The organism is Algoriphagus sp. (genome assembly GCF_046296635.1).
Classification (GTDB): Bacteria; Bacteroidota; Bacteroidia; order Cytophagales; family Cyclobacteriaceae; genus Algoriphagus.
The window spans coordinates 113,969-171,639 of record NZ_JBKBKZ010000003.1; the positions used below are offsets into that span (position 1 = coordinate 113,969).

Genomic DNA, 57,671 nt, shown 5'->3' on the forward strand with positions numbered 1-57,671 from the left:
TCCATAGAAGGGGGCTTCCAAAGCCATCGTATCAGGCAAAAATTCATCAATTATTCCTGTGACTCGCTCAAAGATTTTTTTAAGCTTCAGTTCATGAGTCTCATACTTTTTCAGATGGATGACGCCATATTGAAGGATTTTGTATTTTTTCCCTTCAGTCATGATCAGGCCATAACCCATCACATTAGTACCCGGATCAATGCCTAAAATGATTTTTTCCTTTGGCTCTTTTTTCTCTTCTTTACTCACCGCCGCAAGTTAGCCGAAAAGATGATCAGTTTTTACCTCCTGTGGACCGGGTGCTATTTTGTTTTGCTCTTTTGGCTGAAGAAAAAGTGGCCTAAATCAAATCTTAAGGCCCAAGCTACCGCTCAATTCCCAAGGGTGTCTGTTTTGATTCCTTTCAGAAATGAAATGAAAAATCTTGAGATCCTATCCCAAGAACTCCTAAAATTGGACTATCCTGAACTTGAAATTTTGCTCATAGATGACAAAAGCGAGGATGGTTCATTTCCCTTTTTGCAATCAAAATTCAATTCAAAAAATCACATTAAAATTCTCCAAAGTCCCATGATTGGAAAAAAGAAAGCCATAGAATTTGGGATTGCTGCATCAGGGGGAGAACTGATCTTGTGTTCGGATGCAGATTGTAGATTTCCTTCCGATTGGGTAAGGAAAATGGTTGCCCCTTTTCTTGATCCAAAAATTCAGCTCGTTGCAGGGCCTGTACTCAGCGTAGGTCAGCGTAACTTTTTTCAAAGATATCAACAGATTGAATGGTCAAGCATTTTGCTTCTGACACACTTTTCATTTTACCAAAAGCGACCCTTGATGTGTAGTGGTGCAAATCTTGCCTATCGAAAATCAGCTTTTCTTTCAGTGAAAGGTTACGATCAAAACAGTCAGCACTTGTCTGGAGATGATGAATTTTTGCTGAAGAAGATAATTCTACATTTTGGGGGTGAGAGCTGTGCATATTTACCTTTCGTTGAGAATTTGGTGCTTACCAAACCTTTGGAAACCGTTGCAAAGTTGCTTAATCAAAGAACAAGATGGGCAGGCAAATGGAAACTTCATCGTGATTTTTGGCATGCGCTCGCCTCTGTGTTCAGCTTTTTAGTTCAATTCATTTGGATTGGCAGCTTTATTTTACTCGGAGAGGGTATTTGGGGAGTTTTTTGCTTTATCGCTGTCTGGAGCGGAAAAATATTTTCTGAGCGTTTAGCTCTGGGGAATGTCTTGAAAGAATTAAAGGTGGATGTTTCTGTTGTAGACTTTATAAAAACCGGAATAATTCATCCCTTTTATGTCATTTTTGTAGGGATAGCTTCGGTTCGGGGAAAATTTACCTGGAAGGGCCGTTCCAATTAAAGAATTCTTAATTTAGCTTTCGAATTAAAAATTATGAGTGACGAGGAATTTGACTTGCTTGACGAGCTGTATTTTGTACAAAATTATGACTTTATCAAGGAATCTTTAGGTTGGGAGGACGGTCTGCTTCTAGCGACGCTGAATTCCCTTTATCAATGTGGAATGATCAAATGCTTAACCAGTCCTGACACCGAACGATTTGATGTCGTGGATTTAATCACCGAAGGCAAAAGCCTTTATTATCTAGCTACAAAAAAGGGTCTCATGGCCCATAACACACTCTGATCTTTGATTGACGAGACATATAAATACCAACGAAAAGAACTGGAACTAAAGGCACTTCTCGAGATCACACAAGCGATCAATGAGAATCAGTCGGAAGCGACCTTAGTTACTATTTTTAAATTTACTTGCCTGGTTCACCTTCACATTAAGTCACTTATTTTATATGTGTTAGGCAAAGAGGGATTTGAGCGAAAAATATCCCACGGAGTTAAGGGCAAAGTACCGATGACACTGGAATCCTCATCTATCATTGACAAAAAAGATACTGGGCAACTTCAAATTCAACTTAGCGAAGAATACACTTTTGAGGAACTTGAGACCTATTTGCCAGTGTATCACAAGGATAAACTATTGGCAATTCTTTTTCTAAAAAGGAAATCACAAAAAGAAGAATTGGATCTGGATTTCACCCAAGCTTTGGCAAATATTCTTGTGGTTGCATTGGAAAATAAGCGGTTCGCTCGAAGACAGCTCGAGCAGGAAGTGCTCAATCGCGAAGTTGCTATTGCTTCTCAAGTTCAGCAGATGCTTTTTCCTGCCTCACTTCCTAATACTAAGACACTTAAGGCTAAAGTCACCTACTTTCCTCATAGCTTGGTTGGAGGTGATTATTATGATTTGATTCAAAAATCAAATGATATCAGCTATTTCTGCATAGCGGATGTTTCAGGGAAAGGAATCTCCGCTGCACTGCTGATGTCTAATTTTCAGGCCGCTCTTCGCACCTTGCTTCGTAGTGATGCTGGTTTTGGAACCATAATTCATCAATTGAATTATACGCTTATCGAGAATACCAAAGGCGAGCGGTTTATCACAGTTTTCCTCGGTGAATACAATCGCAAGACAAAAATTTTGAGGTACGTGAATGCAGGTCATAATCCACCGATACTTTGTTGGGAAGATGAGAAAAAAAGTGAAGCTCTTGAAGCAGGAACTACAATTCTTGGAGCTTTTGATGAACTTCCATTTTTGGAAATCGGAGAGCGAGTAGGATTGGAAAACTTCACAATTCACCTTTATACCGATGGATTAACAGAATCGATCAATCCTGAGGAAGAAGAATATGGAGAGGAACGCTTTCAGGAATTTGTGAATACCCATTTGAGCATGAATCCTGAAGATTTTCACGAGCAGTTTTTTGATAAAATGCAGGCATTTACCCAAAAGATTCCTTTACGAGACGACCTGACTTTACTCAGCCTTAGATTTAGCTAAACCATGGTTTGGCATACCGTCCCCCGGCCCGTTCAATTATTTTTTCCAAAAAGAATTTGGAGTGGGGATGCCTCAGATGATCAAGTCTATCTCACCTTTGATGATGGACCCGTACCTGGTGTGACTGATTTTGTGTTGAATGAATTAGCCAAAAGAAATCAAAATGCTACCTTTTTTATGGTTGGGGATAATCTTCGAAAAAACCCAATACTTGGAAAGGAGGTGTTGGAATCCGGACATGCTATTGGAAACCACACCCTCAATCATTTGAATGGCTGGAAAACAGATGATTCAGTTTACCTCCAAAATATCCAAGCCTTTGATGAAGTATTGGATGCCACACTGGGTATCCAAACTGGGCTTTTTCGTCCTCCCTATGGTTTGATCAGGAGCTCTCAGGCAAAAAATGTTATGAATACCAAAAAACTGATCATGTGGAATGTGCTGTCCGGTGATTATGATAATTTTATTTCATCGTCCCGAGTTTTAACAAAAAGTATAAAACATACTCGAGCCGGAAGTATCATTCTTTTCCATGATCAACTGAAAACCAAGGATGTTATTCGTAAAATCCTTCCTACTTATCTTGATTTTTTGATTGAAAAAGGATTTAAAACCAGCCTATTGCAATGATGATTTGGTTAGCTTTTATTTCCGGGTTGCTTATTGTTCAATACACGCTGCTTTTGTTTTTATTGAAATTGAATTGGAAAAACCATTTTAAAAATAAAGGCCAAATTCCAAAAGTATCGGTTTTGGTTGCTGCCAGAAATGAAGAAATGGACCTTCCACTTCTTTTAAAGAGCTTTGACAAACTTGACTATCCTGCAGATCAACTTGAATTTTTGATAGCAGATGATCAAAGCGAAGATCAGACTGCTCAAATCATAGAAGATTGGATACAAAAGGGGGTAAACAGAAAGTTTATTTCAATAAGATCGGACCAAAAAAATCTGTTTCAAAAGAATGGAAAAGCAAATGCACTGGCGATACTTGGCCAAGAGGCAGCGGGAGAATTCTTTTTTTTTACTGACGCAGATTGCGAAGTTCCTCAATACTGGATTCGGGAAGGAGTCAACTGCTTCGATGAAAATTCGGGTCTGGTGTTGGGTATCACTCAGGTGAAAAGCAAAAATCTTTTTGGGAAAATGCAGGAGATTGACTGGTGGAATACACTGGGCATTGTCAAAGCTGTTACTGATTTAAAACTCCCTACTACAGGACTTGGAAATAATATGGTGATCAGTCGGAATGCTTATTTAGAATGTGGAGGATTTGAAAAGATTCCATTTTCATTGACAGAAGACCTAGAGATTTCCAAAGCGATTAGTGGGCTAGGTTTCAAAATCAAGCATCAAGTAAGTAAAAACTTTCTAGTCAAAACCAAAGCTGAAAAGGACTGGAAGGCACTTCTAAAGCAGCGTAAGCGCTGGGTAGCTGGAGCGATGACACTTTCTATTCCTTGGAAAATCCTGCTCAGCCTACAGATTTTATATTATCCGTTGATTCTAGGTTTAATTGCATTTAGTGTGGAGCTTGGCTTGGCTATTTTTGGAATAAAAGTATTATTCCAGAGTTTTTTCCTTTACTTTTTCTCAAAAAAAGTGGGTCAGAAACTTAGTGTTTTACCACTATTGCTTTTCGAATTTTACCAATTTTGGAACCTTAGCCTGACTATTCTTTATTACTTTTGGCCCGGTCAAATAGAATGGAAAGCCCGAAAATACCCATGAACTTAATCGATACTCACGCACATATTTATTCTACCAAGTTTGATTCGGACCGGGACGAGGTCATCGATGAAATCAGAGCGGCTGGGATTGAGCGAATATATATGCCCAATGTGGATGTGGAGACCATTGACCGGATGCTGGATTGTGAATCCAGGTATGGAGATTTGTGCATTCCCATGATGGGACTTCATCCTTGCGATGTCAAGGAGGATTTCGAGCAGCAACTTTATGTGATGGAGGCTTGGTTAAATAAGCGATCCTTCGCTGCGGTAGGAGAGATTGGCACGGACCTTTATTGGGATAAGAGTGGATTTGAAAGGCAGAAAGAAGCCCTAAATATTCAAGTTAACTGGGCCAAAGAACGGAAGCTACCTATCGTTTTACATTGTAGGGATTCGATCGATCAAACCATAGAGATTATCGAAAAAGCTCAGGATGGATCACTATCGGGAATTTTTCACTGCTTCACAGGTAATTTGGAGCAGGCAAAGAAAATAATCAAACTTGGATTTCTTCTCGGTATTGGGGGAGTAGCTACTTATAAAAATGGCGGACTTGATCAAGTTATTCCTTTTATTGGGTTGGATCACTTAGTTCTTGAAACAGATGCGCCCTATTTGGCCCCTGTGCCATTTAGAGGTAGAAGAAATACTCCGGCATATCTTCCGGCAATTGCACAGCGGGTAGGGGATTTGCTTCAGTTATCTTCATCCGATGTTGCTTCATTGACCAAATCCAACGCAATGAATTTATTTAAGGAAATTACTCCATGAATTATAAAATTGTTCGTCTTAACACTGGTCTAAAAACGGCAAGAACTTCTTCCGTTTTGATAATTTATACCGGAGGCACATTGGGGATGGCCTATGATGAATCAGGTGCTCTCGTTCCATTCAACTTTGGTCAGATATTGGAAAAAATTCCAATCCTCTCCAATATGGACATTGCTATCACAGTGATTTCTTTCCCCGAGCCCATAGATTCCTCGAATGTCACCATGCGTCATTGGATAGATATGTCCTACATTATCTATGAAAACTATGATAGCTATGATGGATTTGTGGTGTTGCATGGGACAGACACGATGGCTTATTCGGCTTCGATGCTGAGTTATCTCCTCAATGGTTTAAACAAGCCGGTAATTTTCACAGGAGCTCAATTGCCTATTTCAGCCATGCGCTCGGATGCAAGGGAGAATTTAATGACATCTTTGGAGATTGCTACCGCAAAAATAAATGACCGACCAATCGTGCCTGAGGTGTGTATCTTTTTCAATCACATGCTGCTGAGAGGCAATCGTTCCAAAAAGGTCCAAAGTATTCATTTCGATGCGTTCGAGTCAGAAAATTATCCCTCACTAGCAGAAGCGGGAATTGTGATCGATTACAATATGAATGCGATCAGACCATTTGAATCTAAGCGAAAGTTGGTCAAAATGAATCACCTGGATAATCGGGTGATGATTTTGAAGCTTTTTCCTGGCATCACTAATCTAATTATGGATGCTTGTTTCAATATTGAGGGCCTTCGGGGAGTGGTTTTGGAAACCTATGGATCAGGAAATAGTCCTTCGGAAGCATGGTTTATGAAGTCTTTGGACAGAGCAATAAAAAAAGGCTTGATCATTCTTAACGTCTCCCAATGTAATGGGGGACGAGTCATTCATGGGAGGTACGAAACGAGTAAGGAATTATTAGCTGTGGGTGTGGTAAGTGGTGCAGATATGACTACAGAGGCGGCTGTCACCAAGCTGATGTATTTATTAGGCCAAAACTACACAAGGGAAGAAGTTTGTGAAAAGTTGACCCAGTCTTTGGCCGGAGAAATTACGGCTTGATTTAGCCGGTATTTTGGAAATGGGTTTGGAATCGGCAGGAATAATAATTTTCTTTGCACTCCGATTCGCAAGCAAGCGAAAAATTCAACACAGAGAGGTGTCCGAGTGGCTGAAGGAGCACGCCTGGAAAGTGTGTATACCCCTCAAGGGTATCGAGGGTTCGAATCCCTCTCTCTCTGCAAGTTACCAGTCCACAATAATGGACTGGTTTTTTTTTACTCAAATTGCCTTTCAATTTTTATATTAAAACCTATAGACTCAGTTAAAAAGGGTTCCTAAATGGCAAAACTTTTATCCGAATCAACCAAATGATATTGGGAAATAAATTTCTTTTTCATCAAAATAAAAAAAGAGTTGGGTATTTTGATAAAAAATGGATAAGCTTGAAATCTGTTAAGGTCTTGGTAAGGCGAAAGCTTTAAAAGACCATTTGAAGTAATCCAATGAGTGGTTAGAAAGAATTTGAAAATTTGTTTTTTTATTCCATTCATGTAAAAATTGCCTTAAATTCGATTTAAACAGGGGATTCTTTCAAGAAAGTTAAAAGAGCCCATTGTTTTTTGAATTTAAAAAATCATAACTTTAAAATTCAATTTTAATCTGGAAACCATTTAACCTTTATTAAAAGTCTAATTTAAAAACACATTATGAGAAAGTTAATCGCTTTGTTCATGCTTGCAGGTATCATGTTTGTTCCTGTTTTCGCTAACGCACAAGATGCACCTGCTGCATCAGCTTCCACACCTACAGTTGTTGACGATGAAATCGTCGCTGAGGAGCAGAGCTTTCACCAGGTAATCAAAGAAAAATTTATCGAAGGAGATCCGCTTTACATGACTCCGGTTTTGATTTGTTTGATCTTGGGACTTGCTATTGCTCTGGAAAGAATTATTTCATTGAATTTAGCTACAACAAACACCAAGAAGCTGATCTTGAAGGTTGAAGATGCACTTTCTACTGGTGGTATTGAAGCAGCAAAAGACGTAACCAGAAACACTAAAGGACCTGTTGCTTCTATCTTTACTCAAGGCTTGATGAGATATTCAGAAGGTATTGAAATGGTAGAAAAATCCATTATTGCTTACGGTTCGGTTGAAATGGGTCGATTGGAAAAAGGTCTAGTTTGGATCTCTCTTTTCATCTCCCTTGCTCCAATGTTGGGTTTCATGGGTACTGTAATCGGTATGATTGGTGCATTTGATGCGATCGAAGCAGCAGGAGATATTTCTCCTTCATTGGTTGCGGGTGGTATCAAAATCGCACTCTTGACCACAGTTGCTGGTTTGATCGTTGCGATTATCCTTCAATTGTTCTACAACTACCTAGTATCAAAAATCGACTCTTTGGTTAACGATATGGAAGACGCTTCTATCTCTCTGGTAGACGTGTTGGTAAAGCACAAATTGACTGGTAAGTAATCCAGAAATCAATTTAGTCTAAATCAAATCCAATTAACTAAGAATCGATACTATGGATACCTATGATATCATGCTCTATGTGAGCTACGCACTAGTGGGAATAGGAGCGGTAGTTGCAATTCTACTTCCACTAATTAAATCACTTGACGATCCCAAAAGTTTATTAAAAACTGGACTTGGAGTGGTAGGAATCGTGATTTTATTCTTTGTTGCCTACAGTATTTCGGGTAATGAAGTTTTACCAAAATTTGAAAGTGATCCGTTTAATTTGACCCCTGCAATGTCACAAATGGTGGGCGGTTTGATGATCACCACATATATATTAGTAATTGTTGCCCTCGTAGGCATTGTGATTACTGAACTCAACAAAGCTATCAGGTAACAAAATGGCAAGAAAGAAAAGCAGAGTAACCACGGAAGTGAGCACAGGTTCGATGGCTGATATCGCTTTCCTACTTTTGATCTTCTTCCTCGTGACTACCACGATTGCGACAGATAAGGGAATTTTGAATATTCTTCCCCCTAAGCTTGATCCAAATATTCCGCCACCGGATATAAAGAAGAATGAAAGAAACATCTTCAATATCCTGATCAACGCAAATGATGATCTCTTGGTAGAAGGAGAATACAGAAGGACAGCAGAAGGACTGGATAAGGATATCAAAGAATTTATTCTGAATTTCGGTGCCCCTGATGAAGAGGCAACGGCTTTATTCAATTCGCTTCCGGGATCTTTACAGGGACAAGCTCAAAGAAGACCAGAATCATCTGATCACCCGAAAGAGGCGGTAGTTTCAATTAAAACAAACCGTGGCACGAGTTACGAGCTTTATTTGGAGGTCTTTGACTTAGCCAAAAAAGCATACTTCGAGATTTATGCTGAGCGAGTTGGATTAGGTGCCGATGAGTATAGAGCTCTAACCGGTGATAACGAAGCATCGAAACTACTTCAAGATAGAGGAAAAGAAGGAATCCCAATGGCGATTTCTATTGCAGAACCTGATAAAATAGGAGGAAATTGATATGGCAAAGTTTAAGAAAAAGACCAAGACCTCTACCAATATCCCGACTTCAGCACTTCCTGATATCATCTTCATGCTTTTGTTCTTCTTCATGGTTACGACCGTTTTGAGAGAGCAAGATCTATTGGTAGAGCAAAAAATACCTCAGGCAACGCAGCTTCAAAAGCTTCAGAAAAAAACTTTGATTTCTTATCTATACATTGGTAAGCCAAAGAATACCTCTCTATATGGTTCTGAGCCTAGAATTCAAGCTAATGATGTTCTGATTACCCCTCCTGAAATTGTTCAGTGGGTAAACCAAGAGCGAGATATGCTTGCTGAAGCTGATCGAGGCTTTATAACCATTTCAATGAAAATTGACAGGGACGTTAAAATGGGTCCGATCTCCGATGTTCAGACAGAACTAAGAAATGCTGATGCGCGACGGGTGCTTTATGCATCTTCAGGTAAAGTGGCAAATTAAAATTTCAATCTTTATAGTTAAAGCCATTCGCCTAGCGAATGGCTTTTTTATTTGAGAAATAATGAAAATTCTACTCTCCAATAAAAATAAAGTGCAAGGCGCTTGGGCCATGTACGACTGGGCAAATTCAGTCTATAGTTTAGTCATTACCTCTACCATTTTTCCTGTCTATTATAACAGTGTCACCCAAGGGCTTGACGGTTCGGATAAGGTTGATTTTTTCGGTTTGGAGGTTGTAAATACTGTTTTATATTCTTATTCTATTTCCTTTTCTTATCTGATTATTGCTATTTTATCTCCTCTGCTATCAGGAATTGCTGATGCCTCTGGAAAGAAACTTCTCTTTATGAAGTTTTTTGCCTATTTAGGTTCGATTTCCTGTATCGGTTTATTCTTTTTTGATGGGGATAATTTGGAGTTTGGGATCTTATGCAGTGTGTTAGCAAGTATTGGCTATGCTGGAAGTATTGTCTTCTACAATGCCTACTTGCCAGAAATAGCTGAAGAACATGAATACGATTTTCTAAGCGCGCGTGGTTTTGCATTAGGTTACATTGGTAGTGTTATTCTACTGGTGTTTAATCTTTTGATGATCCAATTCCCTGAGTTTTTTGGAGTTCCTGAAGGCAGTTTTGCAGCACGGTTTTCTTTCCTGATTACGGGACTCTGGTGGGCTGGATTCTCTCAAATTCCATTTAGAGTGCTTCCGAAAAACCCTTACAAAAAGAAAATCCAAAGTGAATATCTACTCAAGGGTTATCAAGAAATTCAAAAAGTGTTTGCTCAGGTTCAACAATTCCCTGTAATGAAGCGATTTCTTGCAGCCTTCTTTTTTTATTCCATGGGTGTTCAGACAGTGATGTATTTGGCAGCCTCCTTTGGAGATAAAGAACTTGGATTACCCGGTGATCAATTAATCCTCACAGTACTCATTATTCAATTTGTCGCGATTGGAGGGAGTTATCTCTTTGCTTTTGTTTCCAAAGTCTATGGGAATAAAATCAGCTTGATGATCATGGTCCTGATTTGGATTGGTATATGCGGTGCGGCCTACTATGTGTATTCAGTCTATGAATTTTATGCGTTAGCCTTCGTTGTTGGGATGGTCATGGGTGGAATTCAATCCCTCTCTCGATCGACATTTTCAAAATTGATCCCTGAAGAAACAACAAAACATACCTCCTTCTTTAGCTTTTATGATGTCACAGAAAAGCTTGCCATTGTCATTGGCACATTCACGTATGGAGCTATTGAACAATTGACGGGAAGCATGCGGAATAGTGCAGTTTCCCTGGGCATATTCTTTTTGATAGGTTTAGGATTTCTGATTTTGGTTACTATTCCCAAAACTTCGATTGCTCCACAAAAGATTTAGCGATGCTGAAAATACTCTCAGGCCAACAAGTAAAACAGCTTGACTCCGCTCACATTCAAAAGGCCGGAATTTCCAGCCTTGAATTGATGGAACGAGCGGCTTTGGGATTTGTAAATTGGTGGAAGGGGATTGAATTTGATAAACAGGAGCCTGTATTTATCTTTTGTGGCGCAGGGAATAACGGTGGAGATGGTTTCGCCATTGGCAGATTGCTTCACAAATCCGGATATAAAGTTTCGGTTTTTAAATGTTTTGCAGATTCAACGAAGCTGAGTGAGGATGCGGAATGGAATTTCAAACTTCTCTCAGATGGTATCGAGATTAAAGACTGGAAAGATTTTAATCCAAAAATACGGGGTATTTTAATTGATGCTTTTTTGGGTGTTGGTTTGTTTGGTGATTTGAGGCCCGAAGCAATTGAGATAATTCAAAAAATAAACGCCTTTCAGGGGAAAGTTATTTCGGTTGACATACCCAGTGGCTTGCCGTCTGACGATGTTCTGACAGGGATTTGTGTCGAGGCGGATTGTACAGTGACTTTTGCATTCCCTAAGCTTTCCTTGCTTTTTCCTGAGCACGCCTCTATGACAGGGGATTTAGTATTAGTCGATATTGGAATAAAGGAGGATGAATACCTTTGCTTTGACAGTTCTTTTTTCTTTCTGCAAAAACATGATATTCCTGGGCATCATAAGGAGTTTCATCGCTTTTCCCATAAAGGAGATTTTGGGAAAGTTCTTTTGATTTCTGGAAGTGAAGGAAAAATGGGGGCAGCAATTTTAGCCTGCAAAGCTGCCCTTCGAACGGGTTCCGGCTTAGTCTCAGCTTTGATGCCCAAGTCAGAGCGACAGATCATTCAAATTTCTGTACCGGAAGCAATGTGCTTGTTTGATCTTCCTGAGGATTTAAGCAGTTTCGATGCGCTTGGAATTGGTCCTGGTCTGGGACTTGAAGGAAAAGTAGAGCTTCTCAAGCCTATCCTTCAAAAATTTCAAAAGCCGCTAGTCTTGGATGCCGATGCGATAACAATACTGGGGCAAAATCCGGATTTGATTTCGCTGATTCCCAAAGGAAGTATTTTGACTCCTCATTTGAAGGAGTTTGACCGATTGTTGGGAAATACTTCAAACCATAAAGAACGGCTTGTGAAAGCGGCTGATTTTTGTAAAAAGCGGGAATTGAACATAGTGATCAAAGGTGCCAATTCTGTGATTTGTCTTGCAGATGGACGACAAATCTTTAACTCCTCAGGGACACATTACATGGCTACTGGTGGTTCTGGGGATGTCTTGACCGGTATGATCACTTCATTTCTAGGGCAGGGCTATAGTCCTGAAAACGCCATGGTTTGCGGTGTGTATCATCATGGATTGGCAGGTGAAATTGCGAGTAAGACTAAATGGCGTGGGACCATTGCATCAGATATCATCGATGCAATTCCACAGACTTTTATTGACTTAGATATTTCCTGAAAAAATATGCCTTCAGCCAAACTTAATTTTTCACTTGGCGGTTTTCAAGCCATACATTTTTGATATGCATAAGGAAAAAGCGATTCTTTGGACGCTCGCAGTAATCAATTTTATTCACATTGTAGACTTCATGATTCTCATGCCGCTTGGGCCGCAGCTGATGAGAATCTTCGATATTGGGCCAAGCGAGTTTAGTTTGTTGGTGTCTTCTTACACCTTCAGCGCTGGGATTTCCAGCTTCTTTGGGGCATTTTTCCTGGATCGTTTTGATCGCAAAAAGATTTTGTTGTGGGTATATGTTGGATTTACCATTGGCACATTGGGCTGCGCTTTATCGCCAAGTTATCCTATTCTTTTGGCCGCACGCGTTATTTCAGGCGTTTTTGGGGGGCTGACTTCGGCTTTGATTCTGGCGATAATTGGAGATGTGATTCCTGACGAGCGAAGAGGTAGAGCAATGGGTTTGGTGATGGCAGCTTTTTCTTTTGCATCAGTAATGGGAGTTCCTCTCGGCTTGTTTTTGGCTAGTTTATCCACTTGGCATACTCCATTTTATATTTTAACCGGACTGGCCATCTTGAGTTTTGGGATGATCTATAAATTCATTCCGCCGATTCGTGATCATTTGGGCAAAGAAATCAAGCGCCCACATCCATTGGAGGTGATTTCTAGGGTGACCAGCAATGTCAATCAAATGCGTGCCATTTCGCTTTCTGTAATGATGATGTTTGGGCAATTTATGATCATTCCTTTCCTAAGTCCTTACAATGTTGCCAATGTGGGATTTACCGAAATGGAGTTGACATACGTTTACATCGCCGGTGGTGCATTCACGATTTTCACTTCTCCTTGGGTTGGAAAATTGTCAGACAGACATGGCAAATTGAAGATCTTCACCATTTTCATGCTGCTCAATTTGATTCCGATTGGAGTGATTACGCATTTGGGAGTGACACCAATTCCATATGTGTTGTTGATCACTACGATGTTTTTTGTGACTTCAAATGGACGCTATGTCCCAGCTGCGGCAATTATCACAGGAACTGCAAAACCTGAAAATCGAGGGAGTTTCCTGAGTTTCAATTCTGCCGTGCAGCAATTAGCAGCCGGATTGGCTTCATTGGCAGCAGGGTTAATTATTGGGGAAAATGCGGCGGGGGAACTGACCAACTTCCATATAGTTGGCTATTTGGCTATCTTCTTCAGTATTCTTTGTATTCCTTTGGCAAGGAGGGTGAAGGTGGTGAGTTGATGTGGTTGGGAAGTCCGATGACCGATGTCCGATGAAAGGGGTCATTTGCGTGGGCAAGACGAATTAATTATATAATCGTTTTGGTTTAACACTGGAATATTAGTCGATTTACAAAAAAAAGCACCCCCAAAATTCGATAAATTTTATGGGGGTGTTTTTATAAATAGAAGATCCCAGTAAGGATATTTTTAGAATTCCGCGTTCCCTGGTGTCCTTGGGAAGGCAATCACATCTCGAATGTTACCCATACCTGTCACGAATTGGACCATCCGCTCAAAACCAAGACCAAAGCCAGCATGAGGCGTAGACCCAAATCTACGAGTGTCTAGGAACCACCACATTTCTTCTTTTGGAATGTTCATCTCATCCATTCGGGCGGTGAGTACATCCAGTCGTTCCTCTCGCTGAGATCCTCCGATGATCTCTCCTATGCCAGGGAAAAGAATATCCATGGCTGCGACGGTCTTACCATCCTCGTTTTGACGCATGTAGAAGGACTTGATTTCCTTCGGATAGTCCGTTAGGATAACTGGCTTTTTGAAGTGCTTTTCTACCAAGAACCGCTCATGCTCGGACTGTAGGTCAGCCCCCCAACTCTCGATGAGGTATTGAAATTTCTTTTTCTTGTTCGGATTCGAATTTCTCAGGATATCGATTGCCTCAGTGTAGGTGATTCTCACAAATTCATTGTCAACCACGAATTTGAGTTTATCCAATAGGTTCAATTCACTTCGCTGATCGGTAGGTTTAGAGCTTTCTTCTTCCAGAAGCCTTGATTCCAAAAACTTGAGATCTTCCTGACAATTCTCTAATGCATATTTGATGAGGTATTTCAGGAAATCCTCTGCCAAATCGGCATTGTCTTCTGCATCATAAAAAGCCATTTCCGGTTCGATCATCCAGAACTCCGCCAAATGGCGAGTGGTATTGGAGTTTTCTGCTCGGAAAGTGGGACCGAAGGTATAAATCTCCGAAAGCGCCATTGCAGCTAATTCTCCTTCGAGTTGACCGGAAACTGTCAGATTGGTTTCGCGCTCGAAGAAATCCTTTTTGAAGTCGATTTCACCTTCAGCAGTCTTGGGAGGATTCCCAATGTCAAAGGTGGTGACCTTGAAAGTCTCACCAGCACCTTCTGCATCCGACGCCGTAATGATTGGCGTATGGATGTAGAAAAAACCTTTGTCATTGAAGTATTTATGCACGGCAAATGCCAGTGCATGTCTCACTCTGAATACCGCCCCAAAGGTGTTGGTACGCATTCTCAAATGTGCAATCTCCCTCAAAAACTCGAGTGAGTGCTTTTTGGGTTGCAAAGGATATTTCTCCGGATCAGCTTCGCCCAGTACTTCAATTACTTTAGCATTAAGTTCGGATGTTTGACCCGCTCCTTGAGATTCCACCACGGTTCCTGTAATTTTCAGACAGGCTCCGGTGCTGCATTTTTTCAGGATTTCTTCCGAAATCACATTTGGGTCAGCCACTACCTGATAATTGGTGATAATAGAGCCATCATTGAGGGCAATGAAAGAAACATTTTTATTGCTTCTTTTTGTGCGAACCCAACCCATTAGCGTGATTTCTTGCCCGATTGGATTTTGATCCAGGATGGTCTTGATTTTGACCCGTTTGTTGAATGCCATTGGAGATTTTTTTATCGGAAAAAATAGTTTTCCGGTCCTATTTTAGTGGAATGCAAAAAAACGATTAAATCACCTTTTTATCAAAAATTTGGTGCTTTTTCCTAAATTTGATCACAAAGCATTTTCATAGGAAAAAGCTTTTTTATACGCTAACCCGCAGGTTTTAAAAGATATAAATGCAAAAGCTTAATCTTAGTCAGTCACTTTCTCAAAAGCTTTCTCCTCAGCAAATTCAGTTTATAAAACTGCTTCAAGTCCCTACTGCTGAACTGGATACGAGAATAGAAGAGGAGCTGGAAATCAATCCTGCACTAGAAGAAGGTAAGGATGAAGAGCCTGAACAAACTCAGGAAGATGAATTCGAAAACTCTCATGATGACGATACAGGCAGGGATGATCACGAATTAAATTTGGATGATTATCTCGATGACGAGTATAGTGGATACAAAATGCAGGGAGATGGCAATTATAATGCGGATGAAGATGACCGTGAAATCCCAATTTCATCCCAAGCTTCACTTCATGAGCAGCTGATCACCCAACTTAATTTTCTTAAGCTTGATGAACGTCAAAAAATTATAGGTCAGCAGTTGATTGGAAGTATTGAGAATGACGGATATATCAGACGGGATCTTGAGGCGATTATCAATGACTTGGCTTTTAGCCAAAATATTGAGACTGATATCGATGAGATGGAGGAGATCCTCAGGAAAATCCAAAACTTCGATCCGGCGGGAATTGCTGCAAGAACGCTACAAGAATGTTTAATTATTCAGTTGGAGAGAAAAGAGCATCCGGATGATCCCATTGTCATGCAGGCACTGTTGATCTTGCAGGATTGTTTTGAGGAGTTTACCAAAAAGCACTATTCCAAAATCCAAAAGCGGCTCGATCTCGATGAGGAACAAATAAAGGACTCTATTAATCTCATCACAAGATTAAATCCTAAGCCAGGAGGCACCTCCGATGGATTGGTTCGCACACAATATATAATTCCGGATTTTATCCTGAGCAATACGGGAGGAAAAATGGAAATCAGTCTGAATTCAAGAAATGCACCGGAGCTTCGCATTTCAAGATCTTATTCAGAAATGTTTGAGGCCTATGACAAGAGTGATAAGAAGGATAAGAAACTGAAAGACACTGTGACATTTGTCAAGCAAAAATTAGATTCCGCCAAGTGGTTTATAGATGCGATTAAGCAAAGGCAAAATACACTTTTGCGCACTATGGAGGCCATATTGACTTACCAAAAGGAATTTTTTATTGACGGAGACGAAACAAATCTACGTCCAATGATATTAAAGGATATCGCTGAACGAATCGGGATGGATATTTCCACTGTCTCCCGTGTTGCTAATAGTAAGGCGATCCAAACTGAGTTTGGTGTTTATCCATTGAAATACTTCTTCTCAGAGGGGATTGCAACTGACAGCGGAGAAGATGTAAGTAATCGAGAGGTGAAATCAGTCCTTCAGACCATGGTAGACGGAGAGGATAAGAAACGACCGCTATCGGATGACAAACTTGTGAAAATGCTAAATAAATTGGGTTACAACATTGCAAGAAGAACTGTGGCTAAATATCGTGAACAGCTTCAAATTCCAGTGGCAAGGCTAAGAAAAGAGCTATTGTGAGATCGGTTGCCTTAGTGATTTCCGTGGTTTTCCAACCACTATTAATACCTACTTTAGTTTTTGGAATGATACTCTTCGGGGTGCCCGAAGCGACGAGTATTCCAGAAGAGTTTAAGGAAAGGATATTTTTTTTAATAGTCTTGTGTACCATGGTGATTCCCATGATTACCATCATAGGATTGAGACTAAGTGGTACTGTAAAGAGTCTCCATATGCCGGAAGTAAGTGATCGACGAGTGCCTTTTATCATTACCTCAATTTATTTCCTGCTCACTACTTGGTTTTTGTACCAAAAAACAGATATCGATCCCATACTTTGGCTAGCAATGGGAGTCATTTGTATCTCTGTTCTAGTGCTTACAGTGATTAGTTTTTTTTGGAAAATGTCAGCACACATGACGGGAGTGGGAGGACTACTTGCCGTTGTTTTAGTGCTCGGAAGTAAGTTTCCCAATTTTGAAGTGCTATACCCTCTCTTGGGCGCGCTTCTACTTTGTGGTTTTGTTGCTTCTTCCCGACTATTGCTTCAAGCTCACAGACCAATGGAAATATATGCCGGACTGGGAGCTGGATTTTTAATTTGTTGGGCTGGATTTATGTGGATTTGGGCATAAAAAAACCCGGTATCGACCGGGTTGATGTTTTAAGAAGATAATGATTAGAATAATGAGACGGCAAGTCCAAAATTGATTTGGCTCGCTTCGGTGCCATAAGGCCCTCTTCCTGCTTGCCATACATCGTTGAGATAGAAATTACCCCAAACGTAAAATCCTGGCGATCCGGCTTTCACAGAAACGGCATACCTGATTTTTTCCAATCCATAATTTTGTGCATCCTTCACTTTGCGCTTTTCAAAAGCTTCGGATTCATAGCTGACTTTAGAATGCGCATTATAAAGAAAACCGACTTTTCCCCCGACACTAAATCTGAAGCTTTTGCCGTAGTTGTTTTTATTGATGTGGTATCGAATATCTAAGGGGACCTCAAAATAATTTGCGGCGAAATTATTCTTATTGATGGTAATATTTTTACCATAGACATCAGTCACATCTACAAGTTTGGAGGATTGGGCTCCTAAAACAGGATTGATGAATAGATTCTCTTTTTTGGTGAATTGTAGTTTGTCAGATCCCAAGCCGATTCCCGGATTGAAAGTAAATCCTGACTTATCACCAAATAGATTTATTGGAATCTGATACGAGACATTGAAAGTTCGGGAACCAATAAAATTAGTACCAATGTCTGCGGGACGGTTGGTCAATCGATTAAAGCCAAACTCAATATTCAAATCACTTGGGATATTTGGTCGACCACCAATTGGAGATTTTGGTTTAGTCTCGGATTCCTGAGCTTGAGCAAATTGAAAAAACAAAAGTGCCAGCGACAGAGTAAATAATTTTTTCATCAAAAGAAGATTCTTATCAGTATTAGGAATGTGGGCAAAAATATAAAATCCCCAAGGATTTACCTGCCTAGCTATCTTAATTATTCTTAAGGTTTAGTCAGGTATCGGTAAGAAAAACTGTTTTTTCTTATTGAAAGAGGTTTGAAAAAAAAGAAATAAAGGTACCTTTGCACACCCAATATGGCTTCGTAGCTCAATTGAATAGAGCACCTGATTACGGCTCAGGAGGTTTCAGGTTTGAATCCTGACGAGGTCACAAAGCTCAGCTAACTATTAGCTGGGCTTTTTTTATGGTGAAAACCACCAAATTTTAGGACTATGCCGCCGCAATCCCGCTGATAAAAGTGTCCACGAAGTCAATGATCTTTCCGATCACTCGCTCGGCTGTGGTTCTTCGTTTGGATAGACCCGGTTTGTTTTTCATTATGGAAACGACCTCGTCTCGGAGTGGTTCCTTCTCGGTGTAAATGTATTGGGAGATGACATCTTCCAGCCTCTCGGACTCCAAGCCCTCTTCTTCGCTCAGCTTTCGGATTGCATCGATTCGTTCTTTGGTCCAGAACTCTGCAAACTCATCCTGAATCTGTTCTGAGTCTTCGATGTTTGGCAGGTTTTCACGAATGAATTTCTCCACCAACTCACGTTTGCTTCTTAGCTGCGACTCACCAACCATCAGGTCAATGATGGCTTTCTGCTGCTTCTCTTTTTCTTCCTCCGGTGCGTCCTTCAGTTTTGCCAACAGCTTCAGGATGTAGCTCACATTGATCTCGTCCCGGTGGATCAGCTCCAGCTCAAAGTCCACATCTGCCAGGATCGAAACTTTCTCTTTCTGGTTGTCACCTTTCGCCTTGTCGTAAAGATCTAAGTATTTGCTCTTGTAGTCCTCAAAAGACTGTTCAGGCATGGACACATCCTCAAAGGTGAATTCGGTAAAAGTGCCAAGCACGTTTTTGATACGCATCAGCTCACGGAAAGCCTTGATAAATTCCAGTTCCTCTACCTCGCTTGGCAGGTCGTTCACACTGTTTACGGTTGGAGCGATTTGTAGGAGCTTGATGAATGCCTCGTTGAACTTCAGGACGTAGTCTTCATACGGCTGCATGATGATTTCATCCTTGGCGTTGATGTTGGAGAAAAGTGTGATCGCATCATCGGTCGCTTGCTTCAGATTTCTAAAGCACACGATATTCCCTTGTGATTTCAGCTCATTCAGAATTCGATTGGTACGGGAAAAGGCCTGAATCAAACCGTGATATTTCAGATTCTTGTCCACATAGAGCGTGTTCAAGTGCTTGGAATCAAAGCCTGTCAGAAACATGTTCACGACCAATAGGATGTCAACCTGTCTGTGTTTGACCCGATTGGCTACGTCGTTGTAGTAGTTGTAGAACGATTGGCTGTCCTTGGTAGAATAATTCGTAGCAAACTTGGTGTTGTAGTGACCGATGAATTCGTCCAGGAATTCCCTCGGATGCTTTTTGCTCGGGTTTCTATATTCGTCTCTCGGATTATCTGCTGCGATTCCGAATTCGCCCTCCTCCCAATCCTGCTCAAAGCCGTCGTTGTCTATCAGGTCCACATTCGCGCCATAAGAGAAGATGGTTGCTACTGTCAGGTTGTGTTCTCCCGCCAGTTTTTTCTTGTGGAGGATATTGTAGTAGTCAATCAGGGTGGGAACACTTGAAACGCAGAAGATTGAAGTGAACTCACGGTTGTGAGACTTCCTGCCATGATTGTTGATGATAAAATCTGAGATGTTGTTCAATCGCTGTGGGGCTCTCATGACTTCTTCTTCGTCTATGGCCTCCACGTTGATGTCCATGATGTGATCTTTCTTTTTGAACGTGCTGATATACTCCACCGAAAATTTCAAAACATTCTCATCTCGAATCGCATCGGTGATCACATATTTGTGGAGGCAGTCACCGAAAAGCATGGTGGTGGTTCGCTTCCCATAAGAATTTGAGCCTGCGTTCTCTTCGAAAATCGGTGTTCCTGTAAAACCGAACATCTGACAGCCTTGGAAGAAGCCTTTGATCTCCTCATGGGTCTTTCCGAACTGGCTTCTGTGACACTCGTCGAAGATGAACACGATCCGTTTGTCTTTCAGCGATTCCATCTTGGTCATGTGCCGGGCTTTGCTGATTGCCGTGTTCAGTTTCTGAATGGTGGTGACGATCAGCTTGGTGTCATCAGCCAATTGATTGACTAGCGCCTGGGTGTTGTTGGTTCCGTCAATGCTTCCTTTGCTGAAGCTGTTGAATTCCTTGGTAGTTTGGTAGTCCAAGTCCTTCCGATCTACCACAAAAACGACTTTGTAAACCTGTGGTAAATTTGTCAGGATCTGAGCTGTCTTGAATGAAGTCAGTGTTTTGCCCGATCCTGTTGTGTGCCAGATATACCCGAATTTCGGAGTGGTCTTCACTCGGTCGATGATTGCCTCCACCGCATAAAACTGGTAAGGGCGCAGCACCATGAGTGATTTTTGTGATTCGTTCAGCACGACGTACTTGGTCACCATCTTAGAGATGTGGCAAGGCTCCAGAAAAATATCCGTGAAGTTTGACAGCTGCGTGACCAGCTTGTTTTTGGTGTCGCTCCAATAAAACGTTTGCTTGAAGGATCGGTCTTTCAGAGATGTGTTAGCATAGTACTTGGTGTTTACTCCGTTGCTGATCACAAAGATCTGGATGAACTGAAAGAGCCCCTGGCCAGAGCCATAGGAGTGAATCGTGTAGCGGTCGGTCTGTTTAAACGCTTCTTTCAGCTCTAGTCCTCTTCGCTTGAGTTCGATCTGGACCAGAGGCAAACCATTAATCAGGAGCGTAACATCGTAGCGGTTTTTGTACTTGCCCTCCATGGACACTTGCTGTGTGACCTGAAACTTGTTCTGACACCAGTGGAGTTGATTGATCAGCTCGATGGTCTTGAACTCACCCAGATCGTTGGTGTAGGGAATTCGGTCTCTCAGAATCTTGGCGCGTTCGAAGACGTTGCCTTTGTTGATAAAGTTGAGGATCTGAGTAAAGTCGTTTGGACTCAAAGTCACTTTGTTGTGGACTTCAAGTTGAGACTTGAGATTCTGAAGTAGGTCAGACTCGCCTTTGATGAGAACTCTTTTGAACCCGAGCTTTTCGAGCTGGCCTACTAAATTGTTTTCAAGTGTCTGTTCGGGTTGTGAAGTCATTTTTTTACGTGGATTCCTCAATTTCTTTTTTGAGCGGAATTGTTTGGTCAGGAATTTGGTTGTATCCTTGCAGTGTTCTTTACCCTTGGTCTGGAATCTACAAAGGTCTTAGACGTTGAACCCGAATCAACGTCTTTTTATTTTTTAAGGTATTTGCTGTTCTTGTCGAAGTCGGGTGATCTCATGATGTTACTGATGTCGCTTTTTTCATAAGCTGTCACCAGCTTGGCTTTCAAAAGCCCTGTAAACCTTATCACCACGACAAAGTTTCCCTTCACAATACTGATTCTTCGGTTGTCGAAATAGCTTTTGTTGGATTTGTCCCATCCCGATTTCAGTATGGCATCTGGATCCTGAAGAGCTGCTTTGATCCAGTGGATTTTTTCAAGTCGGTTTAGCGACAAGATTGACTTATCGCCCTTAATTCGATCCTTACTTTCAAAGAAAACATGGTCAAACATGTCCTCATAGCAGGAAACCATCACACTGTCGAAGGTTTGTATTGGACCCAAGCAGTATTCATTTTTCCAGATTTCACGAAACTCTTCGACAGATATCAGTTGAGCCTTTACTTTCTTGTACTCCATCACCAGCCCCCCTGCAGATTGATCTTGAACACGTTAAACTTCTCTTCGCTTTTGGGGGTGTGCCGTATGGGGTTTCCCAAAAATGTCTCTTCGGTTTCGAGTATAAGCTGTTTTTTAGCAGAGCTCTTCACAGAGTTATTAAATTTCGCATGCACCATGCCTGTCAAAACATCTGCAAGTTGAATCCCGGGGGAATCTGAGGAAGGTAACGCTTGGAGAATAGGAATGTCCGTAAGTAGATTTGACAAGTCCAAGCATTGCTGAAGGTCTTTTAACCTACCTTTGTCACGGTTAACTTTTTGATCAACGAAGATAAAGTAGTTGTTGAAATCATAAATCCAGTGGTGAAGAAGTTGGTAGTAGAACTTGTAGAATCCAAGCTCTCTGTCTCCATGAAAGTAGTCTGCGTTTACTGTCTTTGCATCCACCACGATGACCCTGAATCTAAGTTGAGGGGTTTCAAAAAAGTACGCGATCAAATCTTGATAAAGTTTCAAATACCGAGGTGAAACTTTGTTCCACTTCACTTCTCCATTTACACCATGAAATTTTTTGATCTGGTTGATTCGGTCTTTAAAATAAGGACGAAAATCCTTGGGCATCCAAATACCTCCGATAGTGAAGAACTGTGGTTGTCTGGAGTCGTTTAATGCCTCCAGACCACTTTCATCACAATACACTTCAAAGTCCATAGCCTGATCGAGTTTTGCCGCACGGCATTTTATAAAAAAAACCCCAGAGCAGATCTGACGGGATGCAGCTCAGGTTCGTTGAATACTAAGATGTGGATTTAGTTTATGTGAAGCAAATAGAGGCAACTCTGTTGGTTAAAAGTTTGGCAAATAAACACACAGCGTTTAAACTGTGGAGGTTTAAACTCCTGAAGTTTGCTTCCCTTTAAAAGTAAAAGACACGCCCTGGGACGCTGATCTTACGGGTAGCGTGTACTGTTAATTCCTGAGATTTAGACACTATAGCTAAAAGTGTAAGTTGGTATTCCTGTGATTAGGTTTTGAATTTATCATCATTCCATTTTTTTGGATTTTGGATGATGTAATTTTTAATTCGTGCATATTCCCCTTCATTTCGTATGATATGATCGTGGTAATTGGGTTGAAAAAAGTGGTTGTTTCGATTGTATTTGGGGGTTTTTAGGTTGTGTAGGTCGATAAAATCATCGATTTTGGAGTTTACGGAAGATTTGAATCCCGCCAAAAATGATGAAATGGATTTGGGTAATCGTATTGGTGGGGATTGTGATTGCAGATCGGATGATGATGGCGAATCGGATTTGGGTGGCGATTTGGATTGGGATGGCGATGGCAGCAGAGACGCAAGGCCGTGCGTCTGTACTGATCCGATTTCCGTTGATCCAATTTCCCCATTTAATTTTGATTGATTCCCCGATCCAGATTGATCGAGAATAATAATGGAGTGAAGGTGATTGGGCATGATGATGTATTCATCGCAGATTAATTCCTGGCGGATTTCAAAGGATCGAAGCCATTCTGTTTCAACGATTTTTCCAAAATCTGATAGAATTGGTTGATTTTCCGAATTAATTTTTCCCAAATTGCAAATTCGGCCTTGGGTCACTAAAGTGATAAAATAGAGGCCATCATTTGAATAATCCCAGCTCGGCCTGCGGTATGATTCGATCCGGTATTTGTTTAAGTATCGCATGGCATTCAAGCAAAAAATGGATATTTGAATTTAAGTTTTTTTATACCAAAATGAGCGTTCATTCTTATACAAACATCAATTTCAGCAACCTTAAATTTTGAGTCTAAAATACGGAGACTTTGCCCAAGACAAAACGTATTGATCGGGATATGTTTGTCCCAATAGTTCTTTATAAAATGCTGAAAGTGATAAGGGTATTTCGATTTGTTTAAGTGGTGTTTGAATTTTAAGTCAAGATTTACAGTTTTGTATCAGTGAGCGCTTGGATTGATCCGAAGGCCTACGTTGTACGTAGGAGTGAAATTAGGATGAGTTGGAGCGCTTTTCTTTTTTGCTGCTGGCTATGTACTCGTGGTTTTTCGGGATAAATAGCCAGTGCCGATAAGGATGACCATACACCCTCCGTAGAAATTAGAGTAGTGTCTCCCGACTGAATAGACTCGTCGCAGAAAATGTAGTACCTTCTCTTCATGCCTTACACAAACATCTTTTGCAGCAGCCCTTTCTTCCAGGTCTGCGTGTGGGTGATCTGTTGATTCAGGTTCTCGATACTTCGGTCCAAGCTTGTCAGAAACTCGACGATTTTCTGCTGCTCAGCAAGAGAGGGAAGTTTGAATTCAAAAGACTTGTACTCTTCCGCATTTATTCCGGGTTGCCCTGACCTCATGGACATGATCTTAACCCATTTTTGATATTCACTACGTTTTGTTTGCAGAAAAACGAAATATGGGTTTGCATTTCTAATCGAAAACCGGATCAAGAACCCTGCAAAATACAATTCTCCATCCCCTTTCCGGTAGATATAAGACTTTCCGACACTTGCTCCCGTTCTTGCAAAAAGAATATCCCCCTCTGAAACTTGATAGGACGGATTTGGGATTTGATCAGGTGACGTGAGAGGAGATGGGACAAACTTATTTGTTTTCTCATCTATGTCAGTAATTCGGATGTACTTGTGCTTTCCATCGTAATCTGTTGCCGAAGAATTTAGCCCATATCCAATGTTTGAAGATATTTCCCCCAACTTCCTCTCCTCCCAATCCGGGAAGTCGGAACCGTCATCGGCTTTGAAACGGAGCTTCTGAGAAAAGATCTGTTGCATCACACCCTTCTTGTACGCTTCCAGCTTTTCCTTTTTGGCCTGAAGTAGCTCGATTCTCCGGTCCACGGCTGTCAGAAACTCAGAGATCTTTTGCTGCTCGGGGAGAGAGGGGAGAATGACAGGAACCTGTGAGAGTGTTTCTTGGCCAACGTTGTACCTAGTGCTGCCTCCACTTTTTGAAGTGATTTCGTTCCTTGACTGAGGGGTTCTTAGGAGGTAGTTCAAAAATGGTGGCTCGAAGTCTCCAACCTTTTTACCTCGAATCACGAAGCCGCCAAATGTTGCAGGTCTGGACTTGTCAAGATAGACATTAGCCTGACCGACTTCTTCTCTAGTTTCGGAACTTCTCTGGAATAGAATGTCTCCATATTCTACCTTGTACTTTTCGAATTCTGACAGTGAAAGCTCAACAGAGCCGAGGATTTTATCATGCGTAATTGTCACATTTTGAATTATGTCAAGTACGTTTATGAATTTCTCACCTGATCCATAGCTCTCCTTTGATGCATTGTACCCGTTTTTGAACTCAAGTAGATCTCTAAGGGTTTTTTCAACCCAACTTTCACTAAAATCTGGAAACCGCAACTTCGGTACGTTTTTATTTTCGCTCATATTAGAAAGGCGTTGAGATTCCAAGCTGCTTGCAGAAGCCGATCAGCGACACTTCGTTTGACTTCATTTCTGAGTCCAAGGCTCTCAGATCCTCGGCCACCTGATCGAGGTTGACTTCTTCCTGCTCTTCAAAAGTGTCCACATAGCGTGGGATGTTCAGGTTGTAGTCGTTTTCAGCGATTTCCTGAAGGGTAGCCACGTAGCTGTACTTTTCGATAGTCTCCCGTTTGCGGTAGGTATCCACGATCAGCTCGATGTCTGATTCACGAAGCTTGTTCTGATTGCCCTCTTTTACAAAGTGTGCACTCGCATCGATAAAGACCACATTGTCGTCCTGCTCCCTGCATTTCTTCAAGACTACGATGCAAGTGGGAATTGATGTGCCATAGAAGATATTTGCCGGAAGTCCGATCACCGCATCGAGTGCGTTCAGCTCCCGAATCAAGTACTCCCGGATCATACCCTCGGCTGCTCCTCTGAAAAGCACCCCATGTGGGAAGACGCTTGCCATGATGCCGTTGTCGGCCAGTTGGAAGAACATGTGTTGCATAAAGGCAAAATCTGCCTTGGTTTTGGGTGCAAGCCTGCCGTATTGACTGAATCGGGGGTCGTTCTGATAGATTGGATTTGCATCACCCTTCCAGTGTGCGGAAAATGGGGGATTAGCCACGATTGCCTCGAATCGCTGGTCCAAGTGCTGCGGATGCTCCAGCGTATCTTCTTGCTTGATGCTGAATTCCCGGTAGTGAACCCCGTGGAGAATCATGTTCATCCGAGCCAGGTTGTAGGTAGTCCGGGTCATTTCCTGCCCGTAATACTCACTGACCTTGGCTTCTTTGGCTACCCGGAGTAGAAGCGATCCTGATCCACAGGTCGGATCATAGACCGATTTGAGTTTTTCTTTGCCTGTGGTGACGATTTTTGCCAGAATCTTCGAAACCTGCTGTGGAGTGTAAAATTCCCCCGCTGTTTTTCCCGCACCTGCTGCAAATTCACCGATCAAGTATTCGTAAGCGTCTCCAAGTACATCAGACTCGATGTCCTCCAGACGAAAGTCGATCTTGTTGAGATAGTTCAGGATTTGGACGATGATCGTATTTCTGGCAGCCACGGTTCTACCGATTTTGGTAGAGTTCAGATCCAAATCATCAAACAGGTCGTTGAAGTCCTCCTCCGAATCCGTACCCATCGTGCTTTGCTCGATGTGGTTGAGGATAGACTTTAAGTCCTCCAGAATGTAGTTGCTCTCAGACTCGGTGTCGGAATTTCCTTTCGCAGCGATAGCCGAAAAGAGCTGATCTGGTTTTAGGAAATATCCTAGCGTTTGAAGGGATTCTTCCTTGATTGCGTCTAGCAATTCAGGATCTTTCAGTTCCTGATAATCCTCCACGGCCTCCCCTTCGAGTAGCGTGTTGGCGTAGTTGTACTGTCGTTCGGACAGGTATTTGTAAAAGATGAAGCCCAGGATGTAGTCCCGGTAATCGTCAGCGGAGATTTTTCCTCTCAGCAAGTTGGCGATTCCCCAGAGCTGACTTTCCAGTTGACGTTTTTGATCTTCAGACATAAGATGTTTTGGGTTCTTTGAAAACCTGTTTGGCGTTGGTGGTCTGGTCGGTTGGAAAAATCAGTGACACAGGATCCGGTTAAACGGGTCTCCGGCAACATATTTGGATGCTTAAAAATAGGGTTTTCGGTGGAAAGGTAAAGGGGAGGAGGTGAAAAAAGTAGCTTAGATTAAAGGCTGTCAATTTCACCGCAGACAGTTATGATGTGATCCAAGCCATACAGAAGAGCGGACTCATCGATGTCCATCCATTGAAAGAGCGTAATTATTTGATGGTAGTGTTGTCTTGCATAGTTTGTATCCTTCACTGGAGATCTTGTGACGAAACAGATGGGTTCGTGATGAGCGATTCTATTCCTGATCTCGTTTATTTTCGCCAGCTCATTGAAGATGTATTTTGCGTTGTATGCAATGGAGGGTGTACTCGGAAGCTTGTTTGGGAAAATGTTTATTAGATCTTGCCCTCCTGCTCGGTATTGATGGTCAGAGAATAGATATCTCCAAAAGCCAAAGCCAAGTGCTGCGACTAGTTTCGGGTGAGAATAATGAGCATTGAGTTTTAAAACCTCGTCGTAAACCACCTGAGCAGTTGACCTGCAACTTTGAGTAGCAAACATGCCTCCTAGGGAGGCTGCGTCTCTTAACCAGTCAGGTCCAAATTTATTTGTGTAGTGTTGGTCAATTTTTTCTTTTTCGAAGAGCAACCTCAAAGCAGCTTATCACGGTAAACATCTCCTGAGAAAGTTTGAGGTTTTTGCGATAAAGAGTCATAGCTTTTTTGCTATCTCCACCACAAGCGAGGAGGTAACGATTCATTCTTGTGGGAGCAATGATACTCTCGAATTCTGAAAACTTCATTGAGATAATAGTTGAAGTGGTTTGAGCTGTATGTGTAAAAATCAGTAAAAAATTGGGAACTTATGGGAACTTATGGTAAGTTTGTATCATCTTATTCCCGGTCGTCCCTGAGAAATCACACTTCCGGGTTTCGTTTTTTATAGCCGGCAAAGACTGGAGCATATTTCCAACTCTTCCTCCAAGCGTTACTACAGGAAGGTCCAACTTATAAGTGTTCTCGTTTTGTTCAGTTTTTCAAGTATTTCCCAGCAAAGCTTCCTTTGATCGGGTACTTGGAAGGGGTTTTGTTCCAGTTTTATAAACCTCCCCTTCAAATGTTCCTTGAATGTAGTTCTGGTCTACACTTTTCTTGATGATTGTGACGGATCCTGTAGTAGGAGTGGGGGATAGATTTGTTCCTCCATACCAGTGGTGAGATGTGTAACTGCCAGACGGTAAATCCATCATTTCGATCATTTCCCAAGCTTGCTTCCCTATTGCGTCTGAAAATATCATATTTATAAAGAGGGGTGTTATACACACACCTGGGACGATGTTAAGGGTCAACGAAATAATTTCCTCACATCAAAAAAGCCCGAAGCTTTAATCCTCGGGCCAAGGACTTCCTTATCGACGAGCCAGTTTCCAAGCACCTAAAGTTTCCCTAAAATCCCCTGATATTTTAACATTGAGGAAATTCTGCAATCAGTACCGTATGCAGGATTGAATATTTGTATTACCAAACCAACTTTTGAAAGTCCCAAATCATTTTGATTTACTATATAACCAATCCATTTCCCCAATTGCTCCAAATGGTTTTTTAGGCTAATTTTAGGCTGTTAATTTGATTATGCGACGATTTTATTTTCTTCTGATTTTTATTCTTATATCCTCCTGCGAAGACTTGTTCGATGTCAAGCGTGAGAAGGGACCCTGCACCATTCAATTAGCAAATGGTGGTACTATTACAACTCAGGAGGATATCGAAATTCTACAAGCTACCGGGACCATTACTTATCGTGATGATGAAGGCAAACTTTGGTCAATCCCAGCTGATGAATATTCGAGCTATTCCTGTGGAAATTAATCCATAGAATCAATTATCAAAACCCAGTCATTTCCTCTCCCGAAACTTGGAGGCGCCACTTCCAAAGGAACTCCTTTTGAAACTGATGTTCCTTCAATACCTGGAAATTCAACACCGGTTCTAGGATCCATCCAAGTCAATTTGAATGCTTCGCCAACAAGATTTTTCAAATCGATGGAGACCTTTTTTCCGTCAGGAAAATAGAACATTGCAAACCTTCCCTTTGTATCACGAGTTGCTGATACAAAGGAATCATCGTCTTGTTGGTTTCCCACAATCAAACTTTGGTCAGGAATCCTGTCAAAATAAGTGCGACTGAGCACAAGATTTTTCAGATGCTTAACCTGATTAGCCGCTTCAAGATCCATTGATTTATGCCAGGGTTTTAAAGGTGCATTGATGGGCGCTTTATCCAAATCAAACATCTGCCAAACTGCGTGACACCCGTATGTCTGTCCTGCTGCTCCGGCAAAAACATTCCAATACATGATCCTTCGGATGTCCGCCGCCTCACTGTATCCAAGCTCTTTTGCATTGAAACATTTGGGATGTTCCTCATACATTGGTTCCCCGTCGATGGTAGGTTTCTGGGGTGAAAGACTCAGGTCATGAGCAATTTTCTCATAGGTAGGCTGATTGGGGCAATGGCCAGTCTGATGCATGTTGAAATCCAGCCAATCAGCTTGGTGAAACCAATTTGAGCTTCCTCCGGGATTGGCAGGCTGAGGGTGAAAAGTGATTAAAATAGGATTTTGAGGATTCTTGGTTTCGAGGATTCCCTTTGCCATTTGATTCCAGACTTCGATGTCTTGGGAGTTATCCCGTGGATTTCTGTCGCCTCCAAGTACCCAAACTAGATTTTTTCGATCTCGATACCGTTGTCCAATCCATTTCCCATAATGGTAGGCAGTTTGGGGAGTAAATATTTCCGGACCTGTGCCCCATGAGTTTTTGAAAAGCTTGTCTCCCCAAGTAGGGAGTAGGGCAATGTGAATGTCACGTTCTAAAGCCAAGTCCAAGACTCGATCAACATGGGTGAAATAAGCCTCATTGTATTCCCAGTTTTCCAGATTCAGGAATGGGCGGTCTCCAATCGCATTGGGAGTATGTATTCCATCCAATTCAGCTAAAACCACAGCCTGAATTACATTAAATCCTTGTTCTTTTCTGGTATTAAGGTATAGCGTTGCCTCATTTTCATCGAGACGATGAAAGAGTTCCCAGGCTGTATCAGCCAACCAGAAAAACGGTTTACCTTCAGAAGTCATCAGATATCGATTTTCAGGGTGAACCTGAATTGGGCCATTGATTTTTTGAGCATTTGAACTGAAAGCCAAAAGAAATGCAAAGAAGGAGATGATTGATTTTTTCATAATTGAAGCAAAAAAAAGCAGCCCAAAGGCTGCTTTTGTGAATTGAATTAATGTGCGGTAGCAACCACTGGCTTGGAGCCTTTTTGCCAGATAAAGAAGATGATGAATAATACAATCAGGATTCCAGGAAAGAGCAGCATTTTTTGCAGTGTCTCCTGACCTGCTGCCAATTCCAAAGCATCACCTGCAAGTCCTGCAGTGCCATAAGTAGCTCTTGAAGTATCGATCCAACCTCCAATAATGGGCTGGAAGATCGCAGTGGAAAACATCCCAATCCCGCCGATGATGGACATTCCCAATGCCCCGGAGAGTGGAACTCGCTGCGCAACTGCACCAACCATTACTGGCCAGAAATAACAAACCCCAATAGCAAAAATCACAGCTGCAACATAGGCCATTGGACCCGTGACTGTGCTAAACATGAATATACCAATTGCTGTGAAAATTGAACCGCCAAGCAAGACACCGGTTTGGCCAAGGGCTTTTACCACCGGACCTGCAAAGAAACGGCCTACAGCCATTACTCCTGTGGTAAGTGCCAAAATCAACATTGGACTAGCACCACTAGAACCCATGATCAAACCAACCCACTGCTGAGGGCCAAATTCGGAAATTGCAGTGAACGCCATAGCTATAAATAAGAATATGAACACTGGGCTAAGCATAGCTTTGAAGTTGGAACTGACAGAAGTTACTCCTTCCACTTTCGGTTGTGGAAATGCTTTACCAAAGAACAATACTGCATAAGCAACTGTAGGAATCATCATCACCCAAACTTGAGTCTGCCATGCAAAACCACCGTCTGTCAAAAACTTGGACACCAAGCTACCCAACACGATTCCTCCTGGAAACCACATGTGGAATCGGTTTAGCATTTTATTAAGCGTAGTGCCAGAGTACATATCTGCAATCATAGGATTACAAGCAGCCTCTGTACATCCATTTCCAAATCCTATAAACAAAGTAGAAATCAATAGCGTGGTATATCCGTCTGCAAAAATGGTTAATAAGATACCCAAAGTATGGGTGACAAAGGCGATTCGCATAATATTGGCTGGACCAACAATATGGTAAAACAGACCTCCAAGGATCATGGAAATCGGAAATCCGAGAAACCACATGGAGTTGATGAAGCCTAATTGCTCAGCAGATAAGCCAAATGAATCACCCAATTGAGGGAGAATACCGGCTCGAATTGAGAACGAGAAAGCGGTGGTGATTAGCGCCAGACAACTTGCATTGAAAAGGGCGCTGCGATTGATGGTTTGAGTCATAGAGCGTGATTTGGTTTTTGGGTTGAATTAAACTAGTGCTTGAAACGGTTCAAAATAGAAAAAAAAAAGGATTTAGCTTTCCCGTGGTAGAAATAATTCCTTGAAAGGATATTGTGCCTGTTTTGAAGGTGCCAAAAAGAAGCTAGTTTTAATCCGAAAAATGATGCTTTTGAATCAGCTTTATGCTGTCCGCTTAGATTTTTGGGTCTTAGAATCCTCCTTCTATAAGGGATTTAGTATACTTATAAAACACTTTATATGTATATAGGAAAACTGCCAGTATCCTTTGAATAGGCTTAATATAACCCGAAAACACTTAATGTTAGGCTCCACCGGTTTCCGGTCACTGGACCTGCCTTTGCCGGTAGGCAGGCATCCAGCCCAATTGAGTTATTAAATTAGCTTATGGCAGGATAGCCTATAATTAGGCCCTTTAATTTTGGCGGTCGTCAAAACTAGTTGATCACCAAGATAGAGCCCATTTGCTCTTTGGTAATGTTCTTTTCATTATTTATAAAGTTCATCCGATAGGCATAGGAACCAGGAGGTAATTTTTCCCCTCTGTAATAGCCATCCCAGAGGCAGGTTGACTCCTCGGTCAAAAGCCCGGAATTTTTGCAATGAAAGATAACTTCACCCCATTTACTGAAAACCCAGATTTCAAGGTCATCAATGAGGTAGTTGGTGTAAATCAAAAATGGTTTTTCAGGATTTCCCGGCTGAATTGCATTCGGGAACATTGCCTTTAGTTCACATTCTTCCTCAGTGATGAATGAAGTCTCATAAGCACATCCTTCGCTACTAATAACGATCAGCTTATAGGCTCCAATTTGAACAGGCTTATAGATGGGTGAGCTAGAAACCAAATTATCATCATAGTACCATGCATAGCTAGCAAAGCTACCGGGATTAATTTGGGGAGCTATTTCATATCTCGGGCAAATCTGATAAATCTCCTCAACTGTGGGTCTTACCAAATCGGTGCTACGGAGTATCAAAGCAAGGTCGAATCCGATCACACAGCCAAATTGATTAATCGCTCTTGCTTCGTAAGTCCCTTCGTTTACGGCTAAGATTTCGCGTTTATTCAATTCAGATGTGAGTTGTGATTCAACTCCGGAGATATTGGTAAACCACCACTCTAATTTATCAATGGCACTGAAATCAGTTTCCACTGAAAGTGTAGCAGAAGGAGAGTCGGGGCAAAAGGGTTCTTTTATAAGTGTTACACTCACATTTAAAATAGGTTGAGGCACCTCAAAAACTTTTATGTCTTGATCGCAGGGCAGACTGCCTTTTGGTTGCACATCTAATGCAAAACTTCCAAAGTCATTAAGAATTAAGTATTCTTCGTTTCCAACTTCAATGCCTTGGGCATTTAGCCAGCTGAATTCCGCATCCGAGGGGTTTGTACCGGTCAATACCGCCTGATAGGTTTTAACCCCATCGCAGGATTCACTTATAAGGACAGGTTCAAATTCGATTTTTTTATTGATTGTAACCTCTATCACTTGCTCATCTGGACAAAGTGGAGACAATGGATCCGGGTTAAAACCAAAAAATGTATAAGTTCCGCTTTGGTTAAGAAGGAAAGTCTGTGCGGAAGTTTTAGTGACTATCTCTCCACTTGGATAAGTGACGATGAAAGTCAGATTCTGAATAGTCGTAGGAGAGAAATTATAGCTTTCGCAAACGGAAAGTAGGTCAGGGATATCAAAAGCTACCCGGTTAGGAGTGACATCCACCTCAATCGAATTTCTGCCCAATTCACAATCCTTACCAATTTGTGGAATTATACTGTAAACGGTGGCCTCGTAAATACCTTCCAGGTCCACCGTGATTTCTGTTTGATCATCAAATTGGGGAAGCAGTATAATCTCTCCTGACTCACTAAACCTTCTCCAGACGATATTCGTCACCTGATCCTGAAAAGTAGTCTCTAAAGTAATGGTGGAAGATGGTCGAAGCTCACAGAGTTTAGTTGCCATGAGGCTTACTTCCACTTCAAGCACCGGATCCTCTATGAGGAATTCGATTGGGGGTATAGGGCAAGCTTCAGAATTTTTGGGCTGCACGTCAAGTTTGAACAGGCCAGTTGAGATCGGGACTAATTGTATTCCCTCACTGACAATTTCATCCTTTTCATTAAACCAAGTGAAGTTGAGATCTTTTGGGTCTCGCCCAAAAATCTCAGCTTCATACGTTCTATTTCCAAAGCAATCTTCTTGAACAAGTTTCGGTTCGAAAACTACCGGATCCACCAAAGTTACCATGAATTCTGTGAGTGTGGGACATAAATCACTTGCTGAGGCGGGACTTCCAACGAGTTGATGAAGTCCTGCTTGTTGGACAAGTAAAGGTTCTCCAGCTGGTTTGGTTTCTTTTGTGCCATCTGGAGAAATGAGGGTAAATTCCAGATCCTGACTTGTTTCCGGTACAAGTTCAAAGGATTGGCAAATGAATAATTCCTTAGGAATTGAAAACTGGACTTGATTTTTCCCCTTGATTTGAATCAATTCTTTTTTAGGAACAGTACAACTATCGAGATTAAGCAATTCAAACACATAAGTTCCACCTTGAATCTGAACAGGTATAGTACTTTGATTCAAAAAACTTCCAGAATTAGCTACTCCTCCCTTTTCATTTAGGACACGATAATGCCCATCAGTAGGTCCATTTGCTAGTTGAATAATAAAACTTCCTAATTCCTTACCTGTATCTGTACATGATTCACCTAGAAAATCAATGAGATCGTATTCTAATTGTTGGGGAGTGGTTTCTATTGGCACTATGGCTGCGTAAGCATTGGAGCAGGATCCTAAATAACTCAATAGGCTGTAAGCCCCCGATTCAAGATTAGGAATTTCAAATATTTGACCGGGTGATAGTGATGGAGTTGTATACTTGGTCTCTTCTATTGTAATAAAATCTATAGAAGTGAGTGCTCTGACCCGAATTGATCCATTTGCCACATTACAATCGCTCGCACCTATGGGATCAAGAATTTCAAAATCCGGCAATGGGAAGTAAGCCAAAGGTGCTGACTTTTGAATGACGCAACCCGGCACATCGGAATTAATCAGTTCGAATACGACCTCATAATTACCTGTCCCACTTGATAAATAATTTGGAGAAATTGTGATCGAACTACTCGAAGTAATAAAATTAAGAGAAGGTTCTCCTATCTTCTTTAGATACCAATTTCCATAGATGTTTGGCTCGGTAGAAAACTTTAAAGATTCATTTGGGCAGATACTATTGCCCTCAGCGATTATATCAAAAATGGATGAATCGATGATCGTGGTGCTAAGCGATCGATAACAATCTTGCAAACCTCCAACTGATTGAGAAAAAAAGTCAACAGTATACGTTCCTGGAGTGGTGACGGTAAGTTTGTTGCTAGTTCCGATGACCGCTCCTGCGCCATTTTTCCATTCAAATTTGAAAAGTGCTAATGTGGGAGTCAGTGGATCAATAGCATTGAGTTCGAGTGGATCACTACCGCAGAGTTGATAGCTGGGATTCAGTTTGACACTCGGAGCAGGCTGTACGACTATGTTTTTTGTCTTTTTGGGAAATGGAATGGAGGCTCGGCTTACTATTAATTCGATTCGATAAGCTCCTGGATCTTTAAAAGTTGCAGAGATAGTTTGAAATCCTCCTTGTTTGCTGAAAAACTCTTTACCCGTTGCATCAAAAATTTTCCAATCATAAACATCCGTCACGGCGTTTCCCCCTCCTGAAAATTCTCCTATCACGCTTCCAAACTGAATGCAAAGTCTGTCAGGACCTGTGATATCCGGATCATTCACATTGACTAGACCTGAACCCAAAAATCTCCCACTAAGAGAGTCTATTGCTCCCTTAGCAAAAACTAACACCAGAATTAATAATCCGGTGAAAAGTGAGGATTTTAATAGCTTTGAATTCAAAATTATTAAGGGGACTAGGGCAGCAATATTTTTATTCCTCCAAGGTAATCCTTTTACCTTCCTCAAAAAAATTAGCTGAAAATCATTTCCACACTTAAAGCCTGTTTATTGTAGTTTATCTAATAAAAAACCAGTTTTTATTATTACTTAGCTCGGTAGAAAATTCATAATTTTCTTGATTGAAGGTTTTTAGAATATCTGGATCAATTATTTTATTTTTTATTGCAAAATCGGTCATCATTCCTCTTGCTTGCTTTGCAAAAAGACCAATAGTTTGATATTTACCACTTTTGAATTCCTTGAAATGGATGTTGATCACCGAGCTTTTTAGCGTATTTAATTCAACTGCTTTGAAATATTCCTGAGAGGCAAGATTTATGATTGTATCCCCTTTGGAAGCTTCTTTTATTGCTTTAGCTATTTTTGTGCCCCAAAACTCGTATAGGTTTTTTCCTTTTTTTGTAACTAAGCGTGTGCCCATTTCCAGTCTGTAGGGTTGAATCAGATCGAGAGGTTTAAGAAGTCCATAGAGTCCGGATAAAATCCTCAGGTGGTTTTGGGCAAAATCAAACTCGACCTGAGAATAATTATCTACATCAATTTTGGTATACACATCTCCTTTGAAAGCTAACAACGCTTGTTTTGAATTATCAGTATTGAATTCCTTCTGAAATGTCTTATATCGCTCTTCGTTCAAGGCAGCCAAATTTTCACTCACATCCATGAGTTTCGAAATGTCAAGAGCCGATTTTTTCTTCATAACATTCACTAGAGCCTTAATGTCTGAGGCAAATTCAGGGTGTGTGTAATCTTTGAAATTTGGGATGGAGTAATCCAGGGTCTTGGCAGGTGAAATCAGAATCAGCATACTAAACTATTGGATAATCGTAATCGCTTTGGTTTCGCTTTGGGTAATATTTTGAGCTTGAGAGGTAAACTTCACCACTACAGCATATGTTCCATTCGGGACGTAATTTCCGTTAACAATTCCGTCCCAAGGGCAGAAAGGCTGTCTTGGCTCTATATTCTTATGCTCACAATAGAAAATAAGTTCACCCCAACGATTGAAAATAAACACTTCAATATCGTCTATGAATTCATTGGCGTATAGAATGAAGTTTCGGTTTGGATCACCCAATACTACCCCATTCGGATAAGAAATTCGCAACCTGCAGTCTTCATTTACCTTAAAGGTAGCGATGTATTCACAGCCCAGATTATCAGAAACTCGAAGTTCGTAGTCGCCGGGAAGATTTGGGGTAAATATTGCATTTTGCGAAACCACCTCACCATTCAAAATCCAGCTGTAATTATCATATACTCCCGGATCAATACTAGTGGAAACTCCTTCTATTGCACAAATGGTGATTTCGTCCAAAGGCACTACCGGAGGGATAATAGTTGATTTTGCAACTACACCATTCGCTCTACCAAGTTCACAACCAAATGCACTTCTGAGTAAGGCTTCATATGTTCCTTCTTGCGAAACATCTATAATTGGCAAATCATCAAAAGCGAAAATTCGAGTCCGAGTGCCACCCACCACCCTATACCATTCAATTTCTGAAACCTTAGATAAATCAGCCACCACGGTAATAGTTGTACTGGTTTGTTCAATGCAGAATGGCACTACATCCAGACTCACAGTCACTGCCTCTGTCAGAATTTCTGCGGTGAAAGGTATTGGGTTGGTTGGACAAAGTCCACCTGCCAAGGGTTGCACTTCCAAAGTATAATTTCCATCACGACTTGGAACGAAGGTTTGACGCCTTCCTACTATGACACCCAAATCATCTTTCCAAAGGAAAATCACATCTGCTGGAGCTGCATTATTCAAAATAGCCTCATAGCGAACTCCAGTCTGACAGTCCACGAAAGGACCGGAAAGAGCGTAATCAAGAGGCTGAGTGATCGTGACATTCATTTCGATCTCACGTGGACAGTCCCCACCATTTGGATCTACGCCAAGGATGCTGTAAAGGCCCGTCTGAGTAAATGTGAAATTTCCCGATGCATCAGCCGAAATGATATTTCCAGTTGCGTTAGTCGCGGTGTAAGTTAAAGGATCAGGACCAGATGGAGTGAAAATAAAACTTTCACAGGCGGTCACATTGGTGGGAACTGAGAATACTACCTCAAATTTTTGGGCGATAGAATATACTTGGTCATCAGGTATCGAGCAACCGGATGGATCAAGGACTTCTACTAAGTAATCCCCATAAGGCACCTGAACATCAAAATTCGCTTGACCTGGAAGAGGTCCAGAGAATGTTTGACCATCACCTTGCCTTACAATGCGGTATTCTCCGATTTGGGCTGTTCCATTGTCAAAAGATATGGTGATCAATCCAGGCTCAACTCCGGAAGGATTACAAGTCTCGTCTGTAGTCGAGACTGAAAATGCAAATGCCGCTGGAGGATTAAGGTTCGCAATAGTCACCGAGGCAGAATAAAAACAGCCAGTACTATTTTCAGCTTCAATCGTGTATAATCCGGGTAGCACAGCATTTACTGGAATTGCATCTCCAGCACTTACATTAGAAAAAGTAAGATTCAGATCCGGAATCCTCACCACCGAGGCATTTGCCTGCATCGTGATTTCAAAAGATCCATCAGGAGTGGCACAATCTGTAGCTGGAGTTGTTTGTAAGGCTACAAAAAGTGGAAGTTCATTTACTGATAAATCCAATTTCTTTTCTATGGTACATCCTGGCAAAATCGGATCTTCCGTTACAAAGAATATCTCGTATTGTCCAGGACCCGGTAAAGTATTGATAAAGAGCTCCAGTTCGAAAAACTCACCCAATCCAACCCGATTTCCACTTTGATTTAATTCATAGAACCATTCTCCTGAAATCGGAGTGTCGGGTGCAAATACTACAGTTGTCTCTTCAAAGCAAACTTCAGTTGCTGTCTGAGTCAGGTCAAATTCAAAAGCAGGACCGGCAAAAACTTCCGCTGTAGAAGGGCATGTTTCAAAAAATTCCGCCTCATCCGGACTTAATCCTCCCGGAAGTCTATAGCTTACCTGAACAGTGTAAATGCTCTCCTCATCCACTATGATTGAGTTGGAGTTTTCGTCGCCGATGATCTGCCCCGCTGCGTTTGTCCACTGAAAATCATAGAGACCTTCTGCCGGATCGTATCCGTCGATTGCTGTAAGAGTTACCGGATTTCCTGCACAGAGGGTCACATCCGATGCCAATGTCAAAGTGGGTGGAGCTACAACCTCCAACTCTCCTGATGCGCGGAAATATTCCGGATCCCCGCATCTATCCACCCGTAGGTCGACAGTATAAATACCCGGTTCAGTGAAGATTTGATCCAGAGTCTGAAATGGTTCACCGGGACCTCCGAAGTTATTGAGAATTACAGTTCCATCTTCGTGGGTGATTGTCCAGAAATAAGAGTCAATATCCGGTTCACCGCCACCTTCAAGTAGTCCACTCGCACCAAGCACTGGATCTAAACAAAGTCGTAAGGGGAGTGAAAGTGCTGGTTCGGGAATGGAACTTCCTGAATTTTGAACAAAGGAAGGCAATCCCAAATTGGCGGTTCCAGGCATTGGCTGAACAGCATTTTGATTGAAGGTGCTTGTGCCTGTGCAGCCAGATCCTACTTGGATTTGGCCAATGCGATTGTCTCCAACCACAGCCACATAAATCTGTCCATCGGATGCGATTTGAAGGGCTCCCAGATTTAAGCCGCTTGTACCACTTACCTGGTTCCTTGTAGTAAGAATACAAGCTTCACGCTGAGCTCGAGTAGTCGCTGTGTCAAAGCAAGCTGGACATGTTGCAGCATCAGGGTCATTTTGATCTACCTCTTTAATAATGAATTCTTCTATTCCTGGTCCACCGTTTCTATACGAAACTAAGACTCGGTCAGAATCCTGAGAGAATTCAAGTCCATAGACATCACCATTGCAACCTAGATCGATTCTGGCATATTCTGTTAGCGCACCTGTTTGTTGATTAAATTCAAAAATCTCCAGTTTGTTGCATCCTCCCTCTGAAATGGTCACAGCTAGCTTTGTTCCATCATCGCTGAATTTCATCGCTCCGACACCTGAGTTAAACCCATGATTGCTTCCCACCGAACTCAGAACAGGACGACCGATACCTTGGCTGGATACCGGATAAGCCCGGAAGGTGTTATTGCCCAATTCATGAAACATCACCCAAGTGGTGTCACCTCCTGAAAATGCCGCTGAATGCTCAGTTGAAGGACTAAAAAGAAAATTTCCTTTTGTCGTTACATTTCCGACTCCGGTTTGATTTCCGGCTTTGATATCGACGAGCGAGTAGCTGACTGTGTTTGTTCCGTTTGCTGTGGCCTGTGTTGTAAAAAGATAATATAAGGTTTGTTGTTGCGGCACCGCCACCGCAATTACAGATTGACTGGAGGAATTATCCCCTCCGATATTATCCCCGTTTTCCATCAGGTTTCCATTGAGATCCCATACAGAATTCCCATCCGTGAAGAATAGCACTTCACCTGCTTGGTCGGAGATAGTCGTGGTTCCAGCAGGGATGTTTTGAGGATGTCGTTGGGCTATCGGTCTAGGAGTAGGAGCATTGGGGTCATTTGGATCAGGATTGAAATCCAAACCCGCACCATCGCCGAAATACCAGATGTTATTTGATTGATCAGGTAAATCCCAGATTTTCACTCTAATCTCAGCATAAGCATAGCATTCAGAGCCAAGCTCTCGGACCAAAGCCCAATATAAACCCGGAAGACAGACTTCATTTGCTTCTTTTCTAATCCATCCTCGATTGCGCTTATTTGACCAGAAATATTCGTAATTATCGCCACCACCAGGAGGTGCCTCACCATTTTGCTGACCTTGGGCAGCTTGTGCTTGGAGAAGCGGCTCCAAATCAATGCAGCTGAGACAGAGGGTTGTGTCCGAAGGGGTGAAGTTAGCCTCTAGGTTATTCTCAGTAAGGGGAATTGTTTTATTGACATTCAGTGAACTTCCATCTTCAAATTCTACAGTGAGGGTAACCGAAATACTGGTGCCCTCTGCAGCATCTTGTGGTACCAAAAAATGCTCTTGATTAAAGTCTGCGGGAAGAGGATTGCCATCCGAATCAGTCAATGGGGGATTAAACTCCCAAGTGAAAGATACCGGCTGATAATTTTCAGGTTTGATAGTACTGGTGAGTTGCACTGGGTTATTGGCGCAGGGGGCATCAGGACTCCAAGTGAAATCTATTGCCGGAGTAATATCTGCGTTTGGAGCAAATACTGGGAAAATCGTTCCGCAGAGGTCAGTTCCGTTAAATGGATCTTCTTCCACATTGACTAGAGCTAGATCTTGCTCATCGGGATTTGTTACTCTTCCAATCAGTTGGGGACCACCCGGCACTTCTTCGTATATATAGTAGAGTTGACCATCTGGCCCTGACTTAATATCATAAACTTGGTTCAATCCTGCGGTTAAAGGAATTTCTTCAGGAGTTGCGCTGAGATCTGCACTTGGAACTCTGAAAAGCTGATTACCCCTAGAAAAATAGATAAATGACCCATCTGGCGAAAAATCCGCCCCGCCTATTTCATCAGTTCCACCCGAACCTGAAATTGGTTCTGGATTACCAAAGTTTCCCGTACTTGTGTCGAAAGGAATTACCAAGATGTCATCCCCAGTATTTTCTGAAATGACGATTAACCTGCGGTTTTCTTCATCAAAGATGATGGCTTTGGGAGTAAAAGGGATCCCTTCTGTATCTGTTTGAGTAAAATCTCCTTGAGTATTTCCAAATCTTCTGGAGACCAGGTTTCCTCCATTAAAGCTGATGAGGTAAGAAGAAGATGAAGAGGTTTTTACTACTAAAATTGCCCCTGAGGCCGGCCCGATCACCTGATCTTTTGTTGTGACTTCGCCTAATGGTCGTTGATTTCCTGTAGCTTGTCCTGCTGCATTCATGTCTACTACTGAATAAAGCAGCTGTCCTCCGGGAGATATATAAAAAATGTAAAACAACTTATTCCCATCCGGATCATATTCCAAAAAACCCGTGGCAACTTTTTGTCTTCCGTCTATATCGCCATTGAGACCTGGAGCACTTCCTTGGATAGGATTGGAGCTATTATCGTAAACCAAAACTCCGTTTGTAGTAAAAAGTGGCTGACCTGTGATCGGATCTATTGCAATTGCATTATTATTTTTTCCAATTAAAACTGTTCCAGGCAAAGTTTGAACATTGGCTGTGCCACCCTTTCCAAAAGATAAATAGCTGTTTGGAGTCCCTCCGCTGCAATATCCGAAGATCCACTCATTATCATTAAATCCTTGGGAATAGCTTTTAACACTAACTCCGAATATGCTCAGGGAAATGATGCTTGTAAAAATTAAAATGAACCTTATGGAATTAGGCCTGCTTTTCATATTTTTCGGACTGCTTACTAAAACAACCCAAGGGTTGAATCGTTTAGAAGCTAACTGAATATTCAAATAAACGAACAAATCCTTGTTACGGTCTCTGCGAAGTATTGTTTTTTTTACAGCAAGTTGGCTTGGCCTAGCCGTGGCAGCTTTTGGACAGGACCCGCAATATAGTCAGTATTACGCAGCCCCACTGTATCTGAATCCTGCAATGGCAGGTGGAGAACTTACGGGTAGGGTAGGATTCAATTACCGAAATCAGTGGCCATCCATTGATGCACAATTCACTACCTTCTCCGCATATTATGATACCTATCTACCTGATTATAACAGTGGAATAGGGTTTCATATTATGCAGGATACCGAGGGTGCAGCGAAACTCCGATCTACCACTATTTCCGCGCTGTATTCTTATGAATTGAAATTGGGTCAAAATTCTTATTTCCGCCCAGGTTTTCAGGCTAGCTACATTAGAAGAGAAATTGGCTTTTACGAAAATCTGGTATTTGCTAATCAAATAAATCCAGCTAGACCCTTTGATCCAGTAAGTCCCGGTATTGATATTCCCGGATTGGGAGATCCCGTGGGAATGTTATCACTTTCAGTTGGAGGATTATTTTTCACAGAAAATCTGTGGGCTGGATTTTCAGCTCACCATGTCAATGAACCCAATCAATCCTTCATCGATGGTGTAAGTCCCCTTCCGATGAAGCTTTCATTTCATGCAGGTTACCGGATTGATCTCGGAGAGGGTTCGATGAGAAGTGATTTTACCCACTTGAGAAGACAGCGGTCAATTACTCCTACGATTAATTACAAACAGCAGGGACCATTTCAACAACTGGACCTTGGAGCTTATTTCTATGTTGAGCCAATTGTTTTTGGACTCTGGTATCGAGGTCTACCATTCAAGCCTGTAGAAAATCAAAGTAATCGAGATGCGATCGTGATGATGGTCGGAGTCAATTTATTAAGCGGCTTGAACATTGGATACAGCTTTGATTACACCGTTTCTCAATTGGGTATTCAATCAGGAGGCGCACATGAATTAAGTGTATCCTGGACTCTACCAAACAGCTACCAAGGCAAGCCTTCCCGTCGAGACACCATTCTCCCATGTCCTAAATTCTAACTTACGCTATGAGTCCTGATAGCGTGAAATATCTCCTGATCGGAGTATTGGTTTTTGGATTTTTGGTTAGTAAAATCCTGGGTTACCTGAATATCAAAAATCCAATTCCAAAAATTCCCGAAACCCTTTCAGAATATCTTAATCCATCCAAACTGGAAGAATCTAAAGCTTATCAAAAAGAAACCTTCCGCTTTAAATTGATAGCAGGGATTTTCTCATTTATCCTTACATTTTTATTTATCGCCATGGGTTGGTTTGGTGTGATCGATACCTGGGTTGGGGATTTTGGCTTTGCTCCGCTCATTAAGTCCCTTATATTTTTTGCATTGATCTTTGTAGGGTCGGATATTATTAGTTTGCCATTTGATTATTATTCCACCTTTGTAATTGAGGAGAAATTTGGTTTCAACAAAACAACGGTAGGCACATTTTTCTCCGACAAGCTCAAAGGTTATGTGCTTTCCATTCTGGTGGGTGGAGGTTTGCTAATGGTATTTCTGTGGTTGATTCATCAGATGGGCGAGCACTTTTGGTGGCAGTTTTGGGTGATTGCGGCTGTATTTATGGTGCTGGTCAATTTGTTTTATACTGCATGGATCCTACCTCTCTTCAATAAACTTACCCCTTTGGAAGACGGAGAGCTGAAATCAAAAATCCTTCATTATGCGAGGTCAGTGGATTTTCCTTTGGATAATGTTTTTGTAATGGATGGAAGTAAGCGATCCTCCAAGGCTAATGCTTTCTTTTCAGGTTTTGGAAAAAGGAAAAAAGTGGTCCTTTACGACACACTACTTGAGCAGCATCCCCCTGATGAATTGGTGGCAGTACTGGCACATGAAGTAGGGCACTACAAGAAAAAACATATTATCTGGGGTATGATTACTTCAATTCTTCAGGTTGGACTGATGTTGTTTTTATTAGCTCAGTTTATTTTTTCTCCCACGATGAGTATGGCCTTAGGTGGACAGGCTTGGTCTGCTGAATTGAATATCATTGGTTTCACGATGCTGTTTTCTCCTGTTTCGATGATCTTGGGAATTGGGATGAATTGGCTGAGTAGGAAAAATGAATTCGAGGCCGATGAGTTTGCCAAGGAGACTTTCGCAGGTAAGCCACTAGCTGAAGCATTGAAAACCCTTTCCATCAAAACGCTAAGCAATATCAATCCTCATCCTTGGTATGTGTTTGTGAATTATTCGCACCCGCCGCTTTTGGAGCGATTGGAAAAACTGGAGTAGGACTTTTGCAAAGGAGATTTTTTTACCGCAAAGATTTTCACCATAGAGATCTCAGAGAAAAAGAGGTTGAGGGATCAGTCCTTGAATTGGACTTTTAAACTAGTCGACACGTTTGATGTTTTTCAAGGCCACGGAGAGGAAAAGCTGACGCTTTTCTTTGGTGTAACCTTTGAGTTTTTTCGAAACCTCGAAGGTTTTTATTTTAACCGCAAAGCACGCGAAGTGACGCAAAGATTTTCACCACAGAGATCTCAGAGAAAAAAAGGTTGAGGGATCAGTCCTGGATTTGGACTTTTAAACTAGTCGACACCCTTGATCTTTTTCAAGTTCACAGAGGAAAAAGCTGACGCCTTTCTTTGGTGTAACCTTTGAGTTTTTTCGAAACCTCGAAGGTTTTAATTTGTAACCGCAAAGCACGCGAAGTGACGCAAAGATTTTGAATATTTTCCCAAGTGGTTCAAGTCTTCAGACCTGCCTCGCAGTCAGGCAGGCTTGGACCAGAATTATGCAGTCGTCACACTGCGAGTTACTTATCAAAAAGATCTCTGTGGTAAAAAAACTTTGCGTTCTCGGCGCCTCCGCGGTGACATAAAAAAAGCCGCCAGATCTAAATCCAGCGGCTCTTGCTTCTTTCTTCTCGGCTCTTGCTTCTAAACCTTATAAAACTCTTCCCAACCCTTTCTCGGCGGCATTCCCGCCAAGACCTGATTAGCAAGCGGATTATTCGTGATCTGTCTCGTCTCCCGATCAAATTCCAATTTCACTCCCATCTGCTGGGCCATCACGCCAAGACAAAATACCTGACTCAACGGTCCGGCAATTTCAAAAGATGATCTGGTCTTTTCCTCGCCTTTGCAAGCCTTGAGGAAGTTTTCAAAGTGATTGGAAGGACTTTGAGGTACTACCGGAAGTTTGGATTCCCAATCTTTGGCTTTTGCCTCCGGAATGATCGAAAGTGTACTGCCATGTGAACCACCTTTGAAAGTCAGCTCTTTGCTGTAGATGATCTTTCCCGGATTTAATTTCGCAGGTTGAATCTGTCCATTGCTTGGTGGTGGGATATTTGGATCAAGTTCGGAGACGCCGTATCCGTCCGGAACGGAAGGGATGTTGTCCATTCCATCTTGCCAAGTGATTACCATTGGAGGCATTGCACCTCTGGCCGGAAACTTAAATTCCAATGTGGTTGACATCGGGAAAAAGAAGGCGTTATGTCCGGAAAGCTTGGTTGGGTTGACTTCATAAGGGAGACCCAAATCCAAGAATTCATGCGCCGTATCCATGATATGTGCGCCCCAGTCCCCCAAAGCACCCATTCCAAAGTCATACCAGCAGCGCCACTGTCCATTGTGATAATCTTTATTGAATGGATGTGGTCGGGCTTGACTTGTCCAAGTATCCCAATCTAAAGTAGATGGAACAGGTTCGGCAGCTGGAAATTTGGTGATCTTGGGATCCCAATCGTGCCAGCGCCTTCTACTGTTCATGTGAGCAGTCATCGCAGTGACATCCTTGATAATACCGACCTCTTTCCAAGCTTTGAACTGGAAATAGTTCCCCTCCGAGTGACCCTGATTTCCCATTTGTGTTGCGAGTTTCGGGTATTTTTTAGCTGCAGCCATCATCAAGTCCACTTCTTGGAAAGTGCGAGCCATAGGCTTTTCCACATAGACATGCTTACCTTCTGCCAAAGCCATCATGGTCACCGGGAAGTGCGAAAAGTCTGGTGTAGCAATACTCACTGCGTCAAATTCACCTCCGATTTCGTTAAACATCTTGCGGAAGTCCTGATACTTCTTGGCTTTAGGAAACATCCCCATCACCTCTAAAGTCTGTTTGGCACCCATATCCACATCGCAAAGCGCTACAATATTGCAAAGTCCTGTTTTGTGAAGTGATTTAATAATTTCATTGCCTCGGTTGCCAATGCCAATGCAGGCCAAATTCACTTGGTCAGATGGAGCAACATAGCCCATGGATTTTCCAAGGACTTTGGGGGAAATCAAGGTAAGGCCTGAAAGCCCAAGAGCCGCTGTGGCTCCGGTTTTCAGAAAGTCTCTTCTATTGGTTGACATGATGGGGTTGTTTTCGGGTTAAAGTATTAAAGCTGAATATAGAAAAAAGCTTTTTTTAGTAGTTAGGATTTCCTAATCTAAGGATCAAAATGATGACTTGGGGTTATTGATTTGAAAATCAACGGAAAGGTTTCCGAATATGGTTTGTGATTGATTCGACTCGAATCAAAATTGGATTAGATTCTAGAAGAAATGTAGTTTCTGAGAGTAAATGTAGAAGGATCAAAAAAATGTACCTTTTTCGAAATAAAAATGAATAAAAGTGGGAAATACCTATTCTTTTTAATTGCAGTTCTGATGAGTTGCACTCAAAAAGTGAAAGATTTGAAATCTGATATAATCCGGGTAGAGGTAGACGATCGAGGGGCGGAAATACGAATGTCAAGCCTAGTGGATACAGTTTCGGTTATTCCACTTGACAATGCAGAATTAATTGGGAGCATTGATGAATTGGTATGGGCCGAAAACAGAATTTTAATTCTTGATCGATCAAAAACGAAAAAGGTATTTATTTATGACCGGAAAGGATCTTTTATTAACTCTATTACTTCAGGCGAAGGTGAACCGGGTAGTTTTGTATTTCCTGCTTCACTCACATTGAGTGTGAACGGGGATTCATTTTTTGTAATCAGTGGTCGAACTAAAAGGATTCTTGAATATGATTTAGATGGCAATTTGATTAATGATTTTGACGTAAAAAGCTTAGGGCACTTAGATGATTTATATCCATTCGTAGATGGATTTGCGATTAAAACTAGATCTGGAAATGAAGAAAGTATAGTATTCACTGATCTAAACTTTAATAAAATAGATGTTATCCGTTCTTCAGATTTTTTTGAGGAGCCACCCTTCATTAATGGTGGAGGTTATAATTATTTCTACTCTACAGAAGAACGGGAACGATTCTATTATAAAGACATTCTGTCCAACAAGATCTTTGAAATTAAGAATCGGAAGGTTAATCAGATATATGATATTGATCTTCCGGATAGCCATGAAGTTGATTATCAAAAAGTGGGTAGATCACTAGAAAAGGTCAGTGATGCTATCAAGAAAAATGAACTTTTGGGTTTAGGTAATAATCATGTGACTTTTGGAGATTTTATGCTTATGGATGTGCAAAGAGCCAGAGTTGGACAACTTGCAATTTGGAACATTCAAGAAAATAAGATGAAATTCATTTCAAATGTGGTAAATGACCTTTCGATTCTTATAAATGTAAACGCTATATGGGGACCTTCTAATAATGCTTCAGGGAAAATGATCACTGCTGTGGAAGGCGCATTAATGACTCAATTACTGGAAAATGTTGACTACAGCTCTTCTCCTTATGCGCCTGTTTTTGATAATCTTACGGTAGCTACGGATGATAATCCTGTTTTGATTGTCTACCATTTAAAGAAAGACTATAAATGGCCTTTTGATTAAATAGCAATATTGATTTGGAAATACATTACAATTATTCAATACCAAATCCGGGTCACTGCTTGTACTTTTTTCTTAACTTTTCCATGCTCAAATCGACCTGAAACCCATGCACGACCTCGCCGATTTTCCTCATCCGATTACCGACCTTTTCACCCAGCCCACAACTGCTTCTGAATGGGAGCAATATCGACTGAGCAAAGAGCAGGTAGAATTTTTTCATGAAAATGGCTATCTCGCTGACATTAAACTTTTGAATGAAACCCAAATCGTGGTTTTGAAAAAAGCATTGGACGAAGTGATGGATCCAGCGCATCCGCTTCACCATCTTTTCCATGAATTTCATAGCAATGAATCGGGAGATCCGAATAAGGTCCTGTTTCACTCACTAGGCCATTGGCGAATCGCTGAGGCCTTTCACGATGTTATCTGGAATCCTGCTTTTCGCATGGCGGCAAGTCAATTATTGGGAGATCGGGCGGTTCGATTTTGGCATGATCAGCTCTTCTGCAAACCTGCGCATCACGGAGGAAATGTGGCCTGGCATCAAGATTACAGCTATTGGACTCGGACAGTGGCTATGCAGCACCTGACTTGCTGGTGTGGATTGGATGATGCGACGGAAGAAAACGGATGCTTGCAGTATGTTCCGGGTTCGCATCGATGGGGATTACTCGAAAAGCCCGCACTCGCCGGAGAAATGGACGGATTGATGGCGATGATGACAGATCAACAAAAAGCCGAATTCAAACCTAAGGCCATTCCGCTGAAAGCTGGGCATGCGGCATTTCATCACCCTTTGTTGGTTCATGGAAGTTTTGCCAATTATTCCGATCGATCCAGAAAAGCTTTTGTCTTGAATGTATTTGCCGATGGCACGGTCTCGGATACCAATGAACCACTTCTCGATGGTGTTCCGGTTATCCCAAAAGGCGAGAAAATGGGAGGAAAGTTCTTTCCGTTGATATTTGAAGGCGGATTGGAAGGAATGTCAGGCTGAGCAGCTTGCCCGCCGCGGCGGGGAGTCGTTGTCAGGCTGAGTCTGAGTAATCTTGGATTAACAAAAAGGCGATGACAAATCGAATGATTATTTGGTTTTTATACAATAAACCAAATAATACATACTCTGTCATTGGTAGCGGAGTCGAAGCCTTGTTGAATTGGAAGAACTTGTCCGCCGTGGAGGATTGAAAAAATTTTAAAGATTGAAAAATTGAGTTCCAAGTTTAATAATCTCAGCCTTAGTTAATCGGATTTGTAAATTGATCGGTATTCGAATGTTCAGTTAATTCTTAGCACACCCTTACCATTTAAGTCTGAAAACTTCTTGGATGCCTCGTACTTCGTAAATCGTACTTCGTAAATTTTTCCACCTTCTCGAATTTCGCTACCGCCTCTTCTTAATCTGGTTTTTCCCTCGTAAATCGTACCTCGTAAATCTAAAATCAAAATGGCTTCAGGATTATTTGCCCTATTGGATGACATCGCCACACTGATGGATGATGTGGCCGTCCTGAGTAAAGTTGCGGCGAAGAAAACCGCAGGAATACTGGGAGATGACCTCGCAGTCAATGCGGAGAAAGCTTCCGGTTTTGTGTCAGACCGAGAATTGCCTGTATTATGGGCGATCATGAAAGGGTCTTTGCTGAATAAAGTGATTATTCTTCCTGTCGCCTTCCTGCTAAGTGCCTTTTATCCACCTGCGATTATTGCGATCCTGGTAATTGGTGGTTTGTATTTGGCCTATGAGGGAGCTGAAAAAATTTATGAATATCTGGTCCCCCATCCCAAAGAAGCCCATTCGAGACTGGAACCAGAACTTACCGAAGAGCAGATTTTGGCATTGGAAAAGCAGAAGATCAAATCTGCCATCACCACGGATTTTATTTTGTCTGTTGAGATTGTGATCATTGCGATGAGCACTGTGGTGGATAAGCCTCTCGGTACTCAGATCGGTGTCGTATCTGTCATTGCCTTAATCGCCACGGTTGGTGTGTATGGGATTGTTGGATTAATTGTCCGCATGGATGAGTTTGGCTATAAACTTATTGCGCTCAACGAGGATTTGGATAGCTTTTCAGACAAAGTCGGAAGATTGCTGGTCAATGCATTGCCCTGGGTTATCCGGTTCCTTGGGGTGGTTGGGACATTAGCTTTGCTCTTGGTTTCAGGTGGAATATTCGCTCATAACATTAACTTTTTCCACCATCTGTTTGAATCTTGGCCAACGATGGTCAAAGAGTTTGTGATCGGATTGGTAGTGGGGATTTTGGTTATGATTCCGGTATTGATTTTCAAAAAGCTGCGAAAAAAGTCTTAACCGACATCGATAGGACAGGACTTGTATTTAATCAAAAAATTCTATTTTGAGAGTTCGAATTAAATTTCTGCTTAACCCTTCACCTAATAACCCATTTAGCCATGCCTCAACTTTCCAAAAGCCTTTTCTTTAGCTTAGTCCTCACTTTTTTCACCTTGTTGGCATGTGCTCAAAATGGCCAAACTTTCCTCCAATTTGAAGGAAAAGAAGGGCCGGGAAAAGGAAAGCATATCGTGCTAGTCGCAGGCGATGACGAATACCGCTCAGAGGAATCCATGCCCATGCTAGGTAAAATTCTGGCAGATCGCTATGGATTTAAAACTACAGTGCTTTTCCCCATCCATCCGGGATCAGGGGATATTGTTCCGAATTATCAAAATAACATTCTCGGTTTGGAGCATCTCGAATCTGCCGATCTGATGATAATGCTGATTCGTTTTCGTGAATTACCTGATGAGCAAAGTCGATACATTGAGAACTTTCTTAAAGCTGGAAAGCCGATTATCGGACTCCGGACATCAACCCATGGATTTGCCTATTCCAAAAACATGAATTCACCTTATGCCAAATGGGCCTTTAACAGCAAAGCCGAAGGATGGGAGCGAGGTTTTGGTCAGCGAATCTTTGGGGAAACTTGGGTCAATCACCACGGGATTCACGCCAAAGAAGGAACTCGAGCTTTGATTGACGGAGTGAAGCAAATGAATGATCATCCGGTACTGCGAGGAGTGAAAGACATTTGGGGGCCTTCAGATGTTTACGGAATCAAGAATTTACCCAAAGAAGCTGATGTGCTGATCTATGGACAAAGTACGGCAGGAATGGACGACAAAGCCCCGCTGATGTTTGAGAAATCGGTGATGCCAATTGCTTGGACCAAGCCTTACCAAATCGAAGGTGGTAAGCAAGGAACAGCGTTTGCTTCCACGATGGGAGCTTCCTTGGATTTCCAAAGTGCGGATCTGAGAAGACTGGTGATCAATGCTTCTTTTTGGCTTTTAGGGATGCAGGATACGATTACACCGGATTTGAATGTGGACTATATAGGAGAATACAAACCAACCAATTTCGGCTTTGATACCTTTAGGAAGGGAATGAGAGTTTCGGATTTCAAGTGATAGTAGCTAGTAGTTAGACACAAGTATCAAGAACTTCGACATTCGACATTCAGCACCTGCCTGCTGCAGGCAGGTTCGATATTCATTATTTCATAAAATTTAAATATCGAACACCGAACGTCGAATATCGAATAATGAAGAAAATTGAGATTCAGGTAAAATTTGAACCAGAGAATTAATGAACAAAATAGGATTCAATGTGCTGGCTTGGTCAGCGGAGATTTCGGAAAGCTTATTGCCGATTTTAGATCGATTGAAAGCAATTGGCTACGATGGGGCTGAATTTTTTGTGGGAGGAACGGATGAAAAATCCTGTCGTCTGGTAGGAGATCATTGCAAAAACATTGGTCTCGAGGTCACCACGGTGACCGTGATGGGTCCTGATGAAAATCCAATTTCTCCCGATTCTAAAATTAGAGCCAAGTCTGTAGAAAAACTCAAATGGATTCTCGACAGAGCCGCAGATCTCAATTCTCAGGTGCTCTGTGGACCTTATCATTCAGCTTTCGCAACTTTCGCATCACGAGCACCAATCGAGGATGAATACAATTGGTCAGCTGAGGTGCTTCATGAAGTCGGGGACTACGCTCAAAAGCTTGAAATTCTGATGACTCCTGAGGCACTTAACCGCTTCGAATGCTACCTCTGCAACACCATGGAGCAATTGAACTATTTGCTGGCTAAAGTCAATCACCCCAACGTTCAGGCGATGTTTGACACGCATCACGCGAATATGGAGGAGAAAAAACTGGGTTCTGCGATTGAATTTATTGCTCCCAGATTACGCCATTTTCATATTTCCGAAAATGATCGAGGTACTCCGGGTTCGGGTCATGTCAATTTCGATGAGACTTTTGCAGCATTAAAAAAAGTAGGCTATTCAGGCTGGCTGACTATCGAAGGTTTCACTCGCAACGATCCTGCTTTTGCGAATGCCATAGGAGTGTGGAGGAATTTCTCAGAACCGTGGGATATGGCTGAGAATGGATTTAAGTTGATCAGAGAGATGGGAGAGAAGTATGGGATTTGATTTACGATTTTTGATTTACGATTTACGACGTTTATGTTTCTCTTGATATCAAAGACCAATTGGTACGGCCTTCATAAAATGGAATTTCCGGGGAATCAAATTATAAGGCATTTTTAAATTCTTGCCAAGAATGCACCCTTAAAAAGGATAACCAATTGCAAAATTGAAGATAAGGTTTTCTTGTCTCCAAGATCTGCTTCCAATATTGAAACTATTGCCCCATTGCTCTCCATCCGGTAAGTAAGGAAGCCGAACTGGCACACCAAGATCGAATCGAAGGACGAAAAATTGAATATCTACACGTACACCGACACCGGTACCTACAGCGATTTCCTTCCACCATCTAGAGCTAAACTTACCACCCGGAAGGGCTTCATTTTCATTTTGGAGCCAAACATTTCCTCCATCCATGAATACCGCTCCTTTCAAAATCGAGAAAATTGGAAACCGATATTCGATATTTCCTTCAAGCCTGATATCACCCGCCTGATCAAAGAAAGAGTTTAAGGTCAAAGTCTCAGGACGATAACTTCCAGGTCCAATCGATCGGATTCTGAATGCTCTCAAGCTATGCGGACCCCCAGAGAAAAACTGCTTGCTGAAGGGCAATGAACTGCTGTTCCCATAAGGAAATCCCGCTCCTACAAAAAGTCGTGTGGCTATAGTTTGGTTTTTGTCCATATTCAAATGATACCTCAAGTCCACATCGAATTTGCTGTATTGGGCGTATTCGAGTCCGAAAATTTTTCCATTAGCTCCACCCGTTGCCCGATCAATCAAACTGATTGCATTGCCGGCAAAGTCAAGTCCAAATCCGAGGAAATAGGCATGCGTACGAAACTTGTCATTCAGTTTATTGTAGTTGAACAAGTAGTTAAGTCCCACAATGAAATTTTGATCAAAGCTTCTTCTCAAAAAAGGATTACTGTCAAGTATCGTCTCAAACTCCGGAGAAGCCCGAGTCAAATTGACTAGGTTGATGCTTATGGGATTGAATTCATGGTAGGCAAATCGGCTGGCATTCCAGAAATAACCAAAATTGACAAAAAAGGAATTGAGCCGATATAGCCCCCCTCTGCTGAGGTATTCCGTCCCGAGATTGATTTTAGTTTTTGGTACAGAATAGCTGAACTTTTCATTAATTGGGAAAAAGAACATGATTCTTGGGATAATCAGATCTCCCTGAAGTCCGAGTTCCAATGACTCCAGTCTTTGCCTTTCGCCACTTGCCAACTGAACTTCATAACCAACTTTGGACGTAATGCTAAAAGTCTCCCCGCCGCGAAATAGATTACGGTTGCGGTAGATCAAATTTAAGGCAGGTCCTGCAAATGAATTGGATTTGGATACACCTAGGAGCTCCGCCCGCAAGGACCGTTTGGTCAATGGCGAAAGCTGAAATATTGCGGTGAGATGCCCCAAGGAGTCCTCCATTGGAAGCTCATTGTAGCGTAGATTGACAAACTTATAATTCCCGATCGAACTCAGTCGATTACTCGATAGCCTGGATCGGGTGGGATTGTAGAGCTCCCCACTTTGAATTAAAATGTATTCATCGAGCAACTTAGGTTTGAATACCAATACATCTTGAATAAAGCTTTTTCCATTTACGACCACGGTATCACCGGCTAGTGCTTCCTCTTTCACAGAATAGTTTGGAAAGACCAGAATCGAATCTACCACGTAGGGGATTAATCCTGATTTGGGGATATTTGGTTTTAGGGAGAGATATAGATCAAAACTGCGCAGTGAGTCGGTAGTGTTGGTATCAGCCTCAAAGATCAGGTAGTCTTTATTGAAATTATAGTAGCCATTTGCTTTGAGTAAAGAGTCGATCCGCTCCCGCTCTTTTTTGAATCTCTCCAATTCAAATCGATCCCCCTTCTTCAGCACTGATTTGTCTAGTGATTGGATGATTTCCCGATCAATCGGAAATGAATCTCTTTCGTAAGTGAGGCTGGTCATTTGATAGGGCGCACTCACTATGGCCTCGTATTCCACTGATGCAAAATACTTCTTCTCTTTTATCTGGGAGCTCGACTCACTAAAAAAGAACCCCTTGTTATCCAGACGGTTTAGAATCAAGTCTTCGGTAAGTTCAGGGTTTACCATGCTGAGGTACACAGGTTTTTCTCCGATTTTCTTATTTATAAACCGGAGTATAAATCCAGGCTTTTTTTCTTGGCTTTTATAATGTGCCCAAACGCCGGGGTAGCCTCCTAGAATTTTTTTATTTGACCTCGGGCGGAATAAATTTTCCAACTCGGCCTCTATGTCCTTTCGTTCTTTAACTTTCGGAGAAAACTCCAAACTAAGACTAGCTCCTGTGTACAGCTTTTCCCCTTCGGGAATGTATTTTTTCACACTACATCCGATGACAAATGAAGTGATCAAAACCAGTAAGGCCAGATAAGTTGATTTAATTTTCATTGCTGCCACTTTTATCTTTTTCCTTGACAGGAATATCCGGTTCAATCTTAGTTTTAACCCACAGGTCCTTAAATTCATTAAACTCCCGATTGAAAATCAGTCCCATCCCAGTGACGAATAGCTGACCATCAATAATGGACTGGAACTCATTCTTTCTAAACGCCCTGATTCTCCATTGACCATCCTCAGTAAGCATATATTCCAAACTAATGTTGGCGAGGATGGAATTGTTCTGATCAGCATCCTGAGAACCACCCTCCAAATCCATTTGGCTGCCTACCTGCACGACCAATCGATCATTAAAAAGCTTCTGTTGTGCATTCACGTTGAGGTCTGTTCGATTTCGCCCAGAGCCGCTCTGAAAGTCTTGGTAGCTGTCCACACCAAATCCCAAGGAAAATCCACTGTCACCGAATAGTTTGCCTGAGAGTGCGTTCATTTGATCCGAAAGTAACTGGCTGGCACTATTTCGAGCGATTCCTTCGGCACCGCCTCCGGACCCGTCGCTTCCTTGTGAAGGGAAGAAGCGGTCCATGACTAGAAGCGAGAATACTTGCTTATTGAGTTCGTCTTCCTGCTCGTTGAGCTGCAGAATTCGGGAATAAACATTTCCACCTAAGGAACCTCTAGCGGTTTCGGGCATATCAAGGGAAAAAGTAATTTCTGGCTTAAGCAAATCTCCCTTTACATTCAGATAAACCAGGAAATCCAGCCGCTGCTGATATTGGGATTGAAGCTCTGAAGAGGCACCCGTAAGTTGTGATGCCATTAGTCCAGAGGCACTGGTTTCTACTTTGTAGATAGCGCGAATGTCCAATGTGGCATCCAATGGATCTCCATTCCAGGTAATACGGCTCCCCTCATAAATTGTGAAATCTTTGCTGATGAGGTTATAAAGGGACATTTGATAGCTTCCACTTTTTACCTCATACACTCCCGAGAGCGTGATTCTTCCATTTGGGTTGATATCCAATCTTAGATCAGAATCACCTGAGATGGTGAGATTATCTCCTGAAGTTGGATCAATTATGATTTTAAATTTAGCTTTTGGATCGACTTGAAGCCCTGCCTGAATCGAATAGCCTGCAAAATTACTCGAGGTTTGATCAATAGACCTTGTCAGGATATCATCAGGGTTAGTTTTGTTAACAAAAACCACCACACCCTCTCTATTGATGATATCCAATTCTGTTTCCGGGATAATAAGCGTAATGTCGGTGCGGTCTCTGACCCTAAGATTTCCAGCCACCACAGGAAGATTCAAGTTTCCTTTGACTGTGATGTCAGCATCCATCACAGCTCTGCCATACACGAGCTCATTTTCAGTGTTGTCGCTATTGATTGCCATGAAGTTTTTGGCATTGATCGACAAGTCAAAAGTGGGATTTATAAGCTCTTCGGTGCTTATTTTTCCATCAATGATAAACGTGTTATTTTCCTGATCCCGAATGGTAAACTGTTCGAGATATACCCCTTCATTGTCTATGCGAATCGTTTCTTCAGACAGGAGGTATGCGGTGCTGAGTTGGGTAGGAAAAATCGAGGCATCACTGAAAAGGAATTCACCTTTATACACCGGCTCGGTGACTGTTCCATTGACTGTCACTTTACCGCTGAGTTGGCCTTTCCCATTTTGCAACTGTCCCTGAGAAAGTGATGCAATTTTCTCTACATCCATCTGACGGAGATCTAACAGCAGGTCGAGTTCTCCTCCTGCTTCATTTGCTACAAATGCTCCTTCAAGCTCCAAGTCAAGTCCCTTGTCCTTTAGTGTTAGATCGAGTTGATAATTTCCGCCACCTTTTGCTTCGGCAGTTAGGTCAAGTTTCCCTAAAAGGGTATTCAGCACATGGAGATCTTCGATGCTCAGTTCCCCTAGAATTCCGGTGGCACCAAAAGGATTTTCTACTACAAGAATTCCATCGAGGGAACCTGACGCCAAGGTATCTTGAGCATTAAGAATTCGGGTGAAAGTTTCCAATTGGAAGTTGGAGAATTCAGTGGCAATATTTTTTTCAGTGAACCCCTCCACATCGTGTTGAATGCTGAGCGATTGCTCCCCATTTTGAAGAACAAAATCCTTGAATTGGAGCGAATTTTCCGTGTAAAGGATACCATTGGAATCCGGAATGGTCCAACTTACTCCGTTGAACAGCAGGTCCTCCTCTGAAAGGTGAACTTGGACCGTGTCTCGGCTGAGTCCGACATCAAAAGGGATATGAGTGAAGATTTCACCTGCCTCATAAACTAAAAAGTCAAGCTTCAGACGGGAATTATCAAGTACGCCTGTGAATCCTGTTTGCTCCATTTGAATCGGTCCAGTGGTCAGACCCAAAAATCCAAACCTGAAATTCAAATCATTTTCATTAGCGTCAATTCTGATCCGAAGACTATCAACCTCAGTTCCACCATAGATAATGTAGGGGAAATCCACAGCTGCTTTGAGGAAATTCTCTGATTCGATAAAGTCCACCTTGACACTTGCACTGTCAAAGCTCTCTAATCCTTGCAGCAGGACTTCAGAAAGGAGCGGATCATCGACCAAAGTCAAATTCAAATGGAACCTGACATCTGATTGACTTGAAGAATCTCGACCCCCTCCCAGTGGATCAAGGTACTGGGATAACACACTGATGAGTGCGGTTTGAAGCTCTTCAGGAGATGAATTGCTTCCAAAATCCCCCATTAGTAGTTTGCTGTTAATTATTGCCCCTGTAGTATCCGGGCCAAGAATTGTCCGTAAATCCACCTCTCCAGTCAAGTAGGATTTGTTTTCATAAACAATTGTACCATCAAAAAGGCGGGCGTTGGCAGTAAATGATTCCAGATTTCCGTCAAAATTTGCCTCCAATTTTACTCTCGCTCTGCTGGTTTTTTCTGTAAGTCCTAATTTGTAAAAATCCGCCCCCTTAAGGTCAAGATTCAACCCTACTAGAGACCGAATGGAATCGAGGGAGATATCTGCCAGCATGTCAAAATCAAGATATTCCTGCTTTAAACCCATGGAAAGTTGGCCGATTCCTTTTTGCAGTTGACCATCCAGATTTAGCCCACTCAGATCGATGCCATTGACACCTAATTTCTCAAAACTGGTCTCCAATTTTGCGTCCATGGAGTATAAATCATTCCCCGACCCTGAGGCTTTCAAG

43 protein-coding genes and 2 tRNA genes (2 of these 45 running past the window's edge) are annotated in these 57,671 nt (G+C 41.9%); 27 read left to right on the top strand and 18 right to left on the bottom strand.

The genetic code is table 11. From position 1 onward, the window contains the following. A protein-coding gene (gene ruvC, locus ACK4HU_RS03895) for a crossover junction endodeoxyribonuclease RuvC (RefSeq protein WP_409803535.1) crosses the window boundary here: on the bottom strand, positions 1-249 show its 5' portion. The gene continues 327 nt to the left of window position 1, outside the view; 249 of the gene's 576 nt are visible here — the first part of the coding sequence; it begins with the start codon at positions 247-249; its stop codon lies beyond the left edge, outside the window. A 21-nt stretch (positions 250-270) separates the two neighbouring features. Here ruvC and ACK4HU_RS03900 point away from each other — a divergent pair, with 21 nt between their 5' ends. The 15 genes from ACK4HU_RS03900 to ACK4HU_RS03970 all read left to right on the top strand — a co-directional run bounded on the left by ACK4HU_RS03900 (position 271) and on the right by ACK4HU_RS03970 (position 13,443). Continuing rightward, complete coding sequence (locus ACK4HU_RS03900) at positions 271-1,371, top strand: glycosyltransferase (RefSeq protein WP_409803536.1); 1,101 nt, start codon at positions 271-273, stop codon at positions 1,369-1,371. Between the two features lie 33 nt (positions 1,372-1,404). Continuing rightward, positions 1,405-1,656, top strand: a complete 252-nt coding sequence (locus tag ACK4HU_RS03905; RefSeq protein ID WP_409803537.1) for a hypothetical protein — start codon at positions 1,405-1,407, stop codon at positions 1,654-1,656. A 3-nt stretch (positions 1,657-1,659) separates the two neighbouring features. Further along, positions 1,660-2,871 (top strand): PP2C family protein-serine/threonine phosphatase, encoded by a 1,212-nt coding sequence (locus ACK4HU_RS03910; RefSeq protein ID WP_409803538.1) that lies wholly within the window; start codon positions 1,660-1,662, stop codon positions 2,869-2,871. A gap of 3 nt (positions 2,872-2,874) precedes the next feature. Then, positions 2,875-3,504 (top strand): polysaccharide deacetylase family protein, encoded by a 630-nt coding sequence (locus ACK4HU_RS03915; RefSeq protein WP_409803539.1) that lies wholly within the window; start codon positions 2,875-2,877, stop codon positions 3,502-3,504. After that, on the top strand, positions 3,501-4,604 hold the full coding sequence (locus ACK4HU_RS03920; RefSeq protein WP_409803540.1) for a glycosyltransferase: 1,104 nt from the start codon (positions 3,501-3,503) through the stop codon (positions 4,602-4,604). The genes ACK4HU_RS03915 and ACK4HU_RS03920 overlap by 4 nt, the downstream gene beginning before the upstream one ends. Then, entirely contained in the window at positions 4,601-5,377 is a 777-nt protein-coding gene (locus ACK4HU_RS03925) for a TatD family hydrolase (RefSeq protein ID WP_409803541.1), read from the top strand. Before ACK4HU_RS03920 ends, ACK4HU_RS03925 begins: the two co-directional genes overlap by 4 nt. Next, positions 5,374-6,441 carry an asparaginase gene (locus ACK4HU_RS03930; RefSeq protein WP_409803542.1) on the top strand — a complete coding sequence of 356 codons (1,068 nt, stop codon included), beginning with the start codon at positions 5,374-5,376 and terminating at the stop codon, positions 6,439-6,441. The genes ACK4HU_RS03925 and ACK4HU_RS03930 overlap by 4 nt, the downstream gene beginning before the upstream one ends. 91 nt (positions 6,442-6,532) lie before the next feature. Next, positions 6,533-6,620 (top strand) — tRNA-Ser (locus tag ACK4HU_RS03935). Positions 6,621-7,088: 468 nt separating this feature from the next. Continuing rightward, positions 7,089-7,859 carry a MotA/TolQ/ExbB proton channel family protein gene (locus ACK4HU_RS03940; protein WP_409803543.1) on the top strand — a complete coding sequence of 257 codons (771 nt, stop codon included), beginning with the start codon at positions 7,089-7,091 and terminating at the stop codon, positions 7,857-7,859. A 52-nt stretch (positions 7,860-7,911) separates the two neighbouring features. After that, entirely contained in the window at positions 7,912-8,241 is a 330-nt protein-coding gene (locus ACK4HU_RS03945) for a hypothetical protein (protein WP_409803544.1), read from the top strand. Positions 8,242-8,245: 4 nt separating this feature from the next. After that, the gene (locus ACK4HU_RS03950; protein WP_409803545.1) at positions 8,246-8,881 is read left to right on the top strand and encodes an ExbD/TolR family protein; all 636 of its coding nucleotides are present in this window, start codon (positions 8,246-8,248) and stop codon (positions 8,879-8,881) included. Position 8,882: 1 nt separating this feature from the next. After that, the gene (locus tag ACK4HU_RS03955) at positions 8,883-9,344 is read left to right on the top strand and encodes an ExbD/TolR family protein (protein ID WP_409803546.1); all 462 of its coding nucleotides are present in this window, start codon (positions 8,883-8,885) and stop codon (positions 9,342-9,344) included. A 61-nt stretch (positions 9,345-9,405) separates the two neighbouring features. Next, positions 9,406-10,719: an MFS transporter gene (locus tag ACK4HU_RS03960; RefSeq protein WP_409803547.1), complete on the top strand. Its 1,314-nt coding sequence runs from the start codon at positions 9,406-9,408 to the stop codon at positions 10,717-10,719. A gap of 2 nt (positions 10,720-10,721) precedes the next feature. After that, positions 10,722-12,191 carry an NAD(P)H-hydrate dehydratase gene (locus ACK4HU_RS03965; RefSeq protein WP_409803548.1) on the top strand — a complete coding sequence of 490 codons (1,470 nt, stop codon included), beginning with the start codon at positions 10,722-10,724 and terminating at the stop codon, positions 12,189-12,191. Between the two features lie 64 nt (positions 12,192-12,255). Beyond that, positions 12,256-13,443, top strand: coding sequence for an MFS transporter (locus tag ACK4HU_RS03970; RefSeq protein ID WP_409803549.1), 1,188 nt, complete (start codon positions 12,256-12,258; stop codon positions 13,441-13,443). Between the two features lie 188 nt (positions 13,444-13,631). Here ACK4HU_RS03970 and asnS read toward each other — a convergent pair whose 3' ends face one another. Next, positions 13,632-15,083, bottom strand: coding sequence for an asparagine--tRNA ligase (asnS, locus tag ACK4HU_RS03975; protein ID WP_409803550.1), 1,452 nt, complete (start codon positions 15,081-15,083; stop codon positions 13,632-13,634). A 176-nt stretch (positions 15,084-15,259) separates the two neighbouring features. Here asnS and rpoN point away from each other — a divergent pair, with 176 nt between their 5' ends. Both rpoN and ACK4HU_RS03985 read left to right on the top strand, forming a co-directional pair. Continuing rightward, complete coding sequence (gene rpoN / locus ACK4HU_RS03980) at positions 15,260-16,720, top strand: RNA polymerase factor sigma-54 (RefSeq protein ID WP_409803551.1); 1,461 nt, start codon at positions 15,260-15,262, stop codon at positions 16,718-16,720. A gap of 161 nt (positions 16,721-16,881) precedes the next feature. Next, positions 16,882-17,334: a PA-phosphatase gene (locus ACK4HU_RS03985; RefSeq protein WP_409803552.1), complete on the top strand. Its 453-nt coding sequence runs from the start codon at positions 16,882-16,884 to the stop codon at positions 17,332-17,334. A 44-nt stretch (positions 17,335-17,378) separates the two neighbouring features. Here ACK4HU_RS03985 and ACK4HU_RS03990 read toward each other — a convergent pair whose 3' ends face one another. Then, on the bottom strand, positions 17,379-18,125 hold the full coding sequence (locus tag ACK4HU_RS03990) for an outer membrane beta-barrel protein (RefSeq protein WP_409803553.1): 747 nt from the start codon (positions 18,123-18,125) through the stop codon (positions 17,379-17,381). A gap of 182 nt (positions 18,126-18,307) precedes the next feature. Here ACK4HU_RS03990 and ACK4HU_RS03995 point away from each other — a divergent pair. Continuing rightward, positions 18,308-18,381 (top strand) — tRNA-Arg (locus tag ACK4HU_RS03995). Between the two features lie 60 nt (positions 18,382-18,441). Here ACK4HU_RS03995 and ACK4HU_RS04000 read toward each other — a convergent pair. The 3 genes from ACK4HU_RS04000 to ACK4HU_RS04010 form a co-directional block, all read right to left on the bottom strand. Then, positions 18,442-21,312, bottom strand: coding sequence for a type I restriction endonuclease subunit R (locus ACK4HU_RS04000; RefSeq protein ID WP_409803554.1), 2,871 nt, complete (start codon positions 21,310-21,312; stop codon positions 18,442-18,444). Between the two features lie 137 nt (positions 21,313-21,449). Then, positions 21,450-21,902, bottom strand: coding sequence for a hypothetical protein (locus ACK4HU_RS04005; protein ID WP_409803555.1), 453 nt, complete (start codon positions 21,900-21,902; stop codon positions 21,450-21,452). Then, entirely contained in the window at positions 21,899-22,591 is a 693-nt protein-coding gene (locus tag ACK4HU_RS04010; RefSeq protein ID WP_409803556.1) for a DUF3800 domain-containing protein, read from the bottom strand. Before ACK4HU_RS04010 ends, ACK4HU_RS04005 begins: the two co-directional genes overlap by 4 nt. Before the next feature lie 525 nt (positions 22,592-23,116). Between ACK4HU_RS04010 and ACK4HU_RS04015 the strand changes: the two genes are divergently transcribed. Beyond that, positions 23,117-23,326, top strand: a complete 210-nt coding sequence (locus ACK4HU_RS04015; protein WP_409803557.1) for a hypothetical protein — start codon at positions 23,117-23,119, stop codon at positions 23,324-23,326. A gap of 731 nt (positions 23,327-24,057) precedes the next feature. On the opposite strand, the gene ACK4HU_RS04020 is transcribed toward ACK4HU_RS04015, so the two are convergent. The 4 genes from ACK4HU_RS04020 to ACK4HU_RS04035 all read right to left on the bottom strand — a co-directional run bounded on the left by ACK4HU_RS04020 (position 24,058) and on the right by ACK4HU_RS04035 (position 28,213). Continuing rightward, on the bottom strand, positions 24,058-25,296 hold the full coding sequence (locus ACK4HU_RS04020) for a restriction endonuclease subunit S (RefSeq protein ID WP_409803558.1): 1,239 nt from the start codon (positions 25,294-25,296) through the stop codon (positions 24,058-24,060). Position 25,297: 1 nt separating this feature from the next. Further along, entirely contained in the window at positions 25,298-26,860 is a 1,563-nt protein-coding gene (locus tag ACK4HU_RS04025; protein WP_409803559.1) for a type I restriction-modification system subunit M, read from the bottom strand. Between the two features lie 170 nt (positions 26,861-27,030). Next, positions 27,031-27,564, bottom strand: coding sequence for a CAAX protease (locus tag ACK4HU_RS04030; protein WP_409803560.1), 534 nt, complete (start codon positions 27,562-27,564; stop codon positions 27,031-27,033). A gap of 388 nt (positions 27,565-27,952) precedes the next feature. After that, complete coding sequence (locus ACK4HU_RS04035; RefSeq protein WP_409803561.1) at positions 27,953-28,213, bottom strand: hypothetical protein; 261 nt, start codon at positions 28,211-28,213, stop codon at positions 27,953-27,955. 334 nt (positions 28,214-28,547) lie between these two features. Here ACK4HU_RS04035 and ACK4HU_RS04040 point away from each other — a divergent pair, with 334 nt between their 5' ends. Next, a complete protein-coding gene (locus ACK4HU_RS04040; RefSeq protein ID WP_409803562.1) occupies positions 28,548-28,784 on the top strand; it encodes a hypothetical protein in 237 nt (78 codons plus the stop codon). On the opposite strand, the gene ACK4HU_RS04045 is transcribed toward ACK4HU_RS04040, so the two are convergent. The 5 genes from ACK4HU_RS04045 to ACK4HU_RS04065 form a co-directional block, all read right to left on the bottom strand. Further along, on the bottom strand, positions 28,781-30,157 hold the full coding sequence (locus tag ACK4HU_RS04045) for a glycoside hydrolase family 140 protein (protein WP_409803563.1): 1,377 nt from the start codon (positions 30,155-30,157) through the stop codon (positions 28,781-28,783). The two genes, ACK4HU_RS04040 and ACK4HU_RS04045, sit on opposite strands and share 4 nt — an antisense overlap. Before the next feature lie 47 nt (positions 30,158-30,204). Then, the gene (locus ACK4HU_RS04050) at positions 30,205-31,431 is read right to left on the bottom strand and encodes an MFS transporter (RefSeq protein ID WP_409803564.1); all 1,227 of its coding nucleotides are present in this window, start codon (positions 31,429-31,431) and stop codon (positions 30,205-30,207) included. A 455-nt stretch (positions 31,432-31,886) separates the two neighbouring features. Further along, complete coding sequence (locus tag ACK4HU_RS04055; protein WP_409803565.1) at positions 31,887-35,363, bottom strand: hypothetical protein; 3,477 nt, start codon at positions 35,361-35,363, stop codon at positions 31,887-31,889. 115 nt (positions 35,364-35,478) lie between these two features. Then, positions 35,479-36,231: a peroxide stress protein YaaA gene (gene yaaA / locus ACK4HU_RS04060; protein ID WP_409803566.1), complete on the bottom strand. Its 753-nt coding sequence runs from the start codon at positions 36,229-36,231 to the stop codon at positions 35,479-35,481. Between the two features lie 6 nt (positions 36,232-36,237). Next, positions 36,238-41,757, bottom strand: a complete 5,520-nt coding sequence (locus ACK4HU_RS04065; RefSeq protein WP_409803567.1) for a gliding motility-associated C-terminal domain-containing protein — start codon at positions 41,755-41,757, stop codon at positions 36,238-36,240. Positions 41,758-41,851: 94 nt separating this feature from the next. Here ACK4HU_RS04065 and ACK4HU_RS04070 point away from each other — a divergent pair, with 94 nt between their 5' ends. Both ACK4HU_RS04070 and ACK4HU_RS04075 read left to right on the top strand, forming a co-directional pair. Further along, positions 41,852-42,886 carry a type IX secretion system membrane protein PorP/SprF gene (locus tag ACK4HU_RS04070; RefSeq protein ID WP_409803622.1) on the top strand — a complete coding sequence of 345 codons (1,035 nt, stop codon included), beginning with the start codon at positions 41,852-41,854 and terminating at the stop codon, positions 42,884-42,886. Positions 42,887-42,894: 8 nt separating this feature from the next. Next, positions 42,895-44,124, top strand: coding sequence for a M48 family metallopeptidase (locus ACK4HU_RS04075; protein ID WP_409803568.1), 1,230 nt, complete (start codon positions 42,895-42,897; stop codon positions 44,122-44,124). Positions 44,125-44,774: 650 nt separating this feature from the next. Here the strand turns inward: ACK4HU_RS04075 and ACK4HU_RS04080 are convergent. Beyond that, positions 44,775-46,199, bottom strand: a complete 1,425-nt coding sequence (locus ACK4HU_RS04080) for a Gfo/Idh/MocA family oxidoreductase (RefSeq protein WP_409803569.1) — start codon at positions 46,197-46,199, stop codon at positions 44,775-44,777. A gap of 315 nt (positions 46,200-46,514) precedes the next feature. Between ACK4HU_RS04080 and ACK4HU_RS04085 the strand changes: the two genes are divergently transcribed. The 5 genes from ACK4HU_RS04085 (at position 46,515) to ACK4HU_RS04105 (ending at position 52,092) form a co-directional block, all read left to right on the top strand. After that, a complete protein-coding gene (locus ACK4HU_RS04085; RefSeq protein WP_409803570.1) occupies positions 46,515-47,627 on the top strand; it encodes a 6-bladed beta-propeller in 1,113 nt (370 codons plus the stop codon). A gap of 106 nt (positions 47,628-47,733) precedes the next feature. Next, positions 47,734-48,624 carry a phytanoyl-CoA dioxygenase family protein gene (locus tag ACK4HU_RS04090; protein ID WP_409803571.1) on the top strand — a complete coding sequence of 297 codons (891 nt, stop codon included), beginning with the start codon at positions 47,734-47,736 and terminating at the stop codon, positions 48,622-48,624. A gap of 450 nt (positions 48,625-49,074) precedes the next feature. Then, positions 49,075-49,944, top strand: a complete 870-nt coding sequence (locus ACK4HU_RS04095; protein ID WP_409803572.1) for a DUF808 domain-containing protein — start codon at positions 49,075-49,077, stop codon at positions 49,942-49,944. Positions 49,945-50,045: 101 nt separating this feature from the next. Then, positions 50,046-51,062 carry a ThuA domain-containing protein gene (locus ACK4HU_RS04100; protein WP_409803573.1) on the top strand — a complete coding sequence of 339 codons (1,017 nt, stop codon included), beginning with the start codon at positions 50,046-50,048 and terminating at the stop codon, positions 51,060-51,062. 178 nt (positions 51,063-51,240) lie between these two features. Next, positions 51,241-52,092: a sugar phosphate isomerase/epimerase family protein gene (locus ACK4HU_RS04105; RefSeq protein WP_409803574.1), complete on the top strand. Its 852-nt coding sequence runs from the start codon at positions 51,241-51,243 to the stop codon at positions 52,090-52,092. 138 nt (positions 52,093-52,230) lie between these two features. On the opposite strand, the gene ACK4HU_RS04110 is transcribed toward ACK4HU_RS04105, so the two are convergent. After that, the gene (locus ACK4HU_RS04110; RefSeq protein ID WP_409803575.1) at positions 52,231-54,522 is read right to left on the bottom strand and encodes a BamA/TamA family outer membrane protein; all 2,292 of its coding nucleotides are present in this window, start codon (positions 54,520-54,522) and stop codon (positions 52,231-52,233) included. Next, positions 54,512-57,671, bottom strand: the 3' portion of a protein-coding gene (locus ACK4HU_RS04115) for a translocation/assembly module TamB domain-containing protein (protein ID WP_409803576.1). Its footprint extends 1,730 nt past the window's final position; 3,160 of the gene's 4,890 nt are visible here — the last part of the coding sequence; its start codon lies beyond the right edge, outside the window; its stop codon occupies positions 54,512-54,514. Before ACK4HU_RS04115 ends, ACK4HU_RS04110 begins: the two co-directional genes overlap by 11 nt.

Excerpts from the sequence above, each read along its gene's own strand:
- ACK4HU_RS03900 (WP_409803536.1), top strand. The coding sequence starts at position 271 with ATGATCAGTTTTTACCTCCTGTGGACCGGGTGCTATTTTGTTTTGCTC.
- ACK4HU_RS03905 (WP_409803537.1), top strand. The coding sequence starts at position 1,405 with ATGAGTGACGAGGAATTTGACTTGCTTGACGAGCTGTATTTTGTACAA.
- ACK4HU_RS03915 (WP_409803539.1), top strand. The coding sequence starts at position 2,875 with ATGGTTTGGCATACCGTCCCCCGGCCCGTTCAATTATTTTTTCCAAAA.
- ACK4HU_RS03920 (WP_409803540.1), top strand. The coding sequence starts at position 3,501 with ATGATGATTTGGTTAGCTTTTATTTCCGGGTTGCTTATTGTTCAATAC.
- ACK4HU_RS03925 (WP_409803541.1), top strand. The coding sequence starts at position 4,601 with ATGAACTTAATCGATACTCACGCACATATTTATTCTACCAAGTTTGAT.
- ACK4HU_RS03930 (WP_409803542.1), top strand. The coding sequence starts at position 5,374 with ATGAATTATAAAATTGTTCGTCTTAACACTGGTCTAAAAACGGCAAGA.
- ACK4HU_RS03940 (WP_409803543.1), top strand. The coding sequence starts at position 7,089 with ATGAGAAAGTTAATCGCTTTGTTCATGCTTGCAGGTATCATGTTTGTT.
- ACK4HU_RS03945 (WP_409803544.1), top strand. The coding sequence starts at position 7,912 with ATGGATACCTATGATATCATGCTCTATGTGAGCTACGCACTAGTGGGA.
- ACK4HU_RS03950 (WP_409803545.1), top strand. The coding sequence starts at position 8,246 with ATGGCAAGAAAGAAAAGCAGAGTAACCACGGAAGTGAGCACAGGTTCG.
- ACK4HU_RS03955 (WP_409803546.1), top strand. The coding sequence starts at position 8,883 with ATGGCAAAGTTTAAGAAAAAGACCAAGACCTCTACCAATATCCCGACT.
- ACK4HU_RS03960 (WP_409803547.1), top strand. The coding sequence starts at position 9,406 with ATGAAAATTCTACTCTCCAATAAAAATAAAGTGCAAGGCGCTTGGGCC.
- ACK4HU_RS03965 (WP_409803548.1), top strand. The coding sequence starts at position 10,722 with ATGCTGAAAATACTCTCAGGCCAACAAGTAAAACAGCTTGACTCCGCT.
- ACK4HU_RS03970 (WP_409803549.1), top strand. The coding sequence starts at position 12,256 with ATGCATAAGGAAAAAGCGATTCTTTGGACGCTCGCAGTAATCAATTTT.
- asnS (WP_409803550.1), bottom strand. The coding sequence starts at position 15,083 with ATGGCATTCAACAAACGGGTCAAAATCAAGACCATCCTGGATCAAAAT.
- rpoN (WP_409803551.1), top strand. The coding sequence starts at position 15,260 with ATGCAAAAGCTTAATCTTAGTCAGTCACTTTCTCAAAAGCTTTCTCCT.
- ACK4HU_RS03985 (WP_409803552.1), top strand. The coding sequence starts at position 16,882 with ATGATTACCATCATAGGATTGAGACTAAGTGGTACTGTAAAGAGTCTC.
- ACK4HU_RS03990 (WP_409803553.1), bottom strand. The coding sequence starts at position 18,125 with ATGAAAAAATTATTTACTCTGTCGCTGGCACTTTTGTTTTTTCAATTT.
- ACK4HU_RS04000 (WP_409803554.1), bottom strand. The coding sequence starts at position 21,312 with ATGACTTCACAACCCGAACAGACACTTGAAAACAATTTAGTAGGCCAG.
- ACK4HU_RS04010 (WP_409803556.1), bottom strand. The coding sequence starts at position 22,591 with ATGGACTTTGAAGTGTATTGTGATGAAAGTGGTCTGGAGGCATTAAAC.
- ACK4HU_RS04015 (WP_409803557.1), top strand. The coding sequence starts at position 23,117 with ATGATGAAATGGATTTGGGTAATCGTATTGGTGGGGATTGTGATTGCA.
- ACK4HU_RS04020 (WP_409803558.1), bottom strand. The coding sequence starts at position 25,296 with ATGAGCGAAAATAAAAACGTACCGAAGTTGCGGTTTCCAGATTTTAGT.
- ACK4HU_RS04025 (WP_409803559.1), bottom strand. The coding sequence starts at position 26,860 with ATGTCTGAAGATCAAAAACGTCAACTGGAAAGTCAGCTCTGGGGAATC.
- ACK4HU_RS04035 (WP_409803561.1), bottom strand. The coding sequence starts at position 28,213 with ATGATATTTTCAGACGCAATAGGGAAGCAAGCTTGGGAAATGATCGAA.
- ACK4HU_RS04040 (WP_409803562.1), top strand. The coding sequence starts at position 28,548 with ATGCGACGATTTTATTTTCTTCTGATTTTTATTCTTATATCCTCCTGC.
- ACK4HU_RS04045 (WP_409803563.1), bottom strand. The coding sequence starts at position 30,157 with ATGAAAAAATCAATCATCTCCTTCTTTGCATTTCTTTTGGCTTTCAGT.
- ACK4HU_RS04050 (WP_409803564.1), bottom strand. The coding sequence starts at position 31,431 with ATGACTCAAACCATCAATCGCAGCGCCCTTTTCAATGCAAGTTGTCTG.
- yaaA (WP_409803566.1), bottom strand. The coding sequence starts at position 36,231 with ATGCTGATTCTGATTTCACCTGCCAAGACCCTGGATTACTCCATCCCA.
- ACK4HU_RS04065 (WP_409803567.1), bottom strand. The coding sequence starts at position 41,757 with ATGAAAAGCAGGCCTAATTCCATAAGGTTCATTTTAATTTTTACAAGC.
- ACK4HU_RS04075 (WP_409803568.1), top strand. The coding sequence starts at position 42,895 with ATGAGTCCTGATAGCGTGAAATATCTCCTGATCGGAGTATTGGTTTTT.
- ACK4HU_RS04080 (WP_409803569.1), bottom strand. The coding sequence starts at position 46,199 with ATGTCAACCAATAGAAGAGACTTTCTGAAAACCGGAGCCACAGCGGCT.
- ACK4HU_RS04090 (WP_409803571.1), top strand. The coding sequence starts at position 47,734 with ATGCACGACCTCGCCGATTTTCCTCATCCGATTACCGACCTTTTCACC.
- ACK4HU_RS04095 (WP_409803572.1), top strand. The coding sequence starts at position 49,075 with ATGGCTTCAGGATTATTTGCCCTATTGGATGACATCGCCACACTGATG.
- ACK4HU_RS04100 (WP_409803573.1), top strand. The coding sequence starts at position 50,046 with ATGCCTCAACTTTCCAAAAGCCTTTTCTTTAGCTTAGTCCTCACTTTT.
- ACK4HU_RS04105 (WP_409803574.1), top strand. The coding sequence starts at position 51,241 with ATGAACAAAATAGGATTCAATGTGCTGGCTTGGTCAGCGGAGATTTCG.
- ACK4HU_RS04110 (WP_409803575.1), bottom strand. The coding sequence starts at position 54,522 with ATGAAAATTAAATCAACTTATCTGGCCTTACTGGTTTTGATCACTTCA.